The sequence below is a fragment of the Hubeiibacter jixunmingi genome, from assembly GCF_041928215.1.
Classification (GTDB): Bacteria; Pseudomonadota; Gammaproteobacteria; order Pseudomonadales; family Moraxellaceae; genus Acinetobacter.
The window spans coordinates 1-57,671 of record NZ_JBHFHK010000007.1; the positions used below are offsets into that span (position 1 = coordinate 1).

Annotated in this window: 48 protein-coding genes, 3 tRNA genes and 1 pseudogene; 34 read left to right on the forward strand and 18 right to left on the reverse strand. The window is 39.3% G+C overall.

Translation table 11 applies throughout. The annotated features are described in order from the left end of the window. The first annotated feature begins 57 nt into the window (after positions 1–57). The 5 genes from ACEYX7_RS01865 to ACEYX7_RS01885 all read left to right on the forward strand — a co-directional run bounded on the left by ACEYX7_RS01865 (position 58) and on the right by ACEYX7_RS01885 (position 6,191). Positions 58–261: a hypothetical protein gene (locus ACEYX7_RS01865; RefSeq protein WP_374900151.1), complete on the forward strand. Its 204-nt coding sequence runs from the start codon at positions 58–60 to the stop codon at positions 259–261. 101 nt (positions 262–362) lie between these two features. After that, positions 363–1,658 carry an MFS transporter gene (locus tag ACEYX7_RS01870; RefSeq protein WP_374807101.1) on the forward strand — a complete coding sequence of 432 codons (1,296 nt, stop codon included), beginning with the start codon at positions 363–365 and terminating at the stop codon, positions 1,656–1,658. Positions 1,659–1,842: 184 nt separating this feature from the next. Continuing rightward, on the forward strand, positions 1,843–3,399 hold the full coding sequence (gene gpmI / locus ACEYX7_RS01875) for a 2,3-bisphosphoglycerate-independent phosphoglycerate mutase (protein ID WP_374804965.1): 1,557 nt from the start codon (positions 1,843–1,845) through the stop codon (positions 3,397–3,399). Between the two features lie 78 nt (positions 3,400–3,477). Beyond that, positions 3,478–3,864, forward strand: coding sequence for a hypothetical protein (locus tag ACEYX7_RS01880; RefSeq protein WP_374804964.1), 387 nt, complete (start codon positions 3,478–3,480; stop codon positions 3,862–3,864). Positions 3,865–4,154: 290 nt separating this feature from the next. Continuing rightward, positions 4,155–6,191 carry a toprim domain-containing protein gene (locus ACEYX7_RS01885; protein WP_374807100.1) on the forward strand — a complete coding sequence of 679 codons (2,037 nt, stop codon included), beginning with the start codon at positions 4,155–4,157 and terminating at the stop codon, positions 6,189–6,191. Here the strand turns inward: ACEYX7_RS01885 and ACEYX7_RS01890 are convergent. Next, positions 6,142–6,801, reverse strand: a complete 660-nt coding sequence (locus ACEYX7_RS01890; protein ID WP_374804949.1) for a recombinase family protein — start codon at positions 6,799–6,801, stop codon at positions 6,142–6,144. The two genes, ACEYX7_RS01885 and ACEYX7_RS01890, sit on opposite strands and share 50 nt — an antisense overlap. Positions 6,802–6,949: 148 nt before the next feature. On the opposite strand from ACEYX7_RS01890, the gene ACEYX7_RS01895 reads away from it, so the two are divergent. The 6 genes from ACEYX7_RS01895 to ACEYX7_RS01920 all read left to right on the forward strand — a co-directional run bounded on the left by ACEYX7_RS01895 (position 6,950) and on the right by ACEYX7_RS01920 (position 13,296). Continuing rightward, positions 6,950–7,207 carry a hypothetical protein gene (locus ACEYX7_RS01895; protein WP_374900152.1) on the forward strand — a complete coding sequence of 86 codons (258 nt, stop codon included), beginning with the start codon at positions 6,950–6,952 and terminating at the stop codon, positions 7,205–7,207. Positions 7,208–7,310: 103 nt separating this feature from the next. After that, positions 7,311–7,532, forward strand: a complete 222-nt coding sequence (locus ACEYX7_RS01900) for an antitoxin VbhA family protein (protein WP_374804947.1) — start codon at positions 7,311–7,313, stop codon at positions 7,530–7,532. Further along, entirely contained in the window at positions 7,525–7,881 is a 357-nt protein-coding gene (locus tag ACEYX7_RS01905) for a hypothetical protein (protein ID WP_374804946.1), read from the forward strand. The genes ACEYX7_RS01900 and ACEYX7_RS01905 overlap by 8 nt, the downstream gene beginning before the upstream one ends. Before the next feature lie 51 nt (positions 7,882–7,932). Continuing rightward, on the forward strand, positions 7,933–8,415 hold the full coding sequence (locus tag ACEYX7_RS01910) for a hypothetical protein (protein WP_374804945.1): 483 nt from the start codon (positions 7,933–7,935) through the stop codon (positions 8,413–8,415). Positions 8,416–8,646: 231 nt separating this feature from the next. Beyond that, entirely contained in the window at positions 8,647–11,769 is a 3,123-nt protein-coding gene (locus tag ACEYX7_RS01915; protein ID WP_374804944.1) for a TonB-dependent hemoglobin/transferrin/lactoferrin family receptor, read from the forward strand. 126 nt (positions 11,770–11,895) lie between these two features. Continuing rightward, a complete protein-coding gene (locus ACEYX7_RS01920; protein ID WP_374806469.1) occupies positions 11,896–13,296 on the forward strand; it encodes a S41 family peptidase in 1,401 nt (466 codons plus the stop codon). 67 nt (positions 13,297–13,363) lie between these two features. On the opposite strand, the gene ACEYX7_RS01925 is transcribed toward ACEYX7_RS01920, so the two are convergent. From ACEYX7_RS01925 to gacA, 3 genes are all read right to left on the reverse strand, one after another. After that, complete coding sequence (locus tag ACEYX7_RS01925; protein ID WP_374804942.1) at positions 13,364–14,833, reverse strand: sigma-54-dependent transcriptional regulator; 1,470 nt, start codon at positions 14,831–14,833, stop codon at positions 13,364–13,366. 75 nt (positions 14,834–14,908) lie between these two features. Next, a complete protein-coding gene (locus ACEYX7_RS01930) occupies positions 14,909–16,504 on the reverse strand; it encodes a sensor histidine kinase (RefSeq protein WP_374806471.1) in 1,596 nt (531 codons plus the stop codon). A gap of 46 nt (positions 16,505–16,550) precedes the next feature. Then, positions 16,551–17,186, reverse strand: a complete 636-nt coding sequence (gene gacA, locus ACEYX7_RS01935; protein WP_374804940.1) for a response regulator transcription factor GacA — start codon at positions 17,184–17,186, stop codon at positions 16,551–16,553. 184 nt (positions 17,187–17,370) lie between these two features. Between gacA and ACEYX7_RS01940 the strand changes: the two genes are divergently transcribed. The 3 genes from ACEYX7_RS01940 (at position 17,371) to ACEYX7_RS01950 (ending at position 21,338) form a co-directional block, all read left to right on the forward strand. Continuing rightward, positions 17,371–18,393 (forward strand): D-alanyl-D-alanine carboxypeptidase family protein, encoded by a 1,023-nt coding sequence (locus ACEYX7_RS01940; RefSeq protein WP_465249751.1) that lies wholly within the window; start codon positions 17,371–17,373, stop codon positions 18,391–18,393. A 282-nt stretch (positions 18,394–18,675) separates the two neighbouring features. Continuing rightward, entirely contained in the window at positions 18,676–20,007 is a 1,332-nt protein-coding gene (locus ACEYX7_RS01945; protein ID WP_374804939.1) for a dicarboxylate/amino acid:cation symporter, read from the forward strand. Positions 20,008–20,132: 125 nt separating this feature from the next. Continuing rightward, positions 20,133–21,338: a CorA family divalent cation transporter gene (locus ACEYX7_RS01950; protein WP_374802485.1), complete on the forward strand. Its 1,206-nt coding sequence runs from the start codon at positions 20,133–20,135 to the stop codon at positions 21,336–21,338. A 44-nt stretch (positions 21,339–21,382) separates the two neighbouring features. Here ACEYX7_RS01950 and hslO read toward each other — a convergent pair whose 3' ends face one another. The 8 genes from hslO to recN form a co-directional block, all read right to left on the reverse strand. Continuing rightward, the gene (hslO, locus tag ACEYX7_RS01955; protein ID WP_374802483.1) at positions 21,383–22,264 is read right to left on the reverse strand and encodes an Hsp33 family molecular chaperone HslO; all 882 of its coding nucleotides are present in this window, start codon (positions 22,262–22,264) and stop codon (positions 21,383–21,385) included. A gap of 70 nt (positions 22,265–22,334) precedes the next feature. Beyond that, on the reverse strand, positions 22,335–23,501 hold the full coding sequence (locus ACEYX7_RS01960; RefSeq protein WP_374806473.1) for a cation:proton antiporter: 1,167 nt from the start codon (positions 23,499–23,501) through the stop codon (positions 22,335–22,337). Positions 23,502–23,612: 111 nt separating this feature from the next. Beyond that, entirely contained in the window at positions 23,613–25,865 is a 2,253-nt protein-coding gene (locus ACEYX7_RS01965) for a primosomal protein N' (RefSeq protein ID WP_374802479.1), read from the reverse strand. A gap of 167 nt (positions 25,866–26,032) precedes the next feature. Continuing rightward, positions 26,033–27,595, reverse strand: coding sequence for an apolipoprotein N-acyltransferase (gene lnt, locus ACEYX7_RS01970; protein ID WP_374806475.1), 1,563 nt, complete (start codon positions 27,593–27,595; stop codon positions 26,033–26,035). After that, entirely contained in the window at positions 27,592–28,440 is an 849-nt protein-coding gene (locus ACEYX7_RS01975; RefSeq protein ID WP_374802475.1) for an HlyC/CorC family transporter, read from the reverse strand. Before ACEYX7_RS01975 ends, lnt begins: the two co-directional genes overlap by 4 nt. Before the next feature lie 275 nt (positions 28,441–28,715). Continuing rightward, positions 28,716–29,195 carry a Holliday junction resolvase RuvX gene (ruvX, locus tag ACEYX7_RS01980; protein WP_374802473.1) on the reverse strand — a complete coding sequence of 160 codons (480 nt, stop codon included), beginning with the start codon at positions 29,193–29,195 and terminating at the stop codon, positions 28,716–28,718. Further along, positions 29,195–29,743, reverse strand: coding sequence for a YqgE/AlgH family protein (locus tag ACEYX7_RS01985; RefSeq protein WP_374900154.1), 549 nt, complete (start codon positions 29,741–29,743; stop codon positions 29,195–29,197). The genes ruvX and ACEYX7_RS01985 overlap by 1 nt, the downstream gene beginning before the upstream one ends. A gap of 82 nt (positions 29,744–29,825) precedes the next feature. Then, positions 29,826–31,484 carry a DNA repair protein RecN gene (gene recN, locus ACEYX7_RS01990; RefSeq protein WP_374802469.1) on the reverse strand — a complete coding sequence of 553 codons (1,659 nt, stop codon included), beginning with the start codon at positions 31,482–31,484 and terminating at the stop codon, positions 29,826–29,828. Positions 31,485–31,712: 228 nt separating this feature from the next. Here recN and ppnP point away from each other — a divergent pair, with 228 nt between their 5' ends. Continuing rightward, positions 31,713–32,039, forward strand: coding sequence for a pyrimidine/purine nucleoside phosphorylase (ppnP, locus tag ACEYX7_RS01995; protein ID WP_374802467.1), 327 nt, complete (start codon positions 31,713–31,715; stop codon positions 32,037–32,039). Positions 32,040–32,197: 158 nt separating this feature from the next. Next, positions 32,198–32,950, forward strand: a complete 753-nt coding sequence (gene rlmB, locus ACEYX7_RS02000; protein ID WP_374806478.1) for a 23S rRNA (guanosine(2251)-2'-O)-methyltransferase RlmB — start codon at positions 32,198–32,200, stop codon at positions 32,948–32,950. Here the strand turns inward: rlmB and coaE are convergent, their stop codons facing one another. The 4 genes from coaE to pilB are packed head-to-tail and all read right to left on the reverse strand — an operon-like array spanning position 32,951 to position 37,380. Next, on the reverse strand, positions 32,951–33,568 hold the full coding sequence (gene coaE / locus ACEYX7_RS02005) for a dephospho-CoA kinase (RefSeq protein WP_374802463.1): 618 nt from the start codon (positions 33,566–33,568) through the stop codon (positions 32,951–32,953). It lies immediately after the preceding gene. Continuing rightward, complete coding sequence (locus ACEYX7_RS02010) at positions 33,568–34,443, reverse strand: prepilin peptidase (protein ID WP_374802491.1); 876 nt, start codon at positions 34,441–34,443, stop codon at positions 33,568–33,570. The genes coaE and ACEYX7_RS02010 overlap by 1 nt, the downstream gene beginning before the upstream one ends. Next, positions 34,440–35,672, reverse strand: a complete 1,233-nt coding sequence (locus ACEYX7_RS02015; protein ID WP_374900156.1) for a type II secretion system F family protein — start codon at positions 35,670–35,672, stop codon at positions 34,440–34,442. The genes ACEYX7_RS02010 and ACEYX7_RS02015 overlap by 4 nt, the downstream gene beginning before the upstream one ends. A 16-nt stretch (positions 35,673–35,688) precedes the next feature. Then, positions 35,689–37,380: a type IV-A pilus assembly ATPase PilB gene (pilB, locus tag ACEYX7_RS02020; RefSeq protein ID WP_374802459.1), complete on the reverse strand. Its 1,692-nt coding sequence runs from the start codon at positions 37,378–37,380 to the stop codon at positions 35,689–35,691. A gap of 291 nt (positions 37,381–37,671) precedes the next feature. Here pilB and tpiA point away from each other — a divergent pair, with 291 nt between their 5' ends. The 18 genes and pseudogenes from tpiA (at position 37,672) to ACEYX7_RS02110 (ending at position 54,394) form a co-directional block, all read left to right on the forward strand. Then, the gene (tpiA, locus tag ACEYX7_RS02025) at positions 37,672–38,424 is read left to right on the forward strand and encodes a triose-phosphate isomerase (RefSeq protein WP_374802457.1); all 753 of its coding nucleotides are present in this window, start codon (positions 37,672–37,674) and stop codon (positions 38,422–38,424) included. 128 nt (positions 38,425–38,552) lie between these two features. Next, the gene (secG, locus tag ACEYX7_RS02030) at positions 38,553–38,873 is read left to right on the forward strand and encodes a preprotein translocase subunit SecG (protein ID WP_374802455.1); all 321 of its coding nucleotides are present in this window, start codon (positions 38,553–38,555) and stop codon (positions 38,871–38,873) included. Between the two features lie 83 nt (positions 38,874–38,956). Further along, positions 38,957–39,042: transfer RNA gene (locus tag ACEYX7_RS02035), tRNA-Leu, on the forward strand. 99 nt (positions 39,043–39,141) lie between these two features. Continuing rightward, positions 39,142–39,218 (forward strand) — tRNA-Met (locus ACEYX7_RS02040). Between the two features lie 88 nt (positions 39,219–39,306). Continuing rightward, positions 39,307–39,383: transfer RNA gene (locus ACEYX7_RS02045), tRNA-Met, on the forward strand. A 226-nt stretch (positions 39,384–39,609) separates the two neighbouring features. Then, positions 39,610–40,137 (forward strand): ribosome maturation factor RimP, encoded by a 528-nt coding sequence (gene rimP, locus ACEYX7_RS02050; RefSeq protein WP_374802453.1) that lies wholly within the window; start codon positions 39,610–39,612, stop codon positions 40,135–40,137. A gap of 79 nt (positions 40,138–40,216) precedes the next feature. Continuing rightward, positions 40,217–41,680 carry a transcription termination factor NusA gene (nusA, locus tag ACEYX7_RS02055; RefSeq protein ID WP_374802451.1) on the forward strand — a complete coding sequence of 488 codons (1,464 nt, stop codon included), beginning with the start codon at positions 40,217–40,219 and terminating at the stop codon, positions 41,678–41,680. A 15-nt stretch (positions 41,681–41,695) separates the two neighbouring features. Continuing rightward, positions 41,696–44,338, forward strand: coding sequence for a translation initiation factor IF-2 (gene infB / locus ACEYX7_RS02060; protein ID WP_374802449.1), 2,643 nt, complete (start codon positions 41,696–41,698; stop codon positions 44,336–44,338). A gap of 3 nt (positions 44,339–44,341) precedes the next feature. Then, entirely contained in the window at positions 44,342–44,770 is a 429-nt protein-coding gene (locus tag ACEYX7_RS02065; RefSeq protein ID WP_374802447.1) for a ribosome-binding factor A, read from the forward strand. A 199-nt stretch (positions 44,771–44,969) separates the two neighbouring features. Continuing rightward, on the forward strand, positions 44,970–46,004 hold the full coding sequence (gene metN / locus ACEYX7_RS02070) for a methionine ABC transporter ATP-binding protein MetN (RefSeq protein WP_374802445.1): 1,035 nt from the start codon (positions 44,970–44,972) through the stop codon (positions 46,002–46,004). Next, on the forward strand, positions 45,994–46,671 hold the full coding sequence (locus ACEYX7_RS02075; RefSeq protein ID WP_374802443.1) for a methionine ABC transporter permease: 678 nt from the start codon (positions 45,994–45,996) through the stop codon (positions 46,669–46,671). The genes metN and ACEYX7_RS02075 overlap by 11 nt, the downstream gene beginning before the upstream one ends. 88 nt (positions 46,672–46,759) lie before the next feature. Continuing rightward, complete coding sequence (locus ACEYX7_RS02080) at positions 46,760–47,611, forward strand: MetQ/NlpA family lipoprotein (protein ID WP_374900157.1); 852 nt, start codon at positions 46,760–46,762, stop codon at positions 47,609–47,611. Between the two features lie 392 nt (positions 47,612–48,003). Further along, entirely contained in the window at positions 48,004–50,832 is a 2,829-nt protein-coding gene (locus tag ACEYX7_RS02085) for a monovalent cation/H+ antiporter subunit A (RefSeq protein ID WP_374802439.1), read from the forward strand. A gap of 11 nt (positions 50,833–50,843) precedes the next feature. Then, positions 50,844–51,209: a Na+/H+ antiporter subunit C gene (locus ACEYX7_RS02090; RefSeq protein WP_374802437.1), complete on the forward strand. Its 366-nt coding sequence runs from the start codon at positions 50,844–50,846 to the stop codon at positions 51,207–51,209. After that, positions 51,209–53,026 carry a monovalent cation/H+ antiporter subunit D gene (locus ACEYX7_RS02095; protein WP_374806484.1) on the forward strand — a complete coding sequence of 606 codons (1,818 nt, stop codon included), beginning with the start codon at positions 51,209–51,211 and terminating at the stop codon, positions 53,024–53,026. Before ACEYX7_RS02090 ends, ACEYX7_RS02095 begins: the two co-directional genes overlap by 1 nt. Before the next feature lie 16 nt (positions 53,027–53,042). Next, a pseudogene (locus tag ACEYX7_RS02100) lies at positions 53,043–53,552 on the forward strand (Na+/H+ antiporter subunit E); the annotation flags it as partial. A gap of 89 nt (positions 53,553–53,641) precedes the next feature. After that, a complete protein-coding gene (locus ACEYX7_RS02105; RefSeq protein ID WP_374802433.1) occupies positions 53,642–53,917 on the forward strand; it encodes a monovalent cation/H+ antiporter complex subunit F in 276 nt (91 codons plus the stop codon). Positions 53,918–53,941: 24 nt separating this feature from the next. Further along, positions 53,942–54,394 carry a Na+/H+ antiporter subunit G gene (locus tag ACEYX7_RS02110; protein WP_374806485.1) on the forward strand — a complete coding sequence of 151 codons (453 nt, stop codon included), beginning with the start codon at positions 53,942–53,944 and terminating at the stop codon, positions 54,392–54,394. Between the two features lie 43 nt (positions 54,395–54,437). Here the strand turns inward: ACEYX7_RS02110 and ACEYX7_RS02115 are convergent, their stop codons facing one another. After that, on the reverse strand, positions 54,438–55,373 hold the full coding sequence (locus ACEYX7_RS02115) for a tRNA dihydrouridine synthase (protein WP_374806486.1): 936 nt from the start codon (positions 55,371–55,373) through the stop codon (positions 54,438–54,440). A 94-nt stretch (positions 55,374–55,467) separates the two neighbouring features. After that, positions 55,468–57,657, reverse strand: coding sequence for a polysaccharide biosynthesis tyrosine autokinase (locus ACEYX7_RS02120; protein ID WP_374900158.1), 2,190 nt, complete (start codon positions 57,655–57,657; stop codon positions 55,468–55,470). Positions 57,658–57,671 lie beyond the last annotated feature (14 nt).

Below are 57,671 nucleotides of genomic sequence, written 5' to 3' on the forward strand. Positions count from 1 at the left end.
GCATAGTAGGTGAGTGTGTAGTTGGTTTGGCTCACCATTAGGTATTGGCAGTAGTCTATGCGTGTGATTGGTTTTTTTGTCATGCCTTATGCTACTATAGTTTATTCCCCTTATGCAAAAAAATTACGGTTTTGCGTAAGTCCTACTAAATTTGCTCAGGAGCTGGATATTGGTGCAGATGAAATGTATCCAAGTCCTGAAATTTGGCAATATGGCTGGGAAAATTATCTAGAGCATTGGTTTTTTATTAAAAATAAATGACAACAATCGATATTTTTTATTAATATTTTTGATAAATTAAGTCAGAATATATCCTATACTACAGCTTCATTATTAGATTTGAATGTAAAGGACGTATAGATATGACAGTAGTCTATTCTGCAGTAGAAAAGAATAAACGCATCAAAGGCATTCTGGGTGCGGCATCGGGTAATTTAGTCGAATGGTTTGATTTTTATATTTATGCGGTGTTCGTTGTATATTTTCAAAAAGCGTTAACCTCACCTGAAATTAGCGAAAATGAATCAGGTTTATATGTATGGGGTGTGTTTGCTGCTAGTTTTTTTATGCGTCCAATTGGTAGTTGGTTATTTGGCTGGATGGCGGATAAATATGGGCGCCGTCAATCAATGATGGCATCAATTTTATTGATGGCAATTAGCTCATTTGCATTTGCCTGTTTACCGACCTATGCCCAAGTAGGGGCGATTGCACCGTTTTTATTATTGGCTGTACGATTGCTACAAGGCTTATCAGTGGGCGGTGAATATGGGGCGGTAGCGACCTATATGTCTGAAATTGGCTTAAAAGGTCGTCGTGGCTTTTTCTCCTCTTTTCAATATGTGACTTTGGTTGGCGGTCAGTTATTAGCTAGTTTACTCAGTGTCATAATAATGCTCATGCTGGTGTCTGAAAAAACCTTGTATAATGGTGGTTGGCGTATTCCGTTTGTGATTGGTGGTGTGGCGGCATTATTATCATTATTTGCTCGTTCGCATTTGGAAGAAACCTTAAGTACTGAAGAAAAAAGTAAAGTAGAATCGGGTAGTTTGTGGGCATTATTATCTACCTATTGGAAACCATTTTTGTTGGTAGTAGGCTATACATCGGCAGGTTCTTTGAGCTTTTATGTTTTGACAGTCTATTCAAAAACCTATCTCACCAATTTGGGCGTGGCTAGTGAAACTGTTGGTGTGATGATGACCTGTGCCTTGTTTGTGTTGATGATTGCACAGCCATTTTTTGGGGCATTAAGTGATCGTATTGGTCGCCGTACCATGATGTTATTATTTAGTGCACTAATGGCGATATTTATTTATCCAATTATGGGGCTTGCCATGCCAGCTGCCAATGCATCACCAGTGCTTTTAACCTTATTATTAATTGTATTGTTTTTGATTTTAAGTTTTTATACATCGATTGGCGGCATTGTCAAAGCAGAAATGTTCCCTGCCCATGTGCGTGCCTTAGGCGTAGGGGTGTCCTATGCAATTGGTAATGCAATTTTTGGTGGTTCTGCACCTGCGGTGGCATTGAAATTTAAAGAAGTGGGTTTGCAAAATGAGTTTTTTATCTATGTCATCGTCATGTTGATTGTGTGCTTCTTATGCAGTTGGCAATTGCCGAAAAAAGCTGACTATTTGGAAGATGATCATTAAGAGTTAATATTGTACCAAAATAGCCCATAGATTCGTCATTTGTGGGCTGTTTTAAATTTTATCTTTGGTTTTAATTTAACTTAGTGATAAATTTTTTCCGCTGCAACATAGTAAAAAGTTCAAAGACAATAATATAATTTTTTGTTAAAATATCATCATCTCAGCTTTATAATGCGTGGTTATCATGGCGACTGTAAACAAAAAAGTTCCCCATATTTTGGTAGTAATGGACGGTATTGGACATCGGGAAGATGAAAAAGATAATGCCTATGCAGCAGCCAATACCCCTACATTAGATATGATGAAGCAAAAGCATCCGCATGGTTTAATCTCGGGTTGTGGTGAAGATGTCGGTTTACCAGCAGGACAAATGGGCAATTCTGAAGTCGGGCATATGAACCTTGGTGCAGGGCGTATTGTTTATCAAGATTTTACTCGTATTAGTCAAGATATGCGTGAAGGCGGTTTTTTTGAGCAATCTGTTTTGGTTGATGCGGTAGAAAAAGCCAAAGCAACCAATGGTGTTGTGCATATCTTTGGTTTGTTGTCGGCAGGCGGTGTGCATTCACATGAAGAGCATATTGCTGCCATGTGTGAATTGGCATTAAAACGTGGTGCAACTGTATATGTCCACGCCTTCTTGGACGGGCGTGATACACCGCCAAAAAGTGCTGAATCAAGCTTGCGTCTGATGGATGGCGTATTTGCCAAATATCCAAATCAAGGCAAATTGGCAACCATGATTGGACGTTATTTCGCTATGGATCGTGACAATCGTTGGGAGCGTGTCGAGAAAGCCTATCGCCTAATTACCGAAGGCGTGGCGGAACGTGTGGTGGACAACAGCTTGCAAGGTTTGGACTTGGCTTATCAAGCCGATGAAACCGATGAGTTTGTATCTGCAACGCGTATTGGTGATGCGGTTCGTGTCAATGATGGCGACAGTATCGTATTTATGAATTTCCGTTCGGATCGTGCCAGAGAATTGACGCGTGCCTTTGTCCAGCCTGATTTTGATGGTTTTGAGCGTAAAACTATTGCAAAATTATCCAGTTATGTCACGTTAACACGTTATCAAGAAGGTTTGGATGTCGATATTGTGTATTTACCACAGACGTTGGATAATGGTTTGGGTGAATATTTGGCAAAAATCGGTAAAACCCAATTGCGTATGGCAGAAACTGAGAAATATCCGCATGTGAGCTTTTTCTTTAGTGGTGGTGTAGAGCAAGAATATCAAGGTGAAAAACGTATTTTGGTGCCATCACCAAAAGTGGCAACTTATGATTTAAAGCCTGAAATGAGTGCTTATGAAGTTACAGATGAATTGGTCAAAGCCATTGAAAGTGGCGAATTTGATGTATTTATCATTAACTACGCCAATGGCGATATGGTTGGACATACAGGTGTATTTGATGCCGCAGTCAAAGCGGTGGAAACGGTAGATACTTGCCTAGGTCGTGTTTATGATGCGGTGATGAAAGCGGGTGGTCATATGTTGATTACTGCCGATCATGGTAATGTCGAGCAAATGCAAGATTATGAATCAGGTCAAGTCCATACGCAGCATACTACTGAATCTGTACCATTTATCTATGTCGGACCAACGGGCGGAACGATCGCTGAAGGCGGTATTTTGGCGGATGTTGCACCAACTTTGTTAAGCTTGATGGGCGTGGAAATCCCAAAAGAAATGACAGGTCGTAATTTGGTGACCTTAAATGATACAAAGATCGTTTAAAAACTTTAAAATTTAGTCTGTAAAATAAGCTAGGAAAAGTATATTATTTTCCTAGCTTTTATTTTTAGGGAAATAGATATGAAAAGACTCGCTTGTATCGCATTGTTATTATTATCCAATCATGCCTTTGCGGAAAATTATCCAAGCCTTTTGGCGAATAAACGTTTGGTGGCAGAGGGTAGCAATTGTGCAGGTATGCAATTTGATAAAAAAGCTCAAAAAGTCATGTTTCTGTCTGACGCCGATTGCAATGCTACCGAAGACATGATGCCACAATGGCGAGTACGTTGGTTAAATGACAGTCTATTTGTAGCGATTGAAACCGAACGTAGCGAAGAGCAGTCACCGCCACGAAATTATATTTATCAAATCATGGGCGTAAAAGGTAAAGATATTACCTTAAAAAGCATTTGGACAGGCTGGGGAACATCAAAAGATATGGTCATTCGTTATTATATGGATTGATTTCTTGCTCAACAAACTTTGTAACACTGGGAAATAGTCTAATGGAAATTTCTTTAGCATACCTATAAGTTTTTATATGATATAAAAGGTGTACAGTATCACATTCAAATAATTTTATTTTAATATCATAAAAAAACAATATTATTAATTTGAAAATATTACGCTTACAGCGTTAATAAAGTTCACTTTTTATACAAGATAAATTTGGTGAAAATATTGAATTAACTATTGTGGATAAGCCTAATGGTAACGAAAAATCTATAAAATATGTAGGGTGGGATCATCTAAATGTGTTAAAATCACAAGGCACAGAAGCTGAAATTAAACAGCGACTCGAAGCACATTTAGTTAAACATTATACTTTAGGAAATATTGATTATGAATGCTTTAAACAATCAGCTGGATCAGAACAAAGAGCAAAGCAACTGGTTTCAGAACTGGATAGACCAATCTATGGCGAACAGCGAGAAGATGGCGAAAGACGAGAACTACCGCGAACAAGTAGCGAAAAAAGCAACGAACAGCGGACAGGACATTCAAGCGATATTCCAAGCGGAAGTAGCCAAAAAACAAGCGAACAAAAGCTAGAAAATAGGCTTTACCTTTACACGTCTTTTGATGATTTAAACAAGCTACAAGAGCTTAAGAAAAACGGCATTGTCAAATTTGATGCCAATCATAAAATTTGGTATGCCAACGAAAAAAATAAAGAAGACGTTAAACAATGGTTATCACGTCCCAACATTCCAACACCTGAAGAAGATTTAGCAAATTTTTTTAGGGCAAAAGGCATTATTGTTGAACAAGGACATCCAAAATTTGACGGCAAAACGCATCGATTGGGTAATGATGGATCAAAAGAAAAAAATGTCATGTATCAAGCATACGCTAATCCTAACGGCATCCCATTTGCTCGTATTACGAATTTTGCAAGAGATAATACGCCTGAAAATTGGCAATATCCTACAACCTATCTCAACGCCTTAAAAAATATCGAAGCCGTAGAACGTGCTAAAGGCAATACAGTTACGCATAATAATAACCCTACCCTTGCACCACAGCAACAGCCAGTATCTATACCAACAGCAACAGTACCGCAACAGCCTACACCAGCTGAAGCAAACAAACAGGCTAAAGTTCAAGCTGATAGGATGGCTGAAATTAGCAAGGCGATTGTTGCTATTAGTGTTGCACCAACCAAAAACGCCTATCTAGACAAAAAACAAGTTACTGCAAATAATGTTGTGCTTAGTGTACCTGACAGCAGTAAACTACCTGAAAACTTAAAAGATCATGTGATGATTGCTGACACATTCAAACAAGCAATGTTTTACCGTGCAAATAATCCTGATAAGCTCATTTTGCAACGTGGTAACTTGGTGATACCGCAATATGACAAACACGGTGAATTAAGGGCGTTTGAAACGATTGCATACACTGGCGGAAAATATGCTTTAGGACAAGGAGCGGATAAAAATGGTTTAATGACTACACTAGGTAACTTGGAAAATGGCAAACCTATCATTGTCACGGAGGGTTATGCTACAGGGGCAACATTGCACGAACATACCAACACCAACAAACCTGCCGTGGTGGTTGCTTTTGGTCGTGGTGGCTTGCTCGATGTGACACAAAGCTTACGCGAAAAATACCCTGACAGCCGTATTTATATTGGAGCGGATAACGATCATCAAAAACCGTTTGAAATTAATCCATCTACAGGACAACCGAAAATTAATCAAGGTTTAGCGGATGCTGAAGCAGTAAAAGCCAATGTTGAGAACGTGCATCTATTGATACCACAATTTGAAAAGGAAGATCCAGGCAAAGACTGGAACGATATTTACATTGATAAAGGAGCTGAAGAGTTTAAACGTCAAATTGTCGAACAGCTTACCGCGATTAATCGTACAAATAACGTTGCTGTAAATATTGAAAAAGACAAAGAAAATAATCAGCAACAACCGCAGCCAGTATCTATGCCAAAAGGCACAAACTCCGAAGCCATGAAAACGGCTGTAAAAAATAATTTAGATAGCGATACGATTAAAAAGCATTATCCGAATATGCCTGATAGTAACATCCAAGCTATACAAGATTGGCGTAAACATCTAGGGGAACGGTATCAAAATGAACCAGCCAAGATAGAATTTGCTTTAGAACGACTAGAAGCAAAATTGCCTGATTATGCCAAGGGAGAAATTTTAATGCCCCAAAGTTTGAACAAGAGCAGAATAAGCAAGTCCCTGAACCTGAAAAACAACAGGCTCAAGGTCGTTAATTTTCTGTATTCTTGTCTTTTTCATCTAAATAGCGATATAGGGTAGATTTACTGATACCTACCCTTTTTGCTATTTCTATATTGTTAAGTGCTTTTTTATCTTTTTTAGGTAAATTTTTGCGTTGCTCTAACAGCTCTTCAATCTGCTGTTTTGTTGTTTCATTAAGCACACTTTTACGCCCTTTATATACGCCCCTAGCCTTTGCCCTAGCTATGCCGTCACGTTGATTTTCTTTGATCAGAGCGTGGTTAAATTCTGCTACAGCACCAAAAATATGCAAAATTAGCATATCCATAGGATTTTTATTTGTGCCGTCTATACTTAAATTTTCTTTGATTGATTTGAATACAACGCCTTTTGTGTTGAGTTGCTTAATAATTGCAAGAAGATCATCAAAATTTCGAGCAAGTCTATCCAAGCTATGAACAATCACAGTATCGCCATGCCGTACATATTCAAGCATCTTTTCGAGTTCTGGACGCTTTTTGACTGTACCAGTCATCTTATCTTCAAAAACTTTATCTAGCTTTATACCGTGTAATTGGCGTTCTGTATTCTGCTCAAAACTAGATACGCGGACATAACCAACTATTTGACATTTGCTATCTGCCGATTGTACCCAATCCACGGTTTTATCATCTTCGGTATCTTTCATAAAAATTCTCAAAAGTAAAATTTAGGCTATTATGATAAAAAATCCCAAAAAAACAATAAAACCCTATTGATACTGTATTTTATTGTTTTATAATGGTTTTTATAGTGTGTACCCTATTGGGAATTTATCAGCAACTAATGATAAAGGTATGAGATTGGCATATTTAAATAATTACATTGCATCAAGGCAAAGTCGAAATATGGATACTATAGGATGTATTGATATTGAACAGAAATATAATACTATTAAAGCATTGGATGATGTTGGTGTAAAAGAAATCATCGAAAAGGAAACATTGAAGAAAAAAAGCCAAGATGAATTAAGCCATATTGTTACGGTTATATTTTTTCTTGCCTTATTAATCTTTCCAATATTCATTGCTTATATATATGTTTTCAGAAATTAAAAAAATGGATAATATAAAGTAATGGTTTAACTATATCATTAGAATTTTTAATGATATATAATGAAAATCATGTACTGTTCAACTCAACCTACAGGGGGTTATCATGAACGCTCAATTACAAACACAAGCCTATCCGATAGATGAAAAAGAACGTCAAAGACGTTTATTAGCTTGGAATGACACTAAGGCAAATTTTGCCTTGGAAGACATTCATCCAACCGAAGACATGATTAGAATTGGATTTATGTATATCAATGGTGAAATTAGCTTTGAACAACGTGCTGAAATGATGAAAGAAAGCATATTGGGAAAACAGCATGACTGAAAAAGACATTGAATTATTAGCGTATTTTCGCAGTACAGAGCTTTCAGACAACAAAAATCTAGTGAAGCAGACTTTTGATGTACAACATCTTAAGTCTATTCATGCCTACCTATTCCAAGATAGCCAGCAAGAACGTAAAGCTGGTGAATTTCGTCCCATCATTAATGATGTGCATTCTAAAAGACGCTCAATATACCCTATTCAAAAGCCTTTTTACTATTCACCATTTCCAGCAGAAAATACAGTAAATACAACTATTTCGACTGCTACAGATAAGCTAAAATCTGCTTCCACACTGGAACAAAAAACACAGATCATCTCTAATATGTATAGTGATTTAGACTATTAACATCCATTTGTTGAAGGCAATAGTCGAACACTTAGAATTTTTTCACAGCAATTGGCATTAGAACATGGCGTAACGCTTAATTGGCAAAATACAACACTTAACAAAGATGAGCTATATAGAGCTAGGGATTTTGAAGTAGCCAGTAAAAATTTAGATATTCAGCCGACTAGCGATATTGAAGAATATATGTTAGAACAGGCTAAACGCCATCAAACTAAAGATTACATTGCATCTCAAATTAATTTATATAATGGTAGATATTTAAATCAGATTATTCACGATTGTTGCGTAAATGATACCAATATTGAAAAAAATAATTTAGATAAGGATAGTTTAAAAAATAACTATCCAAGTTTGACAGAACAGCAAATTTCTAAAATAGATTTATTTAAAAATTATTTGATGGACAAATACAGCTCCACGGAAGCACAAACTTTAGCACTTCAAAAGTTAGAGCAAAGTATTCCTGATATAGCCAATGGAAAAATTGAATTACCTGACATCACTGAACCAAGCAAAGATAAAGGGCGATAGCTATTCATTTTTTCTTTAAAGCACCGGATTGATAAGTTTTGTGCTATAGCTCGGCTACTTATACAGAAATACAAACCATGACAAATCTCATCTTCACGCACAAAACTTGCATTTGTATATTTATTAATAAGAATCATTATCATTATTATTTACATTTGTAACATTTGTTTTATAATGTACGCGTTTGTATTTTTTTGTTAATAAAATTTAGATCTTGAGAAGGAAAAGCGAATGCCTACCAAAATTGATCGTAAAAGATCCCTACTTACCGTAGTTGTTGCCACACTCATGAGCCAAGCAGCTTATGCACAGACAGAAGCCCAAGTGGGTACTGAGAAAGTGCATGACCTTGGTACAATTACCATCGTTGCTGAACAGTCAAAAAATAAAACGATTGCAAAAGAAGTGATCGATAGTGAACAATTGTCTCGCCAAATGGCATTAGATAACAAAGACATTATCCGCTATCAAACAGGTGTAACGGTTGTTGAAGCAGGGCGTTTTGGTCATAGCGGTTATGCTATTCGTGGTGTAGATGAAAACCGTGTGGCGATCACTGTCGATGGCTTACATCAGGCTGAAACATTAAGCTCACAAGGATTCAAAGAATTATTTGAAGGCTATGGCAATTTTAATAACACACGTAATGGTGTTGAAGTCGAACATCTTAAACGTGCAACCATCAATAAAGGGGCAGATTCTGTCATCTCTGGTAGTGGTGCATTAGGTGGCTCGGTTGCTTTTGAAAGTAAAGATGCAAGCGATTTATTGACAGATAAAGATTATCACATTGGCTACAAAACGGGTTATTCGACTGCGGACAACCAGAAATTCCAATCTATTTCTTTGGCAGGTCAATACAAATGGCTAGATGCCATGATTATACATACTCGACGTAATGGACACGAAACGGAAAACTTCGGCTATAAAAATTATGATGATTATGTACAAGGTCGTGAGAGAGAAAAAGCCGATCCTTATCGTAAAAAACTCAATAGCACTTTGATGAAGTTATCGCTGTCTCCGAATGAAGACAATAAATTGACCTTGACGGCGGATATGTATGAAACGTCATCTAGAGGGCATGATTTTTCTTATACCTTACAGCCAAACACGCAGTGGCGTACGTATGATGAGCTTGAATTGCGACATACAGGTGATAGCGTCAAGCGTAATAACTATATGCTCAATTTTGAAAATTCATCATCAAACTTGTTCTATGACAGTGTAAAAGTAGGATTTTCTAACCAAAATATCAGAATGCGTGCCAGAACAGATGATTATTGTGATGGTCATGAAAAATGTCCGTCTGCACAAAATCCTTTGGGTATGAAATATAACTCAGATAATAAATTGGTCGGTAATGATAATAAGCCAGCAGTTTATGTCGATACTACAAATGTTAAAGCAGCTAGTGATGATTACATTACTGTTGAAGTAGGGGTTGTTCCGTATGACCCTAAAATACATCCCGATCATTTTCGTTGGAGAAGAGTTAAACCTGAGCTGATTGATACTAAACTTTATCAAATTCCTGAATCATTTAGCTGTGCAAATGACAGCAGGATTAGAACAGTTAAGCCAAATGATACTTCGCCATGTGAATTGTATGTACAACCAGTAAAGCAACAGGTTACGCTCGAAAAGACATTTACAATCAGTGGTACTAAGCACGATCTGTTAGCAAATACCAATATTATTGGTGATGATCAAATGCTTAGAACAAATACGCCTATCGTATTAAGCTGTGCTGCGATCAATTGTAACAAAAACGAAATCATGGGATTTGATCCAAAAACAGGCAATCCAGTTGCTGTAAAATTTGAAGTCTTTGAGCGTAATGGGCAAAAATTTGCTAAGACAGAAAAACAAAATGCCAGTCAGTTGGATGCTCCTGTGATTTTTGTCCCAGGTAAACCAGGTTATAACGACAATATTTGGAGTCAGCGTGATTTAGTTACCAAGACCAAACAAGCCAATATTGATTTTACCAAATCATTCGATCTCGGTAGTACAGCACATCAGTTAAAATATGGTGCTTTATGGTCACGTACTGACAAGCACATGATTAATGAAACAGGCAGTAATGCAATCAATACACAATGGTGGGCAGTGCATCCAAACGATTGCTCTGCTAATGTGGGTAATGTTGATCGTTATAATGCGTTGTGCAATAACAGTAATGTTTATTCTTTCTTGATTCCTGTTCGTGCAAATGCTCATGCCTTGTATCTTAATGACAAAGTCAGCTTTAACGATAAATTTAGTCTAAATTGGGCTTATCGTTACGACAGTATTAAGTATCAGCCAAAATATCAAGAGGGTGTAACACCAAGAATCCCTGATGACATGGTGACTAACTTATACGTACAAGATCCTAGCTTCGATGCAACGAACTTGACATCACCTGAGAATATGGCAAAACGCACAGCAAATGCCAATGCCAATATTGCTCAAATCGCACAACCGAAAAGCTATTCAGCACATTCTTATGCATTGGGTACAAATTATGATGTTAATGATTGGTTAAATCTACAAGCACGTTATAGCAAAGCATTTAGAGCGCCAACAGGTGAAGAAATTTACTTTACTTTCAAACATCCTGATTTCTCAATCTTGCCAAATCGTGACTTAAAAGCAGAAGATGCCAAGACCAAAGAGCTTGCCTTTACTTTGCATAACCAATTGGGCTTTATTACAACTAGCGTATTCCAAACCAATTATCGTGATTTTATTGACTTAGAATATCGTGGTGGTAAGCAGCTACAAGGGCATTCGATGCTACGTCCATTCCAAACTTACCAAAACGTAAACCGTCAAAATGCGACAGTGAAAGGTTTGGAAATTAATTCTCGTCTAGAGTTGGCATCATTATCACCTGCCTTGGAAGGATTGCATTTGACTTACAAAAATACGATGCAAAAAGGACGTGTCAATGGCAATATGCCAATGAACGCCATCCAACCACGCACAGCAGTTTATGGTCTAGGTTATGATCATCCGAGTGAAAAATTTGGTGCGGATCTGTATATTACTGATGTTGCAGCCAAAAAAGCACAAGATACATATAATATGTTCCATAAAGAAGAAGGTGCAAAAGATACTTTTGTAAAATGGCGTAGTAGTGATTATACCGTGTTGGATTTGACAGGGTATGTAAAACTAGGCAATCATTCAACATTGAAAGCAGGTGTATATAACTTGTTAAATAACAAATATTTAACTTGGGATTCTGCACGTTCTATTCGCTCGTTTGGTACAAGTAATATGATCAACCGTGAAACAGGTGCAGGCATTCAACGCTTCTATGCACCAGAACGTAACTATCGTATGGCAGTAGAAGTTAAGTTCTAATCTGTACATCGTCTTTATTGCTACAGCTATTTTGTCTCAAATGACCAACAAAATAGCTGTAGCTTTTTTTTTAGCTTATCGTTAGCATAGAATCCTTATACATATGATTTAGCTGTAGTGATTTTTATGAAAATTTCAAACAAAAAAGTTGCACTTGCTTTGGCTATTGGTGCAATGTTTGTCGCATCAAATTCAATCTATGCTAAGGTATCCGAGACCAAAACGGATAGCACCAATGCGGTAAACAATCAGCATACTACATCCAAACAAAAAAAGTCTAAAACCAATAATTCAGCCCCATTAAGCGATGATACCCCACAAAATCAAACAACGGACAATGTCGCTGCAAATCATGTGGAGCAAAATGATTTCGTATCAGATGATGTATCAGGCTTGCACGAAGATAAACCGAATAGTGCAGATGATGACTCGCATACCCATGATGGTGACTTGATTGATGATATGGCTGAGCCAGTCCCTTTAGAACAAATTCGTAGTTTTATCGAAGTCTATCAAACCATCCAAAAAAATTATGTCGATGCCATTAGTCATGATGAGCTGTTTGGCTTGGCAAGCCAAGGTTTGGCGGAGCGTTTGGATCCTTATTCACGTTATTTGAATGCTGATCAATATAAACAAATTCTTGAATTTACTGAAGGTGTGTTGGCTGAGCCAAAAGTAAAACTTGAGTTTGATCCAAGTATGCAAAAATGGCGAGTAAACAATATTAACATCCTTAGCGAAGCGTATAGAAAAGGTTTACGCAACGGACAAGTTATTGAAAAGATTGGGGATAATTACTTAGATGGTTTAGAAGAGCGTAACGTACTAAGTATGTGGCGTGGTGCAATGGACAGCAAGGTAAATATTGCTGTTGCTCAAGATTCTGCATTAAAAGATTATGAATTAAAGCGTGATGGAAAAGTAGATTATGATGTTCGCCCATTTTTAACTGAAGATCAGATTTTAGTATTACCTATTCGTGCTTTTCAACAAGATACTTCTGCACAAGTACAGAGTGCAATCAAAATGTATCAAGACAAGGCACACATTCGAGGCATTTTGATTGACGTGCGTGATAATCCTGGTGGATTGTTGTCCGCAGCGGTAGATTTAGCAGATTTGTTTTTGGATCAAGGATTAATCGTAACCACTAAGAGTCGTATCGAGGCACCGCAACGCTTCCAAGCCTTGCCTAATCAATATCCAATCCATTATCCAATTGCCATTTTACAAAATCGTTATTCGGCATCGGCTTCAGAAGTCTTTGCAGCAGCATTAAAAGAACATCAACGTGCTAAAGTGATGGGTGAAAAAAGTTATGGCAAAGGTGCGGTACAAAAGTTATTTCCTTTGCAACAAGGTGCATTACAGCTGACGGTTGCACATTACTACACGCCTGATAATCATATGATCGAAGGTAAAGGCATTCAGCCTGATATTTTATTGGCAAAGCAGAAAGGGCAGAGTGCACAACAGACTTTGCAACAAGCATTAGAAATTTTTAATCAACAATTACCAAGGTAAATAACACAAATAAAAAAGCCATATCAAAGATGATATGGCTTATCGAACGATAGTAAGTCAATGACAATCATTCGTCTTCACTATCACTGTCTAGTCCGAATTTCTTCAGTCGGTAGCGAAGCGAGCGGAAAGTCATACCTAGTTTTTTTGCAGCGAGCGTTCTGTTCCAATGTGTTGAATCTAATGCTTGAATCAATAAGTTTTTCTCAATACTTGCAAGATATTCTTCTAAACCTTCTTTAGGTAGGCTTTGTTTCGGTAACATATTGGTATTTGCAGCAGATGTCATGCCTTCAGAATATGTGTGTTCTGTATTCGCAGTATCTTGCTGAGAATGATTTGAAACAGCACTAATCGTGTCGCTATCGATCTTTTTTAGACCTTGAATATGTTCTGAGGTAATCACATCGCCGTCGCACATGGTGACAGCACGTTCCATTACATTGCGTAACTCACGAACGTTGCCTTCGTAGTAGCCTGTCATCAAACTCTTGCGTGCATCGTCAGACAAATCCATTGGATCTAGTCCCCAATCTTGACAGATTTGGGTTAAGAAATGCTCTGCAAGAATAATGATATCCTGACCACGCTCACGTAAAGGCGGAATTTGGACATCAATCACGTGGATACGGAAGAATAAATCTTGACGGAATAAGCCTTCTTGCACCATTTGCTCAAGATTTTTATGTGTTGCACTTAAGATACGGATATCTAAGCTAATTTCTTGATCACCGCCGATTGGTCGGATCTTTTTCTCTTGAATTGCACGTAATAATTTAACTTGCATTGCCAAAGGTAAATCAGCGATTTCGTCTAAAAATAACGTCCCATGATTGGCAGCTTGAAAAAGTCCTACTTTATCTTGATGAGCACCAGTAAAACTGCCTTTTTTATGCCCAAAAAACTCACTTTCCATTAACTCTTGGGGAATCGCACCACAGTTTACAGGAATAAAAGGGCCCTCATTACGATTACTGAGTTGGTGGATCAAGCGTGCAACAACTTCTTTCCCCGTCCCTGATTCACCTGCAATATATACGGGAGCTTGTGAGCGTGACAGTTTGCGTAATGTACGTTTTAGGTTTTGCATCACTTCTGATTGACCGAGCAACATTTGATTTTCAATTTGTAAATCTAAATCGCTGATCGGGTTGATGCTGGTACTTAATGCTTGTTGTACTAATGCTTTGAGCTGAGTAGGCTGTATTGGTTTATTCACGAAATCAAATGCACCTGCTTTGAGTGCAGCGATTGCAATGTCCATATTGCCATAGGCACTGATCACCGCCACAGGTAACCCTGTATAATTTTGATTGATATACTGCACCAAATCTAAGCCATTGCCATCAGGTAGATTTAGATCGGTAAGACAAAAATGGAAGCTATTTTGTTGTAAGGCAATTTTGGCTTGTTGTATATTTTCTGCCATCACGCAATTAATTTGCATACGTGCCAGAGTCATCTGCATGACGATACGTAGGTCTTCTTCATCATCTACGATCAGTGCAATGGGCTGTTTCTGTGTCGTATCTCTCATAAAATTAATCCAAACACGTTTTCATTCATTATTCAATGGTAGCTCGATTATACGACAGTCGCCGTAAAAAAGCATCTATTTTGCGTCTTTGCCGCAGATACACTCAATACGGAAGCAAGCACCACCTTGGGGTTGAGAGATATAACTGAGATAAGCATAATTCGCTTCACAAAAGGTTTTGGACAAATATAGACCTAAACCTGTTCCATTCACTGCTGTACTATGAAAAGGTTCAAATAGATTGGCTCTTTGCTGATCAGGCACGCCATTTCCCTGATCAATGACATCAATAAAGACGATATCTTGTTCTTGTGTTGCCTTAATCGTGACCTTGCTTTCGGGTACTTTTTCGTGGCCATGCCGAATCGCATTGCGAATAAGATTGATCAATACTTGGCGTAATTGTGAAGGATCAAAATAAATTATAATCGAATGAGGCACTTCGAACTTCAGATATTTTTCAATATCAGACACATCATCATGCACAAATTCCGAAAGCCAAGATTTGAGATTGATTTGTATTGGCATCGTATTATATTGTTTTGACATATTTAAAGTATCTTCAATAATACCATCGATACGCTTGCATTGCCTCTGTATCATACTGGTCAGCATATTTTGTTCAGGGAGTCCATCATCAATGAGTAGCTCATTTGCTTGTGCAATTGCTGCAAGAGGGTTACGAATTTCATGTGCAATGCTGGCTGAAAGTTGCCCCAAAGAAGCAAGTTTCATTTGTTGTGCTTGTTGATTGATTTTGGCAAGGCTTTCAAAGACCAATAAAGTAAACTGGCTTTGTTGCGTCGAAATTGGACGATAACGAATCACAACACCAACGCACTGACTTTCATCAATATAATTAAAGGTGCCGTGCTTGCTGACTTTCAAATACTGATGCAATTGCATATATAATTTGCTTTGAATATCAACAAGCATCCGATGTCGATGCATCTCATATACTGGAACATGTAAAAGTTCTTGTGTACTGGCATTGACGGTAATAATTTTGCCTGTATCATCAATCACCATAAAACCAGTATCAAGCTGTTCAATAATACTCTGATTGATACTTTGTAATTTTAAGATTTCACGTCGTTGTTTTAATGCGGTAATTTCTACATGATGGAGTCTTTTTACTGCCATTTGACCGATAAAATGTGTGGTCAAAAAGACTAAAGTCAAAATTGCCGAGCTACCCAAAAAGTTAATTTTTTCACTATCAAATAGCGTAATAAAAAACTGTTGGTAAACAATCACAACAATACTGGCTAAAGTAATAAATAATGCTGAATTTTTGGGTAATAATAACGTGGCTGCCAGCACAACGATCATATATAACAGAACAATAGTAAGATTTGGCCCAGAGCTTAAAAATAATATTGTACTGATATAAATAATATCTAATAATAAATATACAAATAATTGTGTTGTAGCATATTTTCTATAATATTTAAAAACAAATAAACCAATGAAACAGAAAAATAAATAAATCGCTGAAACACAAATATAAATTAAAGGATGATGCACATCTTCAATCGTCGCAGTGCCTAACACCAGCCATTGCAAAATCGATAAACCAATGGCAATGAGTAGGCGATATTGGGTATAAGCACGACCTAAACGATAGGTGATGTTTTTTTGTTCATCAAATATCATTGCTGCATCAAGCATAGTGCGTGCCTATCCCATTTTAATATGTTTTTTAAGGTCAATCGTGTTAGAGCTTGACTAGACCATAGCGTATTGCCAGATGTGTCAGCTTAACATCACTATCCACATTGAGCTTTTCATAAATACGATAGCGATAAGTATTGATGGTTTTTACACTCACAAATAGCTTATCTGCAATTTCTTGTGCACTGACACAATTTGCCACCATCATTGCGACTTGCATTTCACGCTCAGACAATTGTTCAAAAGGTGATTCAGATTTATCAGACAATAATGAATCTGCGATTTGTTCGGCAATGTCGGCACTAAAATATTTTCCGCCTTGCATCACTTTATGAATGGCTTTGACCATTTCATCAATCGGTGCACCTTTGGTAATATAGCCGCGTGCACCTGCTTTAATCAGCATAGTCGGGTAGGGCTGTTCAGATAAACCGCTCACAGCGATGACTTTACTTTGGGGGGAAATTTGCGTTAGACGGCGAGTGGTTTCCACACCGCCAATACCTGGCATATTTACATCAAGCAATACGACATCAGGTTCATTTTGACGAATAAAAACGATGGCATCTTCACCAGAGAAGGCTTGACCAACGACTTTGATATTCGGTTGGTCGTTCAACATGCGGCAGATGCCAACACGGACGAGTTCATGGTCATCGACCACCAAGACTGAAATCACACAAACCCCCACAAAAAATACGTTTTGTTACATTCCGCAAAGAATACTTGCAATTAAGACATGATTTTAGCGATTTAATGGTGTAAGCTCAAGCCAATATATTCCAGCAATACTAATAGATTGATGCAAATGCGGTTTCATTACTATTAGTTGAACAAATTTAACCCAATAGGATGAGATAGCGATGAACTTAGCATCAATCAAGGCGTCTAAAAAATTCTTAGTCGCAAGCAGTGTTTTTGCATTAAATATGATGTGTGCAGCAGTAGCTTTTGCAAATTATGGATCGGGTAGTATTGCTTGGTCTGATGACGAAGCGACTCGCCAAGTGATCCAATCTACTCAACCATTAAGAGCAGAAGTTAGCCGCAGAGAAACTACCCTAGCATTTAACAACAATGGCGTGGTTGCGTCAAATTATAATAACTCAGGTTTTAATAATAACTATTCTGCGTATGAGCCTACGGTCAACGCACGTGCCGCGATTGTAATGGATGCACAAACAGGCGAAATTTTATTCAGTAAAAACACCGGTACGTCTTTACCTATTGCATCGATTACCAAATTAATGACTGCCGTGGTCACTGCTGATGCACGTTTAGATATGTCAGAACGCATCATGTTAGAACCAATCGACTTCGCTGGTGCAGGCGGTAAAAACTCAAGCTCAACCTTACGTGCGGGTGATGTGATGAATCGTGCTGAGCTATTGTTGGCAGCATTGATGAAATCAGAAAACCCAGCAGCTGCAGCATTAGCACGCACTTACCCAGGTGGTCGTGGTGCATTTGTTGCACAAATGAATGCCAAAGCACGTCAATTGGGTATGACATCTACACGTTATGTTGAATCTACAGGTCTTGACCCACAAAATATGGCATCAGCACGTGACTTGGCATTATTGGTCAGTGCGGCATCACAATATGGCTTAATTCGCCAATTCTCAACTACACCGAATTATGATTTTAATATCGGTCGTAGCGTGTCTTCTCGTAATACCAATGCTTTGGTCAGAGCAGGTTCGTGGAACATTGGTTTGTCGAAAACAGGTTATATCCGTGAATCAGGTCGTTGTGTAGTCATGGAAGCAACTGTAAATAATCGCCCAGCGGTAGTTGTATTATTGGGTGCTAGTGATACAGCCGCGCGTAATAGCGATGCAGAAAGCCTGTTATCTTGGTTAAGTGCTAGAAACCGTGCTATCTAATTCTTCGTGAATAAAAAGAACCTTCGGGTTCTTTTTTTATGTGCTAAGTTGTATTGATTGGCTTTTCATCTAAAATAATCATAAAATACGATAAAATAATCTAAAAAAACGCTCATGTATTGGGCTAAAGCATATACTTCTGCTGTTTACTTAATTATAAATTTTAACCTACACTTGGTTACATTAATTTTAAGATTCATTAAAAATTTCTACTATATCTGAGAGTCAGGTGAAAGTAGAGCCTTGCAATGATGAATGAAGAAGGGAAAAGGAGTGTAGTAAATGCATAACAGCGTAAAATCCGAAGATTATTTGGATACCCCACCGCCTAAAAAGCAAAAGTTTTATCAACATCTTTATGTGCAAGTGATCTTTGCCATTATTTTGGGTATTTTAATTGGTCATTTTCAACCAAAGTTGGGTGCAGATTTAAAACCAATTGGTGATGCTTTCATCAAATTAGTCAAAATGATCATCACACCAGTGATTTTCTTGACTGTAGTAACGGGCATTGCAGGCATGACCAACATGAAAAGTGTTGGACGTGTAACAGGCAAAGCCATGTTGTACTTTTTTACCTTTTCTAGCTTAGCACTTGTCATTGGTATGATTGTTGCCAACGTGGTTAAACCCGGTGCAGGCTTAAATGTTGATGTGGCAAATTTAGTCGCGACCAAAGGTAAGGATGTGGCGAAAGTCGGTGAGTTTGTTGATAAATCACATGACATGACGATTACTGACTTTTTAATGAACATCATTCCAGATACGTTATTAAGCCCATTTGTATCAGGACAAATCTTACAAGTATTATTTGTGGCAGTGTTATTTGGTATTGCTTTGGCAAAATCAGGTGAATTAGGTCGTCCAATTCTACACTTTTTGCAAAACCTAACCAATCCAGTATTTGAGTTAGTGACCATATTGATGCGTTTTGCACCGATTGGTGCTTTTGGTGCGATGGCATTTACCATTGGTAAATACGGTATTAGCTCATTAGCGTCGTTAATTTTCTTGGTTGCAACGTTCTATGTGACAGCTTTGCTATTCGTTTTGATCGTATTGGGTGCGGTAGCACGTTATAACGGCTTTTCGATTATGGCATTGATTCGTTATATCAAAGAAGAATTATGGTTAGTATTAGGCACCAGTTCATCCGAAGCAGCTTTGCCATCATTGATGCGTAAAATGGAAAAGGCAGGTTGTGAAAAATCGGTCGTTGGTTTAGTGATTCCTACAGGTTATTCATTCAACCTTGATGGTACCAATATTTATATGACCATGGCGGCATTGTTTATCGCTCAAGCCTGTAATATTGATTTAAGTTTAACAGAGCAGATTAGCTTACTTTTGGTGGCGATGATTAGTTCCAAAGGTGCAGCAGGGGTAACGGGTGCTGGCTTTATTACCTTGGCAGCGACATTATCTGTGGTACCAAGTATTCCAGTTGAAGCGATGGCATTGATTTTGGGTATTGACCGTTTTATGTCAGAATGTCGTGCCTTGACCAATTTGGTGGGTAATGCTTGTGCAACGGTAGTGGTAGCGCGTTGGGATAAGGCTTTAGATAAACAGCAATTTGACGCAGTAGTGATGAATAAATCTGCTGAGGTTTGATGGTTTAGGCTTAATGGTTTAATTTGACCAAAAAGATAGTTCACTGCGGTGGACTATTTTTTATTTTAACGTTTCTTTATAAAATTTGTTAGAATCAAAATGCTTAATTATTGTGACTATTCATCATGCAAAGTTTTTATTTTTATCGTCATCAGCAACATAAAATCTTATTGACTGACCAAGTACAACCTGAGCTGAGTGATGATTTTTTATTTGTTTGGCAAATTTATTCTCCACAAGAATTGCATGATATTTACGCTTGGCAAAAACATATCCAACAACAAACTGGCGTATTTATCCACGAGTTTCATTGTAAAGATTTTGCCAATCTTGCCCATCCTTGTCATTTTGAAAATACCGATGATTATGATGTATTGATTTATCGTAAATTGTTGAATGGTGAAGATGAGTTACAAGCCAGCCAACAACAAAGCCAGCAACACAGACAAAATCATAATCGATTACATCAAGCTGATGTTACAGGAGATATTGATGAATTATTAACAACGCCGATGGGTTTTTGTTTAGCAGATAAGGCGTTAATTACAATCATTGAACCATATAATCAAATTTGGCATAACTATATTCACCGCTTAGAACAATGTATTGCACAACAAGCGGATAGCAATCAAATTACCGCAAAACCAATTCGTTTACCCAGTTCATCATTAGATTTATTACTACGCTTGATGAGTATCGTAAGTGATAAATATTTGGACGTGCGAACGCCTTTGACGCAACGTGCTAGTTATTGGCAAATGGCGTTGCTACAAAGCACCAAAAAATTTACCCAATGGCAAGATTTGTTCCAACAAACCATTGTTTTACAACATATTGAAAATCTGTGTGAAGAACAAATCGATATTTTCGAATCGCTCAAACTTGCCATCAGTGAAGGGCAGATATCGGGTCTATCGCAACAAGTGAATTTAAGTAAAAATGCCCTGATTCGAGTAAGAGATATTATTAGTCATATTGAGCGTATTCAACAACATATCAACCGTCTCAATCAAGTGATGAAATCTGCCATCGATTTGCATTTTTCCGCAATTGCCAATCAAACCAATGAAAATATGCGGATTTTGGCGATTATTACGGTGATTTTCTTGCCTTTGACTTTGCTTACTGGATTATATGGGATGAATTTTCAAGTCATGCCGGGGGCGGATAATCCAAATGGCTTTTGGCTGATGCTTGGGGCAATGTTTTTAAGTACTATTGTTCTGATGTATTTGTTTAGAAGGCAAAGATTGATGGGAACAAGCCAATATAGTATCGTGGAATTATTATCTAGTGATGATGATATTTTTGATTTGAAAAAATTGCGTTAATTGCAAAACACCCTATTTAAAAAATAGGGTGTTTTTCAGCAAACTTAATGCACTCTTTGCCCAAACAACGCCAAGGCTTGTTCAGCAGTAAAACTATAACGTTGATTGCAAAATTGACAATCCATCTCGATTGGATTCTGCTCCATCAATGTATCATGTACCGCTTGCTCACCGATTTGTAATAAAGCATTCTCACAACGCTCACGCGAACAAGTACAACCAAACTGTAACGCTTCCGCCTCAGGTAATCGCAATTCTTCTTCATGATACAAACGATACAAAATCTCATTACTATCCAAATCGGTCAATTCATGGGCTTTGAGCGTATCAGCAAGCATCCGCAAGCGTGGCCATAAATCTTCATCGATATGCTGTTGTTCTTCTGCGGTGCGTGGCAACAATTGCAATAACAAACCACCTGCACGCTGCGTATTCGTCGCCAAAACAATATGCGTTGGAATTTGTGCCGATAGGTCATAATATTGCATCAAGCATTTCGCCAAGGTGTCATGTTCAAGCGGGATAATACCTTGGTAACGTTCACCAAAAGTCGGCTCAATATTAATAAACAATACGCCACCCTGCAGGCTTTTTAGTGCAGTGCTGCTGTCTGTTGCATGGTTAAATTGTTCGCTTGGGTTAAATTCAGCCAAAGCACGCAAGTCACCATCTTGGTTGCATTCTGCCATCGCCCAACGCAGATCACCACTGCTTTGGATTTGTAGGCTAATGCGTCCATCAATTTTCATGGTACTTGCGAGCAAGCTAGTCGCCACCAGCATTTCGCCGAGCAAAATTTGAATTGCTTGTGGATAGTCACGTTGCTTCAGAATAGTGTTAAGCGTTTGTTCGAGCTGAACCACTTCACCACGTACGGGTTGTTCGTGAATGTAAAAGCGTTGTCGAACATCATTAAAGTCGTTCATGGTTTATCTCCAGTATGTGGATGATAATGGCGTCAATTTGCGAAATATCAAGTACTGATTCATGTACGTTTTAACGCTGGGTATGTTGCTCAAAATCATTTGAAAAAATCTGAATACCTTTGAGTAATAATGGTGTAATAAACATAGATAAGACGATAACTAGGCTTAATACGCTCATCATCTCAGGGGCAATCAACTGTTGGCTATAAATTAAAAATAATATAATAAAAGCAAATTCACCAGATTGTGTGTTTAATATTGAGGCTTGAAAAAGATTCTGCGTATGGTATTTACGTATAGAATAAATCACGATAGAAAATAATAATTTAATGACGATTAAAGACACTAGCATATCAGTAATATGCCATGGATAATGCGTGATGCTCGAAAAATCAATATAAAGACCAAAAGAGGTAAACAATGCAGACAATAAAATACCCTGAAATGGTGCAATACTTTGTGCAATATCTGCTCTAAACTCTGCATCTGCCATCACAATACCTGCTGCCAAAGCCGCAATTGCTGGACTCAGCATAAAATATTGACTAAACAATAAGCCACAGATAATGACCAAAAAGGTTAAACCGACCCAAAGCGTATTGGCGTGTGGATACTTGGTTTTTTCAATCCATTTCACAATGTAAATTCTTAATAAGAATAACCCTGATATTAAGGTCAAAGTAATGGCAATATATGCTAATAAACCTAAAACAGAAAAATGCTGAGCAAATAAAGGCAATAGAGCAATTAAAAATACGGCGATACAATAATGTACTTTATAATCATTAAATAAATCATAAGAAGTAATCAAATCTTTGATATGTGATTTTGAGAGTAATTGTTTAATCAACATATTTGATGGTATTACAAAAGCAAAACCGAGCAATACAGATACTTTCCAATTTAATTCAAATACCAAATAAAATAGCCCAGTGGTAATAATACCCATGATAATCACATGTGCAATATCAATACGATCAAACTCTTTACGGGTCTGCCACATTCTTTGTGGACGTAATTGCAAACCGAGTATAAACATAAATGCCAATACTGCAATATAGCTTATCTCGTCAATCCAATTACGCTCAGCGAATTGTGGAAAATAGCGAATAATTTGCCCAGTGATCAAACCACTTAAGATATAACCTAATAGCGTAGGCAAGCCAAACCGACGTCCCAAAGGAATGATGGTCAAGATAAGTACTAAGGTGATACATAGTTGTACGAGCAAAGGCATAGCGGTATCTGCACCGTATTGAAATTACAGAAAAATCGAGCATCAATATAGCATAAAATTAGTAGGTTTTATGCGAAATGAGTTGAAAATTAGTGCCTTGTTAGATAAAAATTAGCTGAGATCTTGTGGATCAATATCAATGGTTAAACGCAAATCATGCTGTCGTGATTGTTTAAAAAATTGTTGCCACCAAGCAGTCATGATTTTTTGTAATGTGCTACGATTTTGGCTAAAAATTAATAGATTGGCACGATAATAGCCTGCACGTTTACTCATCGGTGCAGAGACAGGCCCCCAAAAGTCTAAGTCAAAATTTGCAATTTGCGGTTTATATTGCATCAATTGTTGCTGTGCTTGTTGTAATACACTTTGACTATACTGCTCATCACGACTTTCAGCACGAATTAACACTGCATAGCGATACGGCGGTAAATGAGCTGCTTGACGTTCTGCCGAAGCCGTTTGGGCAAAGTAGGCATAACCATGCTGTAATAGGTCTTGCAATAATGGATGCTCAGGACGTAAGCTTTGCAATAACACATGACCATGGATTTTACCCCGTCCCGCACGTCCTGCCACTTGTATCGTCAGCTGTGCCGTGCGTTCCATAGCACGAAAATCACTACTAAATAATCCTGCATCAATATTCAAAATACTCACCAAGCTGACAAAGGGGAAATGATGCCCTTTTGCAAGCATTTGCGTGCCCAAAAAAATCACGGGTTTGGCGATGTGGGCGTGCTGATAAATCTGTTGCCAATCTTGTGCCTTAGTCGTGGTATCTCTATCGACACGAATAATTGGAAAATCACTAAAATGCTGTTGCAAGCTTTCTTCTAGCCGTGCTGTACCTTGTCCGATGGTTTTTAAGGTAGGTGATTGACAGCTCGGGCAGACTTGAGGAATGGCTTGTTGATTGCCACAATGATGGCATTTTAATTTGGCAAAAGGTTGATAATGCACGGTAAAATGGGCATCACAATGCGGACAGTCAGCTTGCCAGCCACAGCTTTCACACATCAATACAGGGGCATAACCACGACGATTGATAAATAATAATACTTGATGTCCAAGTGTGAGTTGTTCTTGGGTTTGTTTGATTAAACGTGTAGCAATGCCGTCTTGTTTTGGCTCAATGCGTAAATCCAGCACTTCAAAACTTGGCGGTTTGGCATCGCCTGCACGTTGATTTAAAGTGAGATGCTGTAATTTGCCTTGTTGTACCAGTGCCAAACTTTCAAAACTCGGTGTTGCTGAACCTAAAATAATTGGACATTGCTGTTTAAATGCACGGTATAAGGCAACATCTCGAGCATGGTAACGGAAATGGTCTTGTTGTTTATAAGACAAGTCATGTTCTTCATCAAGAATAATCAGCCCTAAACGTGGTAAAGGGCAAAATATCGCTAGACGTGTACCCAAAATAATACTGGCTTGCCCAGTTTGGGCTTTTTGCCATGCTTTGAGCCGTGCAGCATCGCCCAATCCCGAATGCAATGCCACGATTTCAGTACGAAAACGTGCTTTAAAACGTTCAATACTTTGCGGTGTTAAGCCAATCTCAGGAACCAGTAATAACACTTGTTTGCCTTGTTCCAGTACCTGTTGCATGACTTGCAAATAGACTTCAGTTTTGCCACTGCCAGTGATGCCATCGAGTAAAAAACCTTGATAATGGTCTAAATTTTCAGTGATTTTATCAATGGCGATTTGCTGTTGGGCATTGGCTTGTAAGGGCAATTGTGCAAGTGTGACAGGTGTTGGGCTAAAATCAATTTCTTCAACGTACTGTTCAACCAAGCCTAATTCAGCCAATTTTTTTAGCTGTGCTGTGGTCACACCAGAGAGATTAAGAATGGTTTCCGATGTGCCTTTATGATGAATTTGCACGGCTTTTAAGGCACGACCTAGTGCTGTACTGGCTTTGGGCATTCGCTCGGCAAGCTGTTCGTCATCTGCATCAATGGCTAAAGCGCGCCAATGATAAGACAAGATATGATAAGGTCGCCCTTGTTTTAGGCTTTTGGGTAAAGTGGATAAAATCACTTCACCAACAGGGGCTTGATAATAATTGGCTGCCCATTGTAAAAGATTCAGACATAAATCATCCAAAATCGCAGGTTCTTTAAAGACTTTCAGCACAGATTTCAGTTGATAAGGATAATTGGCAGGCTCACTGGCATCTATTTTTTTCACCACAATACCGATGACTTCTTTGTTCATCAATGGCACACGCACTCTCGCCCCGACAGTGGCTTGGGCATATTGCTCGGCATCAACGATATAATCCAGCAGGTCAAAAATATGCACTGCCACCGCAACACTTAAGCGATAAGGATAAGTTGTGGTGACAAGTTCAGACATGTGATTTTCCTATGGATGATTGTTTTTATTGCGGTTTTAGCCATTCAAAAAAAGTGATTTATCTTCCCATTTTAATTTTCCATCTAAAAGAAAAATCCCCCTCCCTGTGGGAGGGGCTAGGGGAGGGTATCAGATTGCTTTATGGATTGGGTCGGGTATCACTCCACTTAACGTCTTTTCTTAAAGCTTAAATCCACCACTTTCGGTCTAAAATATAGACCCAAAAGCAATAACAAAGCACTAAATACTAAAATTGGCACATCCCCCAATTTGCTATACAAAGTTTGCCCTTGATAGCTTGGTAAATCCGCACGCAATACGCCTTCAACATCCATTGGCAAGCTGTGTACGATTTTACCCTGTTCATTGATGATTGCGGTGACCCCTGTGTTTGTGCCACGGATAATCCAACGTCCATTTTCTTTGGCACGCATCTGTACCATTTGTAAATGTTGCCACGGGCCGGCACTGCCTTTAAACCATGCATCATTAGAAATGGTAATCAAAAAATCACTATTTTGTGCATTTTGTCGAGTCAGATTCGGATAAGCCACTTCATAACAAATCGCCGCTGATAAGGCACGTTGTTTGATATTCAAGTGACTTTGCTGCGTATCGCCGGCACTAAAATTACCACCAGTGATATCTTCTTGCAAAGCTGGTAATAACCAACTTAACAAACCCGATAAAGGAATATATTCACCAAAAGGTACTAAACGTTGCTTGAAATATAAGCCATTCTCGCCACCATTTGCCATGATTGCGTTATAAAATAATGGCTGTGTTGGCGATGAGTTTTTTTCATCAAAATAAGGAATGCCACTAATCCACACACTGCCCGATGCTTTAGCATGCTGACTGAGTTCATTGATAAATGGCTGTGCTTGGGTTTGTAATAATGGAATCGCCGCTTCAGGCCATACCACCAAATCACGCCCCCATTCATTTTGGCTCAAGCGACTATAAATATTTAAGGTTTCAAAACGGTATTGCTCTTGCCATTTTAAGTCTTGAGAAATATTGCCTTGTACCAAAGAAACGCTCAATGGTGCTTCATTCTTGGCTGTCGTCCATGTGACTGATTTTAATGCAAAAGCACCGATTAATACCAAAGCAATCGGAATAAGCCAAAAGCGTTTGCCACGCAAGATTTCAATTATGCCTGTAGCAATCAAAATTGCCATAAAAGACACGGCATATACACCCAAAGCAGGTGCATAATTATCCAAGCCGTATTCGGTAAAAGCATAGCCGACAAATAACCAAGGAAAACCAGTAAACAACCACGTTTTTAGCCATTCAAACGCTACCCAAAGCGGTGCAAAGGTCAAAGGTGTTTCGGGGAAAAAGCGTCGATATGCCCATGTCTGAACGGCAGTAAATGCGCCCATGGTGACGGCAAGTAAGGCAATCAAAAATACCGCAATTGGTGCAGCGATATTGCCATAGAAATGGATCGCAGGATATAGCCAAAATGCTCCAGTAAACCACAAGCCAAAACCATAACTCCAACCAATCCATAAAGTATGACGGCTAGAACGCTTGTACAAACACAAATACAATAAAGCAGGGGATAATAAGGCAATCCACCATTGATGATACGGTGCAAGGCTCAAAGGGAACATTAAGCCCGCAATCAATGCTAATAGCATAATCAGCTTGAGTGAAAGCGTGGCTGAGCTTGCTTGTTGCCAAAATGCGACAGCAGATGTATTGGTCGTGACACTCATAGTTTTTTGGCTTCAATCAATTGAATACTGCGTGCATCAGCTTCGATAATTTGAAAACGCCAACCATCTAGCTCAACACTTTGCCCTACCAAGTCACTCACCAAACCAAGCTCTTGTAAAATCAAACCTGCCATCGTCTCCACTTCATCATCTGAAAAATGGCTATTAAACTGTTCATTAAAGAACTCAATCGGTGTCAAGGCTTGCACAATCCAAGTATTGTCACTGCCATCCAAAGGCTTAATCCATGAAGCTTGTTGGTCGCCATCATCGTGCTCATCTTCGATTTCACCAACGATTTCTTCCAAAATATCTTCCAAAGTAACAATGCCTGAAGTGGTACCATGCTCATCTACCACAATCGCCAAATGCGTCTGTGTAGTACGTAACATCCGCAATACTTGATCCGATCTGGCACTTTCAGGTACAAATAAAGGCTGACGCATCAGCGTGGCAATATCGACTTTTTGGCTATTGAGCTGTGGTGTGTTCAAATGCGTTAAAAACGGCAATAAATCTTTTGCCAACAAAACACCAACCACAGTATCATTTTGTTCCGCAGAAAATACTGGAAAGCGAGAATGTGCAGACTCAATCAATGCCTGCAAAATATCTAATAATTCATCATCTTCTCTAAGACTAACCAACGCTGTACGCGGCGTCATGACCTCACGAATCTTAGTGGCTGGCAAATCCAGTACACCTTCAAGCATGGCAACCGTATCATCTTCTAAAAATTGGCGTGACTCTTGTACCAGTTTTAATAATTCATCTCGGGTTTCGGGTGCGGTGTGCAACCATTTACGTAAACCACGTTTCCAAGAAGGGCTATTATCATCGTGCATAAGTGTATTTTTTCCGAAAAATATGGCGAGATTATACCATAAACATAGAGAATCACTATCATAGCGAAAACCAAGCACTTATGCATCATGGCATAAGTTGCAAAAGGTAAATATCAGCTAGATGAGAAGATTAAATAGATCTAATTTTTGAGATAACCAGTTAAAAATAGTAACTCAAAATGATACGCCAAATTGCCAGTGACCTTTATCAGATTTGAGTATAATAAGCGTATCTATTATGAATATGATGAAACTTAAAAGGCAGAAATGACAGTCTATGGTTGCAACACCATCAATGGTTCAGCATACCAATTTTCTAATAAAATACTGGCTGCAATACTGTCAGCAGCAATTTTTTTTGCCATGCCTTGAGCTTGATAATCATCTAAGCGATCTCGGGCTTCGCGTGTACTCAGTCGCTCATCTACCATAAACGTGGCAATATTGCCTTGATGACGCAAGCGACGAGCAAATTTTCTTGCTCGCAATGATAATTCAGATTCGCTGTCATCCATATTTAAGGGTAAACCGACTAAAAATAAATCAGGTTGCCATGTGTGAATAATTTTAAATAAATTTTCCCAATGTGGAATACCGTCTTGCATTGGAAAAAGAGCTAAAGCTTGGCTGCTGTGAATGGATTTTTGTCCTACAGCAACGCCCATTTTTTGTGTACCAAAATCGAATGCCATCACGGTAAGGTGACCTTGATTTTGCCCAGTTTTTTCCAAAACTTTATTGATATCAAATTGCATTAGGCACGCCCAACATCTTCGCTAAACCAAGCAGGTTGAATACCTAATTTTTTGCAAGCGGCTTGCCAACGTGCTTCATAAGGCAGGTTAAAAATCAAATCCATATCCGCATCGCAAATCAACCAATCGCCACGACTGATTTCTTGTTCTAATTGATTTTCACTCCAGCCAGCAAAACCCAAGGCGATTTGATAATTATTGACACCATTTTGTGCAATCGCATCCAAAATATCTTTGCTGGTGGTGATACAGATATTCTCGCCAATCGCAATGGAAGAACTCCATGTTGGCTGTCCAGTATGTAATACAAATCCAGCTTCAGGGCGTACAGGTCCACCACTTAATACAGCATGTGGATTGACATGGTCAGCATCAATATCCAAATCATTCAATAACTCACGAATTTGGATATCTACAATACGATTGATCACCAAACCTTGAGCACCTTGTGCATCATGGCGTGCGATATAAATTACTGTTTCAGTAAAAAAATCATTGTCCAAATTGGGTGATGCCACCAAGCAACGATTTTTTAAAGCATTTTTCAAAACAATTATCCTATCTTTTCATGGCTAGATTGTAGCACAAAAAATTAGCATTTATCTCTAGAAGCATTACAGTCGAGTTTAATCAATTTGAAAATTTCAAATTTCTCAATTGTTGAGCATGTTGTAATGTGGTTTCATTAATTTCCACACCACCTGACATACGCGCCAATTCTAAGATACGTTGTTGCTCATCAAGGTCGATAATGGTACTGCTGGCTGGATCAGTTTGCTGTTTTTGTACCAATAAATGTTGATCTGATTGGGCTGCGACTTGTGCTTGATGCGTAATACATAAAATTTGTACATGCGTTGCCAAATTCGACAATAAACGTCCAACAATCTCTGCTGTGCCACCACTAATACCGACATCAATTTCATCAAAAACAAGTACTTCGGCTTCAGCTTTTGTGGCGTTCATGACTTGCATTACCAAAGCAATACGTGATAATTCACCGCCCGATGCAACACGTGCCAGAGGTTGCGGTGGAATACCTTTGTTTGCAGAAAATAGCAATTGAATCGATGATAAGCCATCTGCATCAGGCTTTTCCAAAGGCTCAAAATGGAACTCAAAATATGCTTCAGGCAAGGCAAGCGGTTTAACTTGTGCAGTTAAAGTCCGTGCAACATCAATCGCAACCTGTTGGCGTGTTTGATTTAATTCTTCTGCCAAATCAAAATAATGCTGTTTGGCAAGCTGTACTTGTTCGGCAAGCTGTTCAGGATTGCTGAGTAAATCGAGCTGTGCCAATTGACTTTGCCAATTTTCATATTCTTTAATCAATTCATGAGGTTGTACACGATATTTGCGTGCCAAACGATGGAATTGTTCCAATTGTCCATCTAACTCTTGCATACGCTCAGGGTCAAAACTTTGCTTATCAACAAATTGGCGTAAGTGAGCAGTAGCATCATCAAGTTCGCTTTGTGCGTTAAGCAAGTTTTGATAAACCGCTTCAAGCTGTGGGCTGCGGCTAGCATGATTTTCTGCACGGCGTAATATGCTATTTAATTCGGACAAGATGGTTTGTTCACCTTCATCTAAACCGTACAACATGGCTTGGCAATCTTGCATGATGCTTTCGTGTTGGCTAAGTAGATCATATTCTTGTTCAATTTGACCGTATTGACAGTTCAGCAAAGGTTCAACATCTTCGCTTTGTTGTTGTAATAATTCAATTTTTGCCAAACGTGAATGCTGTTCGTCCAAAGCGGTTTGATATTGACGTGCTTGCTTTTGCCAATCATGATAAGCGTGTTTGACTGCCAAGGCTTGTGGCTGCAAACCCGCATAAATGTCTAACCAGCGTTTTGGATAAGGTGGATCCAGTAATTGTTGTTGGCTATGTTGGCTATATAATAATACCAATAAACGCCCTAAGGTTTTAAGCTCAGCCATGCTGGTGGCACGACCATTAATCCATGCCTTGCTACGTCCATTAGCAAAAATTACTCGACGGATTAAAATTTCACCACTTTCATCAACCAATTCATGCTCATTGAGCCAATCACTTTCAGGGCTATTTTCTTGGTAGCTAAATGTAGCGGTGACTTCGGCTTTTTCTTGTCCATAACGTACCTGTGTGGCATCGCTACGTTCACCCAAACACATAGATAATGCGTCTAATAATAAAGATTTACCTGCACCTGTTTCGCCAGTCAGCACGTTAAAGCCTGTTTCGATATCTAGGCTAAGATGCTCGGCAAGTGCAAAATGATGTAAAGAAATACTGGTTAACATAGACCATCACAATCAGTGTATAATTTGTTGCTATTATTGATGCATTGCAATAAATAAACAAGGATATCACGCTAAAAATAATAAAAATGAACGGTTTTCTCAATGCTTATCAACACTAAAAATGGCTTGACTGAATAATCAAGGATAAATGTAAAAATATCTTGCCTAAGCCAATTCTCTCAAGCTACACTAGCCGATATTTTCTATTTCTTTGTAGAGTAAAATGTCATGAATCTTGAGCAGTTTGATCGTGTAAGTGTAGTTAAAAAATCGAATGTCTATTTTGATGGCAAATGTGTTAGCCATACTGTACATTTTGAAGATGGTAGTAAAAAAACGTTAGGCGTATTGTTGCCAACCGCAGAAGGTTTAGTGTTCAAAACCCACGTCCCTGAGCGTATGGAAATCGTATCTGGGAAATGTCGTGTGATTATCGCTGATGAAACTGAAGCTAATGTGTATAGTCAAGGTCAATCATTCTTCGTTGCAGGCAATAGTTTTTTTAGTATGCAAGCACTAGAAGTGGTCGATTATGTTTGCCATTTAGAAGGCTAAGCTCTATTCTTTTCTAAAGAGAAATCATGATTTAAGTCGTGTTAAGGACAACATAACACGGCTTATTTTTGCTTATCGCTCATGATTTAAAAATTTATTATTTTAAAATTAAGCAATTTAATTTCCCTTAACTTGGTCTGATTCAATTAGGTTTACTCATGGCAAAAACAGAATATTATTATGGCGTGCACTCGATCGAAAGCTTATTGGAGCAAGAGCCTGAGCGTGTACTGACCTTATTTACTTTGAAAGGCAAAGACGATAAACGCCTACACAATATCTTGCAATTGGCAGCGCCTTTTGGCATTAGTGTACAGCCTACAGCCCGTGATCGCTTGGAAAAGATGGCGGGCTTGCCGTTTCACCAAGGTATTGTTGCAGCAGTACGTCCACAGCCGACATTAAATGAACAAGATTTGGATGCTTTGTTGCAAAAGTTGAATACACAACAAAAAGCACCACTTCTATTGGCTCTAGATCAAATCACTGATCCACACAATCTGGGTGCTTGTATTCGTACCGCAGCAGCAATGGGCGTAGATGCAGTGATTGTACCACGTGATCGCTCTGCAGCATTGACACCTACTGCACGTAAAGTCGCAGCAGGCGGGGCAGAAAAAGTGGATTTTATTCAAGTGACTAATTTGGGTAAAACGTTGGCACACCTCAAAGAACAGAACATAAAAGTCGTCGGTACACTATTAGACGAACAAGCAAAATCGATTCAAGATTGTGATTTAACGGGTGCATTGGTGATTGTGATGGGTGCAGAAGATACAGGTATTCGCCCAATCAATCAGGCACAGTGCGATGAAAAAGTCTATATTCCGATGCAAGGCGATTTGCAAAGCTTAAATGTCAGCGTGGCAACAGGTATGGCATTGTATGAAGCGTGCAGACAGCGTACTTAATTATTGTTGCTGTTGATACTGTTGAGCTTGCTGTAAATAAAATTGGTGTAATTTTTCTAGTTTTTGATAAAGATGATTTAAATCTTGATCATTAACGATCACATCATCAGCAAGCTTTAACTTTTCAGTGCGACTCATTTGAATATCAATAATTTTTTGAATCTGTGCTGGGTGATGTTGGTCTCTTTGACTGGCTCGTTGCAATTGCAAATGTTCAGGCACATCAATCAGTAAAGTACGATGGGTCAGTAAATGCTGCTGTTTTTCGAATAATAAAGGCGAAACTAAAATCGCATAAGTGCTATTTGCTTGTGTTAGACGCTCTTGCATAAGCTGTCGAATCGCAGGATGAGTAATGTGTTCTAGTTGTTCACGTGCTTCAGCGTGTTGGAAAATATATTCACGCAAAGCTGTACGATCGAGCTCACCATTTTCTAATAATACCCAATCACCAAAATGATTTTTTATTGCGGTGAGGGCAGGGCTATTCTTTCTAACGACCTCTCTAGCTAAGACATCAGTATCAATGATGTCTATACCTCGTCTAGAAAACCAATCACTGGCAGCAGTTTTACCACTGCCAATACCACCAGCCAAACCGACTATGTAAGCGGACATTAGCCTAAGCCGACCATATTCAAATAGGCTGCACTAATCTGATGCCCATACAAAAACGCAATCCAACCTGCAATGGCAAGATAAGGACCAAAAGCAAAAGGCATACTTTTCCCCTGATTGACAACTTTTAATATGATACCAATAATACTTCCAACTAAGGCAGATAAAAGGATAATCATTGGTAATTGCATTACACCAACCCAAGCACCTAAAGCTGCCAATAACTTGAAGTCACCACCGCCCATGCCATCATAGCCACGAATCATTTTGAAAATAAAATTAACGCTCCATAGCGATAAAAAGCCAATTAAGGCACCCCAAATCGCTATTACTGGTGTAGTGAAAAAGCCAAAGCTGTTCACAGCCAAACCCAAGCCAAGTAATGGAAAAGTCAAACGGTCTGGCAATAATTGCGTATCGAAATCAATTGCAGTAAGGGCAATTAAAATCCAAGTAAAAAATAAACCTGCAACGGTGCCTAGATTAGGTCCGAAAGTATAAGCAACCAATAATGAACATAGCATCGTACCGACTTCTACTAACGGGTAACGAATAGAGATAGGATTGCCACAATCAGCGCATTTGCCCCGCAAAAACAACCAACTCAAAACTGGAATATTTTCGTACCAACGAATTTGGTGACCACATTTTGGGCAAGCAGATGCAGGGTAACTTAAAGTATATTTTTCTTGTTGTAAGGGTTCAGCATCAGGATTGAGCAATTCGTGACATTCACAATGCCACTCTTGTTCCATGATTTTTGGTGTGCGATGGATTACCACATTAAGAAAGCTGCCAACGCACAAGCTTAAAATAGCAATGGTACTGTAAAACAGTACCATGTTGCTTTGTAATAAGTTTACGATTTCCATTATACCACGGAGCCCATTTGGAAGATTGGTAAGTACATGGCGATAACCAAGCCACCTACAAGTACACCAAGAATAGCCATGATTAGTGGCTCCATCATACTGGTTAATCCATCAACAGCATTGTCAACCTCATTTTCAAAGTGTGTAGCAACTTTATCCAGCATTGAATCTAAAGAACCCGATTCTTCGCCAATCGCAACCATTTGCACAGCCATGCTTGGGAACTTTTGAGTCCGTTTCATAGAGAAATTAAGCTGCTGACCTGTTGCAACATCTTCTTTGATACCTAAAACGGTTTTTTCATAAACAACATTATTGGTTGCGCCAGCAGTGGAATCCAAAGCTTCAATTAAAGGAACACCGGCAGCAAAAGTAGTTGCGAGAGTGCGGCTAAAACGAGCGATAATCGCTTTATAAACTAGATCACCAAATATCGGTGCTTTTAGGGCGAGCTTATCTAATAGATCGCGAAACTTTTTGCTTTTCTCTTTTGCTGTTGAAAAAGCCCAAACGGTAAAACTTATACCGAGAATGAGGAAGAACCAATTGCTTTGGAACCATTTTGATAAATTGATTACAAACATTGTAAATGCAGGTAGTTCGGCACCAAAAGATTCAAATAATCCTTGGAAAACTGGAATAACTTTGACCATCAGAATGATAGTAACAATAATAGCAACGCATATGACTGCAATAGGGTACTTCATGGCCTTTTTAATTTTTTGTTTTAAAAGTTCACTTTTTTCTTTATATAATGCAACGCGATCAAGCATGGTTTCTAAAGCACCAGATTGCTCGCCAGACGCAACTAAAGAGCAGAATAAATTATCAAAATATTTTGGATATTTACGTAAAGCACCCGCAAAAGTATTACCGCCTTCAACTTCAGCCTTAATACCCAGCACGACTTCACGCATCGATGGATTCTCTAAGCCTTCTGCTACAATCTCAAAAGATTGTACTAAAGGCACACCAGCTTTCATCATCGTTGCCAATTGGCGTGTAAAAATTGTAATGTCTAGAGTGGTGACTTTCTTTTTAAATAGTTTATTTAAAAATTCAATTTCACGCTTCTGTGCAATTTTTCTTACACTGATACCTTGTTTACGCAAAGTTGCTTTAGCAAGTGCCATATTTTTAGCACGCAACTCACCTTTGATTTTTAAGCCTTTACGATCTACCCCTTCATAGCCAAAGGATGGCATCATTTGTGCTTTTTTTACTGCCGCCATGTTTAGAAATCCTTAATTATTCACTGGTTACACGGTTAATTTCTTGCAAGGTGGTGACACCTTGCATCACTTTAAGTAGGCCTGAACGACGCAGATCATTAAAGCCGGCTGCTTTTGATGCTTCAGCAATTTCGATCGCATTACCATCATTCATGATAATCTTAGAAATTTCTGGTGTAACTTTCATTACTTCATAAACACCAACACGACCGCGATAGCCTTCACGACATTCTTCACAACCAACGGCTTCATAGACTTTAAAGTCTGGATTCGCCAAATCTTGTTCTGTAAAACCCAGTTCAAGTAAACTTAGCTTTGGAACATCAACAGGACGTTTGCACTGTGGACATAGACGACGTGCTAGACGCTGCGCAATAACCAAATTTACTGAAGTTGCAATATTAAATGACGGAACGCCCATATTACGTAGACGTGTCAACGTTTCTGGTGCACTGTTGGTATGCAGTGTTGACATCACCATGTGACCTGTTTGTGCTGCTTTAATACCAATTTCTGCAGTTTCTAGGTCACGAATCTCACCAACCATAATGATGTCAGGGTCTTGACGTAAGAAAGATTTCAATGCTGCCGCAAAGGTTAAACCTACTTTAGGGTTAACGTTGACTTGGTTAATGCCTTCTAAGTTAATTTCGACTGGATCTTCTGCAGTAGAAATATTTGTATCTTCTTGGTTAAGGATATTCAAACCTGTATAAAGGGATACTGTTTTACCAGAACCTGTAGGACCTGTAATCAATAACATGCCTTGAGGTTTTTCTAAAGCTTCCATAAACAAAGCTTTTTGGTCAGGCTCATAGCCTAGCGCATCGATTCCTAGCATTGCACTTGATGGGTCAAGAATACGTAATACTAGTTTTTCACCAAACAAAGTAGGCAAAGAGTTGACACGGAAGTCGATCGCTTTTGTTTTAGAAATTTTTAATTTGATACGACCATCTTGAGGGATACGCTTTTCAGAAATATCCATTTGTGACATCACTTTAAGTCGTGATGCCAAACGATGTGCAAGTTGTAGTGGAGGTCGAGCGATTTCTCTTAATACACCATCGACACGGTAACGGACACGGTACGACTTTTCGTAAGGCTCAAAATGTAAGTCTGATGCCCCCATACGAATCGCATCAACCAACAATTTATTGATATATTTTACAATAGGTGCTTCTTCTTCTGAAGATGAATCATCTTGAGCGTCATCGTTAGTATTGTCTACAGCATCGATTTCAAGCTCCATGTCTTCATCGCCAAAATTGAAACTGTCATCAACTTCAAAATTTTTGGCGAGAAATTTATTTAACTTATTTTGTTCAACAATAATGTTAACTAAATTAAGTCTACTATTGAAGCGTATTTCTTCAATTGAGTCTAGACGTGTAGGATCAGCAAGAGCAACAAATAGATTATTACCACGTTTTAATAAGGGTACGATTTGATGTTGGGTGATGAGTTTGTCATCGACAATACCTTTTGGTAATTGACCAGCATCATAAGCATCCAAGTCAAAAAGCGGTTCGTCAAACTCACTAGAAATAGCAAGTGCAATTTTTAAACCAGCGACCTTAAACTCATCAACTAAAATTTCAGTCAATGGCTGTTTGCTACGCTTAGACTGTTCTAACGCTTTTTGCATCGATTCGGCGCTAATCGCCTTCTCATCTACAAGTCGGCGGATGTAACCAGTAAAATTCATATTATATCAACATCTTATTGAATATGCATTTATCACTGCATGTGGTTGCTTTCGTAATAAAGTTTAACTTTTTTGTATGATAAACTTTACCGACAAGGATTTGATTAATAATATAACACAAATTGAGAACGATTAAACAAAAAAAAGTGTTAAAAGCAGAAAAAGTCAGCTACAAAGTGAGTTGTGATAGTGTGATGTGGTTAATGTTTTTGCAATTATTTGGTCAGGGGAAATAGCCTAAAGTTCTAAAGTGGTGTAAAATGGCGTGTCAAATTTTTGGGTGATAAAACCATGCGTAAAAAATGGGTGATTGGTAACTGGAAGCTCAATCCAGCTATGCCTGACGCAAGTAATTTGCTTGCAAAGATTGCTGAGCGTAATTGGTCAAGTTTATCTTGTCAAGTTGCACTGGCTGTTCCAATGCCTTATTTGTCTATCGCACAGCAAGCAGTATCTCGTAATTCAATTTTTGTTGGTGTGCAAGATGTCTCAACGGTCGCATCTTATGGTGCGTATACTGGTGAAGTGAATGCACAGTTATTGGCCTCTATGCATACTCAATTGGTGCTAGTTGGTCACTCAGAACGTCGCACTTTATTTGCTGATGATGTTGAAAAAGTACAGGCTAAGATTAAAAATAGTTTGTCTGCTGGTTTGATTGTTGTATATTGTGTGGGCGAAAGTTTGACGCAACGTGAGGCTGGGCAGGCTGAGCAGGTGGTTTTGCAGCAGGTTCAAGATTTGATTGATGTTGTAGATGTTGATGATTGGTCGAAAGTAGTGATTGCCTACGAGCCAATCTGGGCAATTGGTACAGGTAAAACAGCATCACCTCAAGACGCACAAGCAATGCATCATGCTATTCGTTGTTATTTGGCAGATAAGCAAGCACCTGCGGACATGATTTCTATCTTGTATGGTGGTAGTGTTAAGGCTGATAATGCAGCGGCCTTTAATGGTTGTGCGGATGTGGATGGTGCTTTGGTAGGTGGTGCTTCACTAGATGTAGCAAGTTTCCAAGCGATTGCAGAAGCTTTTGCGTAATCTTTGCTGTTGCAGAAAGTACATGCAACAGCATGATACAGTTTTTAATGTGGGTCGATTAAATGTATTAAAACGACCTTGTTTGGTCGGTAAGCTGATTGCTCAGTATTTAAGAATCGAGTGTATATATGTTATATAATTTAGTGTTGGTGGTTCATATCTTGTTGGCGGTGATGATTATCGCTTTGGTTTTGTTGCAACAAGGTAAGGGTGCAGAGGCAGGTGCGTCTTTTGGCGGTGGTGGTGCTGCGACAGTATTTGGTGCGTCTGGTTCTGGTAACTTTATGTCACGTTTAACGGCGATCTTTACAGCACTGTTTTTTGTGACCAGTATTTCTTTGACCATTATGGCAAAACCAAATGCACGTTACACATTGCAAGGCTCTAATGCACCAGCAAGTACCAGTCTTCCAGTTACTGCACCAGCACCAGCGAGTTCAGCACAATAATTCTTTTGTTTAAAATAACCACAGTTAATTTAAAATAACGCTTTACAAGTGTTTGGAATGCACTTATACTTCTCGACCTACTTGCGGTGGTGGTGGAATTGGTAGACACGCTACCTTGAGGTGGTAGTGCCCTACGGGCGTGGGGGTTCAAGTCCCCCCTTCCGCACCAAGTATTATGGTTAATCTTTTGAGCATAATTATTGTTGGGCGGTACTAGCAAGTTGTTTTATCATTTGCCAGAATGATAAAAGAAAAATCAAAATGTTGTTGCGGGGTGGAGCAGTCTGGTAGCTCGTCGGGCTCATAACCCGAAGGTCGTTGGTTCAAATCCAGCCCCCGCTACCAAGTTTGTGTAGTTTTGCAATAAAATTGTAATTCTTATATAAAATGTTTTGATTTTTGGCTACTATGGTTTATAGTAGCATCATGTTGTTGCGGGGTGGAGCAGTCTGGTAGCTCGTCGGGCTCATAACCCGAAGGTCGTTGGTTCAAATCCAGCCCCCGCTACCAAGTTTCGTATAGAGGCTCACATGATTGTTGAGCCTTTTTTGCATTATAATTCTGCTAAATCTTAAATTTGACGATTTATAATGTATCATAAGGGCGATTACGCCCTTTTTTGTTGATGAAAAAGCAAGTTAATGCGAATAGATAGATATCTTTAGGCTGATTTTCATTTGACTTGTTTTGATGAAGTTTCTTTAATATACGCAATCAGCGTTTGAAATCGGTAACTATGAAATTATCCAGTAAAACACAAGCCTTGCATGATTTAATTGCACCAGCCGTTGCGGTATGTAATGTAGATTTGTGGGGCGTGGAATTTATTCCACAAGGCAAAAAGTCGTTATTACGCATCTATATCGATAAGCCAGAAAGCCAAGATAACGCAGCTGAACCTGTATTAAATGAAGATGGTGAGGTTGAACAAGGTCGTGGTATTGGTGTACAAGACTGTGTCAGTGTCACGCATCAAGTCAATGGCGTGCTTGATGTACATGATCCGATTGCAGGTGAATATGCTTTAGAGGTGTCTTCTCCAGGCTGGGACAGACCTTTTTTCTATTTGGCACAGATGCAGTCATATGTTGGTCAAACTGTTGCACTACGCTTGATTCATGCTGTGGCAAACCGTCGCAAAGCACAAGGCAAACTGCTGTCAGTAGATGTGGAAAAGGAATTGATTGTGGTTGAAATCGATGGGCAAAGCTTAGAGATTGATAGCCATAATATTGATAAAGCCAATTTAATCTACCAAGATTGATGGATTGGCTCACAAATAACAGTTACGGTTTGCTAGCAAGCCTGTGAGACAAATGAAATATTGAAAAGATAGGTGAACTATGAGTCGTGAAATTCTTACCGTCGTTGAAACGGTTAGTAATGAAAAAGGTGTGAGCCGTGAAGCGATTTTCCAAGCTTTAGAACAGGCTTTGGTGGTCGCAACCAAGAAAAAATTCTATGACCATACAACGGCATCAGAAGCACGTTTACGTGTGGAAATTGATCGTAAAACAGGTGATTATCGTACTTTCCGTCAATGGGAAGTGGTCGCTGATGAAGATCATGAAATGCCTGCATGTCAAGATGCGATCTCTGATTTAGATCCAGCACAATGGTCGATTGGTGATATTCGTGAATTGGAAGTGGAATCGATTGATTTTGGTCGTATCGCTGCACAAATTGCCAAACAAGTGATTGTACAAAAAATCCGTGAAGCAGAACGTGCTATGGTTGCGGATTCTTTTGAAGGTCGTGTTGGTGAGTTGGTTTACGGTGAAGTGAAAAAACAAACCAAAGATGGCTTTATTATCGATCTTGGTGATGGTGCAGAAGGTTACTTGTCACGTGAAGATTGTATTAATAAAGAAATGTTGCGTCCAAAACAACGTATTAATGCTTTATTATACAATGTCAATCGTGATGGTCGTGGTGCACAAATTTTATTAACACGCTCTAAACCAGAGATGCTGATTGCTTTGATGAAAAAAGAAGTACCAGAAATCGCTGAAGAGATTATTGAAATCAAAGGTGCAGCGCGTCACCCTGGCGTTCGTGCCAAGATTTCAGTAAAAACCAATGACCATCGTATTGACCCAGTTGGTGCGTGTATTGGTATGCGTGGTACCCGTATCCAAGCCATTCAACAAGAGCTAAATGGCGAACGTATTGATGTGGTGATTTGGTCAGATAATGATGCACAATATATCGCTAGTGCTTTAGAGCCAGCTGACGTATTGAGCATGGTGATCAATGAAGAAACCAAGACCGCAGATATCGTATTTGCAACCAATGAACAATTGGCACGTGCAATCGGTGGTCAAGGTCAAAATGTACGTTTGGCATCTGAGTTGACAGGTTACAAGCTAAATATGATGCTTGAAGCTGAGTTCTTGGAGAAACAACAAGGTGATACACAACGTGTTATTGATACCTTTGTTGCACGTTTAGATATCGATGACGAATTTGCAATGGCATTAGCTGATATCGGTCTAAGCACTTTGGACGATGTGGCATATGCAGCACCAGAACATTTTGCTGATTTGGACTTGGACGAAGATACTTTACAAATGTTGCAAGATCGTGCAAAAGCAGCCTTGATGGAAGATTTAAATCAAGCTGATCCAGCATTGCTTGAGATGCAAGGTATGACATCAAGTATCGCTCAAGCATTGGTCGAGCGTGGTATCAAGACTTTGGATGATTTAGCAGAACAAGCCATTGATGAAATCAATGATATTGACGGTGTGGACGATGAGTTAGCGGGCAAGCTAATCATGAAAGCACGTGAATCATGGTTTAACTAATTTAGGTGAATATAGATGACAGATAAAAAACAAGACAGTCAGAGTACTGACCAGCCTAAGGCAGAAAAGCAGAAGATGACGCTTGGTCGCAAGTCTTCAGGTGCACACAGCAACAGTACAGCGAAATTATCGGATTCATCTGGTAAGACACGTAGTATTGAAGTCAAAACCAAGCCAAAAATTGTGAAGCCTACACCGCAACAATTGGCAGCTGAAGCAGAAGCGAAGAAAAAAGCTGAGCTTGCAGCCAAGCAAGTCGCACAGACTTCAGCTAAGACAGAACCATCAGCACAAGTAGCACAAACTGCTGATCAAAAAGCCAAAGCAGAAACTGCTCAAAAAGCGGAACAAGCTAAACAAACTAGCGAAAACAAAACCAACGCAACGCTTGAAGCAATGCGTGCTTCACAGCAAAAGAAAACCCAAGCGGCTGATAAGCCTGCGGCAGCTGTTGTGGTGAAAAAACGCAATGGTGCAGTAGTGAAACCAGCACCAGTGAAGAACACCGAAACTGCTGAGCAGAAAAAAGCGCGTGAAGCGGAAAATGCGAAGTTAAAAGCAGCTGAAGAAGCGACACGTCGTAAGGCAGCTGAAGAAGCACAGCAACGTACATTAGAGCAAATGCGTCAGATGGCATCAAAATATAGCAATGATGATACCCCATCTATTCGTGTTGTAGATGATTCACCATTGGCAGCGGGTTTGGTTGGTCAGGCTTATGAAGATTCTTTCAAGCAAGAAGACCGTGAAATCAAACGCGGTGGTGGTGCAAACACGGGTCGTGGTGGCAAAAAAGGCGGTCGTAACCAAGAAGAGCAAAACTTCAATCGTAACAGTCATAAACGTGGTTTGAAATCAAGCCAAGCCAGCAAGCATGGTTTTGAAAAACCTGTGAAAAAGCAAGTTTATGATGTAGAAATTGGTGAAACCATTGTTGTTGCTGATTTGGCACAGAAGATGGCAATCAAAGTCCGTGAAGTCATCAAAACATTGATGAAGATGGGTGAATTGGTCAATCAAAACCAATCTATCGATCAAGATACAGCGGTACTTGTGGTTGAGGAAATGGGTCACAATCCAGTATTGGTATCAGAAACTGCTGCTGAAGACAACTTGATTGAACAAGCTGAACAAGATCGTGGTGAGCGTAGTACTCGTCCGCCAGTCGTTACGATCATGGGTCACGTTGACCATGGTAAAACATCATTGCTTGACCGCATTCGCCGTACTAAAGTGGCAGCAGGTGAAGCAGGTGGTATTACTCAGCACATTGGTGCATACCATGTAACCACTGAGAAAGGCATTATCACTTTCTTGGATACCCCAGGACATGCTGCGTTCACACAAATGCGTTCTCGTGGTGCTAAGGCAACAGATATCGTGATTTTGGTTGTTGCTGCAGATGATGGCGTAATGCCACAAACTGCTGAAGCGATTGATCATGCTAAAGCTGCAGGTACACCAATTATTGTTGCCATCAACAAGATGGATAAAGAATCTGCAGATCCAGACCGTGTATTGAATGAATTGACTGCCAAAGAAATCGTGCCAGAGCAATGGGGCGGTGACGTGCCAGTAGCAATGGTATCTGCACATACAGGTGCAGGCATCGATGAATTGTTGGATTTGATTCTGATTCAAGCGGAATTGATGGAATTACAAGCATCAGCAGAAGGTGCAGCACAAGGTGTTGTCATTGAAGCGAAAATCGACAAAGGTCGTGGTGCGGTCACTTCTATCTTGGTACAAAACGGTACATTGAATATTGGTGATTTGGTGTTGGCAGGTTCATCTTATGGTCGTGTACGTGCCATGATTGATGAAAATGGTCAGCCGATCAAATCAGCAGGTCCTTCTATCCCAGTGGAAATTTTAGGTTTACCTGACGCACCGATGGCAGGTGATGAAGTACTTGTAGTGAATGACGAGAAAAAAGCCCGTGAAGTAGCGGATGCACGTGCTGATCGTGAACGCCAAAAACGTATTGAGCGTCAAAGTGCCATGCGTCTAGAAAACATCATGGCATCGATGGGCAAAAAAGATATTCCAACCGTGAATGTCATTCTCAAAACTGATGTACGTGGTACTTTAGAAGCCTTAAATGTCGCCTTGACTGATTTGTCTATGGATGAAGTCAATGTACGTATCATCAGCTCTGGTGTTGGTGCAATCACTGAATCTGACGTGACTTTGGCAGAATCATCTGAAGCAGTATTGCTTGGCTTTAACGTTCGTGCCGATACAGCTGCACGCCAAAAAGCTGATCAAGATGACATTGACATTCGTTACTACAGCATCATTTATGAATTGATTGATGACGTTAAAGCGGCGATGAGTGGTAAACTTGCCCCTGAACATCGTGAAACTATCTTGGGTGTAGCGCAAGTGCGTGAAGTGTTCCGTTCGAGTAAGTTTGGTGCAGCTGCGGGCTGTATGGTGATGGAAGGTACAATTTATCGTAATAAACCTATCCGTGTCTTGCGTGATGATGTGGTGGTATTCCAAGGTGAATTAGAATCGCTACGTCGCTTCAAAGATGTAGTCAATGAAGTGCGTGCAGGTATGGAATGTGGTTTGGCGGTAAAAGGCTATAATGACATTAAAGAATTGGACAAAATCGAAGTGTATGATGTCCAAGTTGTTAAACGGAGCTTGTAATTTATGGCAAGTCAGCGTTTAAAACGCATGGCGGATGCAGTTCAGAGAGAAATCTCTGAGCTGATTCGCTTAGAATTGAAAGATCCTCGTTTGGGTCAGCACGTTACAGTGTCTAGTGTCAAAGTTAGCCCTGATTTGGGTTATGCTGATGTTTATGTGACGGTGATGGGCAGTGAATTGGGCGATGAACAAAGCGAAGACGCACACCAAGAAACTTTGGATATTTTAAACAAAGCATCTGGTTTTATGCGTCAAGAATTGGGTCGTCGTATCAAAACACGTGTTACGCCACGTTTACGTTTTCACTATGACAAGACCAATGCCTATGGTAACTATATGTTTGGTCTGATCGCAGAAGCAGTGCGTGATTTGCCTGAGCATCAAGCTGATCAAGATAATGTGGTTGATCAAGATGATAAATCATCGTCATAAGTATATGAAGTCAAAAGATGAATAAACTTTACTATTATGGTTTATTTATCCCATCATAGCTATTGAAAGCACAAAGATAACCATTGATGCTTTCAATGGCTTTTTATTTAAATTAAGAGCCTGTTCATGATCAATTATGCATCATGATGTTGAGCTAGAATGATTAATCCTGAACAAGCTCTAAAAACGTGATTTAGTCATGATTAAATTAAATAACATTGTGAAAGTCTTTGATGTTAAAGGACAACCTTTGACTGTGCTCAATGACATTACCGTTCATGTGGCAAAAGGCGAGATTTACGGCGTGATTGGTGCATCAGGTGCAGGTAAAAGTACTCTGATTCGCTGTGTCAATTTATTAGAACGTCCAACTCAAGGACAAGTCTTGGTTGATGATGTTGATTTGCTCAATTTGAATGAATCAGAATTGGTGCAAGCACGTCGTCAAATTGGCATGATTTTCCAGCATTTTAATTTATTACATTCACGTACTGTATTTGAAAATGTCGCTTTGCCATTAGAGCTATCGAAAACTCCTAAAGCACAGATCCAACAAAAAGTAGATGAGTTATTACAGCTGGTCGGACTTGCTGATAAAAAAGATGTTTATCCAGCTAATTTGTCAGGTGGACAAAAACAGCGTGTTGCAATCGCACGTGCATTGGCATCAGATCCTAAAGTGTTACTTTGTGATGAAGCGACCAGCGCTTTGGATCCTGCGACTACACAAGCCATTTTGGCATTGCTACAAGAAATTAACCAACGCTTAGGCATTACCATTTTATTGATTACCCATGAAATGGAAGTGGTCAAACGTATTTGTCACCGTGTTGCGGTATTGGACAAAGGTAAATTGATTGAGCAAGATACAGTCGGTGAGATTTTTTCATCGCCAAAAACCGCTTTGGCAAAAGAATTTATCCGTTCTACGTTCCATGTCGCATTGCCTGATGATTATATGCAACGCTTACATCAGCAAGTAATAGAGAAAAGTTATCCAATTTTACGCTTAGAGTTTACGGGGCAATCTGTAGATGCACCGATTTTATCGCAATTGGCGAAACAATTTGGCGTGGACTTTAGTATTTTGACCTCACAAATAGACTATATCGATGGTGTAAAATTCGGTATTTTGATCGTTGAAATGTTTGGTGACGAACAGCTTATTCAACAAAGTTTGAGTTATCTACAGCAACAAAATATAAAAATTGAGGTACTAGGTTATGTGGAGTGAATTTTTACAAGAATTTAGCCCACAGATGTGGCAACTGACTGCATTATCGACTTGGCAAACCATTTACATGAGTTTGACGGCAACATTTTTGGCAGTAGTTGTTGGCGTACCGATGGGCTTTTTTGCTTTTTTAACAGCGAAAGGGCGTATCCTTGAAAATAAAGTTGCCTACGAAATCTTAGATGTGGTGATTAATATTGGTCGTTCAGTGCCATTTATTATCCTACTTGTGCTATTATTACCCGTCACACGCTTTTTGGTGGGTACAACATTAGGCACAACTGCAGCGATTGTACCTTTGGCAGTGACTGCGATGCCGTTTGTAGCACGCTTAACTGCTAATGCTTTGTTGGAGATTCCAACAGGCTTGACCGAAGCAGCAAAATCCATGGGTGCAACACATTGGCAAGTAGTCAGTAAATATTATTTGCCAGAGTCTTTGCCGATTTTAATCAACGGTATTACGCTGACTTTAGTCACCTTGATTGGCTATTCTGCTATGGCAGGTGTCGTTGGTGGTGGTGGCTTGGGCAATCTTGCGATTAGTTATGGTGAACACCGTAACATGGTCTATGTCAAATGGATGGCGACCATTATTATTGTCGCAATTGTGATGATTTGCCAAAAAGCAGGCGATAGTCTGGCAAAACGCTTTGACCATCGTTAAGTTTTGTTGACTTGTGCTAAATACTGTTTTAGCACAGATATTTTTATGCGATCCTAAATTTAATTCTCCTGGAGTGAGAGGAATTGTTATGCAACTGAGTCGTTTTTTAACTGTTTGTGCTATGAGTTCGGTAATTGTATTGAGTGCTTGTGGTGGTCAATCTCAACAAAGTACAGCACCAGCATCAGCAGCCCAAGGTGGTGATAAACCAGCCGCTACACAAAATATTAAAGTTGGTGTGATGTCAGGCCCTGAACAGCAAGTTGCTGAAACTGCGGTTAAAGTTGCCAAAGAAAAATATAATCTTAATGTAGAATTGGTTTTGTTTAATGATTATGCATTACCTAATGGTGCGGTGAGCAAAGGTGATTTGGATGCCAATGCGATGCAACATAAGCCATATTTGGACAAAAATTCACAAGAAAATAACTACAAAAACTTAGTGATTGTAGGCAATACTTTTGTTTATCCATTGGCTGGTTATTCTAAAAAAATCAAGAACATTAGCGAGTTGAAAGAAGGTGCGGTAGTGGCTGTACCAAATGATCCAAGTAACTTGGCTCGTGCGTTGATTTTGTTAGAAAAGCAAGGTCTTGTTAAGTTAAAAGACAACAAAAACTTGTTCTCAACATCAATGGATATCGTAGAAAATCCGAAGAAATTGAAAGTAAAAGAAGTTGATACATCAATCGCTGCTAAGGCATTAGATGACGTAGATTTGGCTGTGGTGAATAACACTTATGCAGGTCAAGTTGGTTTGACTGTTGAAAATGCAGTATTTGTTGAAGATAAAGATTCACCTTATGTGAACATTATCGTATCTCGTGATGACAACAAAGATAGCGATGCAATCAAAAACTTTGTAAAAGCTTATCAATCTGAAGAAGTGTATGAAGAAGCGAAAAAACACTTCAAAGATGGTGTGGTGAAAGGCTGGTAATTGATGCTTGATTTATAGGCATTGAATAAAATTACCCCCTGTCTATGCAGGGGATAATTTTTGGGTTTATGATACTGATTTTTATCATCATTTATTTTAATCAATCATTCGCTCAACTTTTTTTTATGTTTCTGTAAAGATAACTTGTTTTTAGCACTTTAGTATAATAATATAAAAAATATCTATGTCATGTCGCAAATATGCTCAGTTTTTCTGATAAGTATCTGTTAAAAATATGACAATAAGTGAAAAGCAATTTGTGCTTTTGACTTAAATTTTGAGATTTGTTTTGAGATGCGATGCAATATCGCACTAATTTTGACCGTTATGGTTTTCTTTAAACGTCTTTGCTGATAGTTTTATTGGCATGTGTCACTAAATAGGATACGACTGTGCTGTTATTGATTATCCTTTTGCCATTATTGCTTGGCACAACTTTGGTTTGGGGACTAGAAAAATTCTCACGCGGACTCACGGCGATCTTTGCCAGTGTGTTGAGTTTGTCATGCTTTGCCATGCTATTGTCCTTTATTCCCGATGTACAAAGCCAACAAGCGGTGATGGCAAGTTATGCATGGTTGCCAAGCTTAGACTTTAATATCGATTTAAGAGCAGACTTTTTAAGTTTATTATTTGCGTTATTGATCAGTGGCATAGGCACGCTGATTTTTATTTATGCCTATTATTATTTAAGTAATAAAAATTCTTTAGCCAAGTTGTATAGCCTACTCATGCTGTTTATGGCAGCCATGTTAGGTATTGCTTTATCAAACAACTTATTGATGTTATTGGTATTTTGGGAATTAACCAGTATTTCTTCGTTCTTGCTGGTTGCCTATTGGAACCGTTATGAAGTGGCACAACGTGGCTCACGGATGGCACTGACCATCACGGGGATGGGTGGTTTGTGTTTGTTAGCAGGCTTTATCTTGATCGGGCAAGTGGCAGGCACGTTCCAAATTGACCAAATTTTTCTCAAAGCAGACATTATTCAAAATAGCCAATTGTTCCCAGTGATTTTGGGCTTGGTATTAATGGGTGCATTTACTAAATCGGCACAATTTCCGTTTCATTTTTGGTTGCCGAATGCGATGGCAGCACCAACGCCAGTATCGGCATATTTGCACTCTGCAACGATGGTGAAAGCAGGGATTTTCCTGTTATTACGCTTGTCTCCGATTTTTGTCGGTGCCATGGCTTATCATCAAATCGTCACCATGGTGGGTTTGATTACGCTATGTGTTGGAGCGTTCTTTGCGATTTTTAAAGAAGATTTAAAAGGTCTATTGGCATATTCGACCATCAGTCATTTGGGTTTAATCATGTGTTTGATTGGTATTGGTTCACCGCTTGCGATTGCAGCAGCGATTTTCCATATTATCAATCACGCAACCTTTAAAGCAGCATTGTTTATGATTGCGGGTGTGATTGACCATGAAACGGGAACGCGTGATTTGCGTAAGCTTGGTGGAACGTGGCAATTCTTACCGATTACTGGCACATTAGCAATGATTACTTGTGCTGCGATGGCAGGTGTACCATTTACCAATGGCTTCTTATCCAAAGAAATGTTCTTCACCGAATTGGTGGCAAGTCATAGCGGTATAACTTTGCTATTGTTTGCGGTATTGGCGACTTTGGCTGGGGTATTTGCAGTCAGTTATTCAGTGCGTTTGGTGCATGGCGTATTTTTTGATCATGCTTTTGCCAAGAAATTACCGAGTGAAGGGCATATCCATGAGCCTGTAAAACCGATGTTAGCACCGATTGCTTTGTTGGCAACATTGTGTATTTTGGTGGGTGTTTTGCCTGCAGTCTTTGTTGAAGATATTGTCAATGCCGTGACCATTGCGACTGTACAACATCAAAACTTTGAACTGGTACATTTGGCGATTTGGCATGGTTTTAATTTGCCATTGATGATGAGTATTGTCGCGTTAGTGGGTGGCTTGGGTCTATATTTTACTTTGGCAAAAAATGGACGTATTCGTAAAATTGACTTTGATCCGATTTTGGGTAATCTTCGTGGACCAGTCATTTTTGAAAAAATATTAAAAAGCTTAGTGCTGAATAGCCGTAAATTTAAAAAAGCTACTGAAACAGGTTCATTACAAAACTATTTATTCATCATCGTATTCTTTACTTTAGCGATGGCAATTATTCCGTTATACGGTTTTGGTTTTACTACAGGTACGCGTGAGCTGATTCATGCACCGATTGTTGCGATTGTGCTGTGGTTATTATTATTGACTGGCTGTTGGATGATGTTGTGGTTTCACCATGAGCGGATCAAAGCGATTTTGATTAGTGGTGCAATTGGGTTGGTAGTGACTATTGTATTTGTGACGATGTCTGCACCTGATTTGGCATTGACACAAATCGTGGTAGATGTAGTGAGTACGGTCTTGTTATTGATGGGCTTGTCGTTATTACCACAACTCACGCCGTATGAATCTTCTCGTACACGTCGTTGGCGTGATGCCGCATTGGCGATTATAGGTGGTTTTGGCTTAGGTTGGTTGACTTGGTTAGTACTTACACGAGATCATCAATCGATTTCATGGTTCTTTTTGCAACAATCTATCCCACTTGGTGGGGGCTCAAATGTGGTGAATGTGGTGTTAGTCGATTTCCGTGGTTTTGATACCTTTGGTGAAATCGTGGTGTTAGGTATCGCTGGTATTGGTGCATTATGTTTGATGGATGGTATGCGTGCCCATGGTACTACAGTGACTAAAGGCTTAACACATCGTTTTACCCCATCGCCATTATTATTGCGTGTCACGGGTTCATGGATTTTGGCACTAGCATTGGTAGTGAGTCTATATATTTTCTTGCGTGGTCATAACCTACCTGGTGGCGGTTTTATTGCAGGTTTGATTACTTCAATGGCATTGATTGTACAATATATTGCCTTGGGGCAAGACAAAGCCGAATTTTTAATTCGTGCCAAATCAGGACGTAGTTATGAACAATGGATTGGTGGCGGTTTAGTCGTTGCAGGCTTGACGGGAATGGGAGCATGGCTTTGGGGGCGTCCTTTCTTAACCAGTGCACATTTTTATGTCAATCCGCCATTGATTGGTGAAATACATTTGGCATCAGCAGCATTATTTGATGTAGGTGTCTATGTTACGGTAGTTGGTGCGACCATGTTGTTGATTTCGGTATTGGGTGACTCACGCCATTCGACCATGACTGGTCCGGTTCGTGGTGAATAAGGGGAAAAGAGATGATTAGTATTGAATTTTTAATTGCATCTGGTGTAGGCATCGTGGCTGCAACAGGGATTTATTTGATTTTACGTCGTCGTACTTTTCCTGTGGTTTTGGGTTTAGTGATGATTGGTTATGCGGTCAATGTGTTTTTATTTAGCATGGGGCGTTTACAGCTCAATGCACCAGCAATTTTGACTGATGTCACAAAGGTGAGTGATCCTTTGCCACAAGCTTTGGTACTGACTGCGATTGTGATTGGTTTTGCGACCACTGCATTTGTGGTGCAACTTGCTTTGCGGACACGTTATGCAACAGGAAATGATCATGTTGATGCCATTGATGACAATATTCAGTATAGCTCACCAGAGGATGAAACCTGATGTTGGATGCACTCGTAAGTTTTTGGCAAGTGCATTTTCCGATTTTTAGCATTCTCTTGCCCGCATTTACCAGCTTTATATTAATACTTTTGGGTAATCCTGGTGCAGGCTCGCTTCAGCAAGATTGGCGACAACCTATACGCCATGCCATCAGTTTAATTTCAGCTTCGATTGGCTTGATATTCGCAATTTTAATGGTGATGCATGCTAGTACGGGTGCGACTAAAGTTTATGAATTGGCACAATGGACAGCACCTTTTGGTATCGTGTTGGTGGTTGACCGTTTGGCTGCCATGATGGTCTTGTTATCTTATATATTGGTTTTGCCGATTTTATGGTATGCCAGTGCGGAATGGGATTTAAAAGGTCGCTATTTTCACACCATGATGCATTTTTTGATGATGGGGATTTCGGGTGCATTTTTAACGGGCGATTTATTTAACCTGTTTGTCTTTTTTGAAATCTTATTAATGTCATCTTATGTCTTGCTATTACATAGCCATAGCACACCACGTTTTAAAATGGGCATTCATTATGTCATTATCAACCTATTGGCATCGGCATTATTCTTAATTGGCTTAGGTCTGATTTATGGTAATGTCGGTAGCTTGAATATGGCAGATGTGGCACGACTCTATCCAACCTTGCCTGAAGATAATCACCAAATGGCATTAGCAGGTGCGTTATTGTTATTTGTCGTATTTGGTATTAAAGCAGCCATGTTCCCTGTTGGTTTTTGGCTACCAAAAACGTATGCGGTCGCAACCACACCAGTTGCCGCGATTTTCGCATTGATGACCAAAGTCGGAATTTATGCCATTTTGCGTGTTAATGGTACGGTATTTAGTGATGCGGGCTCGAATTATGTCTTGGATACATTGCTACTAGGTATCGGTGTGGCAACGACCATTTATGGTGTGATTGGTGCGATGGGGGCAGAGCGTTTACGCCGTATGATTGGTTTTATGGTGCTTTCGTCTATTGGTACAATTTTGATTGCCGTTGCATTGAATAACACGCAAGCATGGTCAGCAGCATTATATTATTTGGTACACAGTACTTTTGTGGCAGCAGCATTCTATCTATTGGCAGAGTGGATTGGTTATCAGCGTGGTGATGCCAAAGACCATATTAAAATCGCACCAATTATGAAGCAAAACAAGCTGGTGAGTATTTTATTCTTTATCTTGGCATTGATGATGGCTGGTTTACCGCCACTGAGTGGTTTTGTGGGTAAAGTCATGATTTTGCAGGCGACAGCATATAGCCCTTATCAGGTGTGGATTATCTTGGCCATTCTATTGGTAAGTTTGTTGTCTATATTGGTGTTTGTGCGTACAGGTTTCTTGATCTTTTGGCGTGCTGAACATCCAGAGGATAACCCTAAAAATCCTGCTTTTACCAGTTATCAAGCCTTGCCAAGTCAGCCAACACCCCGTGTAGATAAATTGATTTATTTATTCATTGGCTTGCTCATCAGCTATGCAGTGGTTGCCGAGCCAGTACATCAATATGCTTATGCAGCAGCCGCACAATTACAAGACAAGTCTTTGTATCAACGTAAAGTACTTAAATTTGATGAAAATAATCAGCCAATCAGTGTACAAAAGTATGATGCGAATTACTTGCCTGGATTAAAATATGGTGCGACAAGTGATGATCCGTATCAACATACCATTAAGAATACGATTCATCCTGATACATTGTATGGTGATCACATCGACTTAGATAAATTGTCTCAGTCAGCTGAACCACAATCTTCGCAACAACCCTTAACACAGCCTGCCAGTGGTGCAGTTGCTGTGAACAATCCATAGCCTAAGGAGAAATTTGATGAGCAAAAAAATCAAGTTTAAGCCAACGCTATTATTTATGTTATTGCCCCATCCCTTGGTATCAGGGATCGTTGCATTATCATGGCTTATGTTGCAACACAGCGTTTCTTTTGGCAATGTGTTAATGGCGGTTATTCTTGGATTAGCAATTCCAAAATTGATGCAAAAATTTGTCGTGCGTACAGCGAGTTTGGATTGGGTTGCGGCGATAAAATTATTTTTTGTGGTACTGTGGGATATTATTATCAGTAATATCCGTGTTGCGAAACTGGTATTAGGCCCAAGCAAAAACCTACATCCAAAATGGTATCGTGTGCCTTTAGAGACCAATCATAATCAGGTCAATAGTTTGCTGGCGATGATCATCACGACTACGCCAGGGACAGTATCGGCAGGTATCGATTTGGAGCGTGGTGATATTTTGGTACACAGCTTAAGTACTGACAGTGAACACACTGATATCGAAGACATTAAGCAACGCTATGAGCGTCCACTTATCCAAATATTCCACGCATTAGATGCCGTAGAGGGCGTAGGTAATTTACCATTATCTGATGCGTCAGAAAATGATGTGTCAGCACAGCAGGAGAAAAATTAATGATTATTTTGCCTTATGTACTTTTGTTGAGTATCGGTGCAATCACAATTTCTTTGTTCTGTTGTTTGGTTCGATTGATTTTAGGGCCTTCGGTGATCGACCGTCTTCTGGCATTGGACACCTTATTTTTAAATGCAGTATGTTTGATTATTGTACTGGCGATTTACTGGATGAGCACCTTGATGTTTGAAGCAGCATTGGTCATCGCCTTATTGGGTTTTGTCTCTACGGTTTCTTTGGCACGCTATTTCACTACAGGTCATGTCATTGATTAATTTGGCTTAAATGAGGAAAATACTATGACTTCAAAGTTGGCATTTGAGCTATTTATTTCTTTTTTCTTGATCGTAGGTAGTTTCTTTACCTTGATTGGTGCTTTGGGTATGCTACGTTTACCTGATTTATTTATGCGTTTGCATGCACCAACCAAATCCAGTACCTTGGGTTTAGGTAGCTTTTTGATTGCATCCATTGTTTATTCAGCATTTCAAGGACGTATTGGTTTCCCAGAGTTACTGATCACATTGCTCGCATTTATCACTGCACCTGTATCTGCAAACTTACTCGCACAAGCAGCAATCCATTTAAATCTGCGTTCGCATGGTGGTGCTGTGCCAGAGGCATTGAACCGTCCACTACCTTGGCAAAGCTACCGTCGTCCAACAGCATTGAGTATTTCTCAATCGACGCCTGCACCTATGCCAGTGGATGATGTGCCAATGCCAAGCAATACATCACCAAATAGTCCATAGCCTGCAAAGCAAACTGTAGAAAAGCCCGATAACGATTAGGTTTCTAAATGGAAGCTTGCTGTAATGTTGTTCTTATTTGGTCTAAATCTTTGATTTTTTTCACCTGTTGCCACAATATTTGTGCCTCAGGATAGCTTTTGGTGAGCATACCAAGCCATTGTTTGTAACGACCGAGTAATGCCAACTCGGTTTTATATTCTCCATCCAAAAATGCCAATTGAATAGCCAATAATTCTTGCCAAGGCATGATATTGCCATGATTCTGTTGACGAATACGATTGACCAGATCAGGCGTAGTCACTGCACCACGTCCAAGCATGAGATCTACACAATCCGATTGTTGTTGACATGATAATGCATCTTGTACTGTCCAAATCTCACCATTAGCAATAATTGGGATATGAATCTTTGACTTCAAAGGTGCTATTTTTTCCCAATATGCAGGTGGCGTGTAACCATCAGTTTTAGTACGGGCATGAATGGTTAGCCAACTTGCACCTGCGGATTGGATTGCCAAAGCATTGTCTAGACTATGATGATCATCCAAATAGCCCAAACGCATTTTTGCGGATACGGGAATATGTTGTGGAACTGCTTGACGTACAGCATGAACAATCTGATAAATCGTTTCAGGCTCATCAAGTAAGACAGCCCCGCCACGATGACGATTAACGGTTTTAGCTGGGCAGCCAAAATTTAAATCGATTGCAGCGGCATCCATCTCAGCGACTTTTACAGCGTTCGCAGCAAGCATATCAATACGATTGCCTAAAAATTGCACATGTACAGGCGTGCCATTTACGGTTTTGCTTTGATTCTTTAGCTCAGGGCAGTAATGATAAAAAATATGATCTGGTAGGACACTATCCGTAACACGGATAAACTCGGTCACGCACCAATCATAATACCCAATGCTGGTCAATACTTGTCGCATGACAGGATCGGTCAAACCTTCCATCGGTGCCAAAATTAATTTCATTTCTTTACTCACACAAAACTAAAATAGGTATTTAAAGCATGATTTCAAAAGATTAAAACGCCCAAAAGGGCGTTTTAGCGATGAAGATGTGAAGTTAGTCTTCTTTTGTTGCAGTGTAGGCGTAGTTATAATTATAATTATAACCTGAGCTAGCAGTGCGTTGTACATCGTTTAGAATCACGCCAGTAATTTTGCTACCAGCTTGTTCAAAGCGATCAATTGAGGTTTCTAACTCTTTAATATTAGTTCGACCAAATCGAGCGATTAATAAATTGATGCCAGCATAACGAGATACGATCACAGGGTCAGTAACAGCCAACACAGGCGGTGTATCAATAATCACATAGTCATATTGTTCATTTAAAATCTCAAGCAGCTCTTGAAAGCGTGCTGAATTCAAGAGTTCAGAAGGATTTGGAGGATTTACACCACGACTCATAAAGTCAAGATTTTCGATGTCGGTATGATGTGTAACTTGTTCTAAACTAGATGTGGTCAATAAATAGTTCGATAGACCAGGTTGTGTTGCTTGATTGAAATACTTATGCAAGTAACCACGGCGAATATCTCCATCAATCAATAAAACACGTTTGCCACTTTGTGCAAAAATTGTTGCCAAGTTAACAGAAATAAACGATTTACCAAGCTCTGGTGCAGGGCCACTAAGCATGATTGCATTATTTTTTGCATTCATCAATGCAAAATGGATGGCGGTACGAATGCTACGTAAGCTTTCAATCGCAATATCATCAGAATGTTTTGCTGCAAGAATAGGTAATTGCTTTTTCTTACGTAAAATTTTAATGCGACGCTCTTGTTTTTCAGAACGAGGTACAGTCGCATAAACTGGTAAGTCGAGTTCGTTCTCGATATCTTTGGCATTTTGGATACCTGAACGTAGAAGATTACGTCCTAATGCAATCATAATACCAACGAATAGACCTGCAATTAATCCTAAAGCCAAAATGATAAGCTTTTGGGGTTTGATTTCTTTTACAGGCTTAATAGCATGGTCGATGATACGCACATTACCGATTTCTCCAGCCTCAGCAATCTTAAGTTGCTGATAGCTGTTCAATAAATTGGTATAGAGTTGCGTGTTGACTTGTACATCGCGGTACAATTGTAGATACTGGCGTTGTTTCTCGGGTAATTGCGTTAATGTTGAAGATAATTCGTTAGATTTTTTTTCAAGTGCTGCAATTTGTGAATTGATTTCGACCATTAAAGGGAAGTCATTCGTATAGCGTGCTGACAGCTCGGCTTGTTTTTGCTTCAACTCAAAGCGTTTTGTATCTAATTCAATATTTTGTTTGAGTAAAAGTTGGGATTCTTGATTAATATCGACTGTGTTGTTGTCTTCACGGAACTGGTTGAATTTTTGTTCAGAACCCTCTAGTTGTCTCTTGATTTCAGGTAATTGCTTATCCAGGAAACTCAATGTTTGCTTGGATTCTAAACTCTTACGTAAAATATTATTTTCATGATAAACATTAAGAATATCATTTAATACTTTTGTAATGTGCGTAGGGTCTTCACCTTGAACTTTAAGTTCTAAAATGCCTGAATTTTTACCACGCTCTGAAACATTGTACGTAGCCGAAATATTTTTAACAGCAGCAGGTTCGGAAAGCTTTTTGACATTAACGGAATGATTACTGGCAATATTTGAATTGATTCGCACTTGCCAAATACCATTTTGATCCGTCTCAGTGCTAACTTGATTTAAGTTACCTTTGAATACTTGCTCTTCTTTATATTTAATGACGTACTCATTCTGATTAAGGAAATCCAGTCGTAAATCTCTATCTTTATAATAAGCAGGAATATCTAACTGTTCAATAAATATAGATGTATTACTATCTACATAGCGTACACCTTCGGCAGTGTATTCTAATATTGGTTGTTTAGGGTTGCTTAAACGTTCAAATAGACCTTTGTCTGCTCGTTCGATGCTGATATCTAGGGTTAGATTTTTAATAACCTTTGATAGTACTGAACGAGAACGTAAGATTTCGGATTCTGCGATGGCAGCAGAATTGCCACCTGCATTGGCTAGATTACCCAGTTCACCTAGTAATGCAGATGCCCCCACACCTTTTTTATCTTCGACTTGTATCAATGCATCGGTACTATAGGTATTAGGTGTAATGCGTAAATACATTAATGCTAGAATTAAAGACAAGATCATGCACAATGAAATAATTTTCCACTGTGAAATAATGGAGAAAAACAACTCTTTTAAGTCTATGGTGTCATCGGAGACTGTATTTTTTTGTGTCATGGCTTGTTACTTCA

Bases quoted from the DNA above. Each gene is read 5' to 3' on its own strand.
- ACEYX7_RS01865 (WP_374900151.1), top strand. From the start codon at position 58: ATGCGTGTGATTGGTTTTTTTGTCATGCCTTATGCTACTATAGTTTAT.
- ACEYX7_RS01870 (WP_374807101.1), top strand. From the start codon at position 363: ATGACAGTAGTCTATTCTGCAGTAGAAAAGAATAAACGCATCAAAGGC.
- gpmI (WP_374804965.1), top strand. From the start codon at position 1,843: ATGGCGACTGTAAACAAAAAAGTTCCCCATATTTTGGTAGTAATGGAC.
- ACEYX7_RS01880 (WP_374804964.1), top strand. From the start codon at position 3,478: ATGAAAAGACTCGCTTGTATCGCATTGTTATTATTATCCAATCATGCC.
- ACEYX7_RS01890 (WP_374804949.1), bottom strand. From the start codon at position 6,801: ATGAAAGATACCGAAGATGATAAAACCGTGGATTGGGTACAATCGGCA.
- ACEYX7_RS01895 (WP_374900152.1), top strand. From the start codon at position 6,950: ATGAGATTGGCATATTTAAATAATTACATTGCATCAAGGCAAAGTCGA.
- ACEYX7_RS01900 (WP_374804947.1), top strand. From the start codon at position 7,311: ATGAACGCTCAATTACAAACACAAGCCTATCCGATAGATGAAAAAGAA.
- ACEYX7_RS01905 (WP_374804946.1), top strand. From the start codon at position 7,525: ATGACTGAAAAAGACATTGAATTATTAGCGTATTTTCGCAGTACAGAG.
- ACEYX7_RS01915 (WP_374804944.1), top strand. From the start codon at position 8,647: ATGCCTACCAAAATTGATCGTAAAAGATCCCTACTTACCGTAGTTGTT.
- ACEYX7_RS01920 (WP_374806469.1), top strand. From the start codon at position 11,896: ATGAAAATTTCAAACAAAAAAGTTGCACTTGCTTTGGCTATTGGTGCA.
- ACEYX7_RS01925 (WP_374804942.1), bottom strand. From the start codon at position 14,833: ATGAGAGATACGACACAGAAACAGCCCATTGCACTGATCGTAGATGAT.
- ACEYX7_RS01930 (WP_374806471.1), bottom strand. From the start codon at position 16,504: ATGCTTGATGCAGCAATGATATTTGATGAACAAAAAAACATCACCTAT.
- ACEYX7_RS01940 (WP_465249751.1), top strand. From the start codon at position 17,371: ATGAACTTAGCATCAATCAAGGCGTCTAAAAAATTCTTAGTCGCAAGC.
- ACEYX7_RS01945 (WP_374804939.1), top strand. From the start codon at position 18,676: ATGCATAACAGCGTAAAATCCGAAGATTATTTGGATACCCCACCGCCT.
- ACEYX7_RS01950 (WP_374802485.1), top strand. From the start codon at position 20,133: ATGCAAAGTTTTTATTTTTATCGTCATCAGCAACATAAAATCTTATTG.
- hslO (WP_374802483.1), bottom strand. From the start codon at position 22,264: ATGAACGACTTTAATGATGTTCGACAACGCTTTTACATTCACGAACAA.
- ACEYX7_RS01960 (WP_374806473.1), bottom strand. From the start codon at position 23,501: ATGCCTTTGCTCGTACAACTATGTATCACCTTAGTACTTATCTTGACC.
- ACEYX7_RS01965 (WP_374802479.1), bottom strand. From the start codon at position 25,865: ATGTCTGAACTTGTCACCACAACTTATCCTTATCGCTTAAGTGTTGCG.
- lnt (WP_374806475.1), bottom strand. From the start codon at position 27,595: ATGAGTGTCACGACCAATACATCTGCTGTCGCATTTTGGCAACAAGCA.
- ACEYX7_RS01975 (WP_374802475.1), bottom strand. From the start codon at position 28,440: ATGCACGATGATAATAGCCCTTCTTGGAAACGTGGTTTACGTAAATGG.
- ruvX (WP_374802473.1), bottom strand. From the start codon at position 29,195: ATGCAATTTGATATCAATAAAGTTTTGGAAAAAACTGGGCAAAATCAA.
- recN (WP_374802469.1), bottom strand. From the start codon at position 31,484: ATGTTAACCAGTATTTCTTTACATCATTTTGCACTTGCCGAGCATCTT.
- ppnP (WP_374802467.1), top strand. From the start codon at position 31,713: ATGAATCTTGAGCAGTTTGATCGTGTAAGTGTAGTTAAAAAATCGAAT.
- rlmB (WP_374806478.1), top strand. From the start codon at position 32,198: ATGGCAAAAACAGAATATTATTATGGCGTGCACTCGATCGAAAGCTTA.
- coaE (WP_374802463.1), bottom strand. From the start codon at position 33,568: ATGTCCGCTTACATAGTCGGTTTGGCTGGTGGTATTGGCAGTGGTAAA.
- ACEYX7_RS02015 (WP_374900156.1), bottom strand. From the start codon at position 35,672: ATGGCGGCAGTAAAAAAAGCACAAATGATGCCATCCTTTGGCTATGAA.
- pilB (WP_374802459.1), bottom strand. From the start codon at position 37,380: ATGAATTTTACTGGTTACATCCGCCGACTTGTAGATGAGAAGGCGATT.
- tpiA (WP_374802457.1), top strand. From the start codon at position 37,672: ATGCGTAAAAAATGGGTGATTGGTAACTGGAAGCTCAATCCAGCTATG.
- secG (WP_374802455.1), top strand. From the start codon at position 38,553: ATGTTATATAATTTAGTGTTGGTGGTTCATATCTTGTTGGCGGTGATG.
- rimP (WP_374802453.1), top strand. From the start codon at position 39,610: ATGAAATTATCCAGTAAAACACAAGCCTTGCATGATTTAATTGCACCA.
- nusA (WP_374802451.1), top strand. From the start codon at position 40,217: ATGAGTCGTGAAATTCTTACCGTCGTTGAAACGGTTAGTAATGAAAAA.
- infB (WP_374802449.1), top strand. From the start codon at position 41,696: ATGACAGATAAAAAACAAGACAGTCAGAGTACTGACCAGCCTAAGGCA.
- ACEYX7_RS02065 (WP_374802447.1), top strand. From the start codon at position 44,342: ATGGCAAGTCAGCGTTTAAAACGCATGGCGGATGCAGTTCAGAGAGAA.
- metN (WP_374802445.1), top strand. From the start codon at position 44,970: ATGATTAAATTAAATAACATTGTGAAAGTCTTTGATGTTAAAGGACAA.
- ACEYX7_RS02075 (WP_374802443.1), top strand. From the start codon at position 45,994: ATGTGGAGTGAATTTTTACAAGAATTTAGCCCACAGATGTGGCAACTG.
- ACEYX7_RS02080 (WP_374900157.1), top strand. From the start codon at position 46,760: ATGCAACTGAGTCGTTTTTTAACTGTTTGTGCTATGAGTTCGGTAATT.
- ACEYX7_RS02090 (WP_374802437.1), top strand. From the start codon at position 50,844: ATGATTAGTATTGAATTTTTAATTGCATCTGGTGTAGGCATCGTGGCT.
- ACEYX7_RS02095 (WP_374806484.1), top strand. From the start codon at position 51,209: ATGTTGGATGCACTCGTAAGTTTTTGGCAAGTGCATTTTCCGATTTTT.
- ACEYX7_RS02105 (WP_374802433.1), top strand. From the start codon at position 53,642: ATGATTATTTTGCCTTATGTACTTTTGTTGAGTATCGGTGCAATCACA.
- ACEYX7_RS02110 (WP_374806485.1), top strand. From the start codon at position 53,942: ATGACTTCAAAGTTGGCATTTGAGCTATTTATTTCTTTTTTCTTGATC.
- ACEYX7_RS02115 (WP_374806486.1), bottom strand. From the start codon at position 55,373: ATGAAATTAATTTTGGCACCGATGGAAGGTTTGACCGATCCTGTCATG.
- ACEYX7_RS02120 (WP_374900158.1), bottom strand. From the start codon at position 57,657: ATGACACAAAAAAATACAGTCTCCGATGACACCATAGACTTAAAAGAG.